The organism is Micrococcus sp. 63XJN7_8_ISO-PGPR-S23-253 (assembly GCF_056173425.1).
Genome location: NZ_CM149673.1, coordinates 1,803,364 through 1,860,257 on the forward strand (window position 1 = coordinate 1,803,364; position 56,894 = coordinate 1,860,257).

Here is a 56,894-nt window from a genome sequence, read left to right on the forward strand (position 1 = left end):
GTAGAGCCCCCAGGGCGCACCGTCGGGAGTGGTGCCCGGGTTGGAGGGCGCCGAAGTCACCTCAATGGAACGAGAGGTGCAATTGGTACCACGGCGCGTGACCTGCACCCAGCCGTTGATGCCGGGATCCTTGCGCAGCGAAGCGGCGAAGGACGGTGCCGCCGAGACCATGGCCACGGCGGGGACAGACCAGGCCAGACCGGTGGCGACGGCGCGTCGACTTGGGCCTGACGCGGTGGTGTGAGCAGAGCGAGCAGTCATGAGGGGCCTTTCGGGGGGAGATGTATGCCAGATGTATTTTCTCTGAGCAGACGCGATTTCTGCAAGAGTATCAGCGTGTACCACCCGCCGTTTCTGACAGGTACGTCCGCAGGCGTTCGCGCTGGTCCGGGGCGGTGTAGCCGACGGCGGCCAGGGGCCCGAGGTCGAGGGCGCTGTTGGTCGGCCGCGGTGCCACGCCCTCCTTGCCGGCCAGGTACGCCGCGGTGGTGGTGGCGGAGACGCGGGCGGCGTCGTGGCCGGTGTCCTCGAAGACCCACCGGGCGACGTCGTGCCAGGTGACCACGTCGCCGCTGTTGGTCATGTGGAACGTGCCCGTGGGCGCATCCGTGGTGACCAGGTGCAGCAGGGCGTCGGCGAGGTCGTCGGCGAAGGTGAGGCGGCCGTGCTGGTCGGCGACGACGGCCGGGTCGATCCCGCGCTTGGCGAGGGACGCCATCGTGGCCACGAAGTTCTTCCCCTCTCCGATCACCCAGGAGGTGCGGACGATCCAGTGCCGCGGCACGGTGCGCACCGCGGCCTCACCGGCGGCCTTCGACTGGCCGTAGACGCCCAGCGGCGCGAGCGGGTGGTCCACCGGGTGCTCCTGCCCCACGGGGAGGGTGCCGTCGAACACGTAGTCCGTGGAAACGTGCGCCAGGGGGACGCCGGCCTCGGCGCAGCGGCGGGCGAGCTCGGCGACGGCGGTCGCGTTGACGGCCCAGGCCTGGGCCCTCCCCTCGGGCGTCTCGGCGGCGTCCACCGCGGTCATGGCGGACGCGTTGACCACGGCGCGCAGGCCACGGAAGTGCTCCCGCGGCCACGAGGCCGGATCGGCCATGTCCCACGTGTCCCGGCTGTGGGCCTCCACCGGGATGCCCGCCGCCTCGGCCCGGGCCACGAGGGCGCGGCCGAGCTGCCCGCCGGCGCCGAGCACGAGGATCGGGGCGGGCGGCATGGGGGTGACGTCCGCGAGCATCGGGTGGGCGCGGTCCTTGTCCGAGAGCTCGGCGTTCTCGAGCGGGATGGGCCAGGCGATGGCCGCCGTCGGGTCCGCGAGGTTGAGGAACGTGTACCGGCCCTGCGCGTCGGCGGACCAGTGGTCGTTCACCAGGTACGTGTAGGCCGTGTCCGGCTCGAGCGTCTGGTAGGAGTTGCCCACCCCGCGCGGCACGAAGACGGCCTTCTCCGGGCCGAGCTCCACGGTGGCGACGGCGCCGAAGGACGGCCCCTCGCGCAGGTCCACCCAGGCGCCGAAGATCCGGCCGTGGGCGACGGCCACGTACTTGTCCCACGGTTCGGCGTGGATGCCGCGGGTGGTGCCGACGGCGTCGTTGAAGGAGATGTTGTTCTGCACCGGGGCGAGCGAGGCCAAGCGGGGGTGCTCGGCGGCGAGGGCGCGGATCTTCTCCCGCTGCCAGTTCTCCTTGAACCAGCCGCGGTTGTCCCCGTGGACGTCGAGGTCGAGGACGAGCAGGCCGGGGATGGCGGTCTCGGTGATGCGCATCAGCGGTTCTCCCTCACTGGCCCTGGGCGCGGTACGTGGCCTCGACGGCGTCCTTGGCCGGGCGCCACCAGGCCTCGTTCTCGCGGTACCAGCGGACGGTGTCCGCCAGGCCGGCCCGGATGTCCGTGAACTGCGGCTCCCAGCCGAGCTCGGTGCGCAGCGCGGTGTTGTCGATCGCGTAGCGCAGGTCGTGGCCGGGGCGGTCGGCGACGAGGTCGTAGTCGTCCGCGGGGCGGTCGAAGAGCTCGAGGAGGATCTCCACGATCTCCCTGTTGTTCCTCTCGCCGTCCGAGCCGATCAGGTACGTGCGGCCGATCTCGCCGCGTTCGAGGATGCGCAGCACGGCCGAGGAGTGGTCCTCCGTGTGGATCCAGTCGCGGACGTTGACGCCCTGACCGTAGAGGCGGGGCCGGACATCGTCGATCAGGTTGGTGATCTGGCGCGGGATGAACTTCTCGATGTGCTGGTACGGCCCGTAGTTGTTGGAGCAGTTGCTCAGCGTGGCCTGCACTCCGAAGGAGCGGACCCACGCGCGCACCAGGTGGTCCGAGCCGGCCTTCGAGGCCGAGTAGGGGCTGGAGGGGTTGTACGGGGTGGTCTCCGTGAACTTCGCCGGGTCGTCGAGCTCGAGGTCGCCGTAGACCTCGTCCGTGGAGACGTGGTGGAAGCGCTTGCCGTGCTTGCGGACCGCTTCCAGGAGGACAAAGGTTCCGACGATGTTCGTCTGGATGAACGGGGACGGATCGTTCAGCGAATTGTCATTGTGGGACTCCGCCGCGTAGTGCACGACGGCGTCCGACTCGGCGACCAGGCGGTCCACCAGGGCCGCGTCGCAGATGTCCCCGACCTCGAGAGTGACGCGGTCCGCCGGAAGGCCGGCGAGGTTCTCTTGGTTGCCGGCGTAGGTGAGCTTGTCCAGGACGACGACGTCGTGCCCGGTCTCGCGGACGACGTGGTGGACGAAGTTCGATCCGATGAACCCGGCGCCGCCGGTGACGAGGAGGTGCATGGGGCTCAGGCTACAGAGGTCGGGAGCAACGCGGGCCCGAGACGGCGTTCTTGCAGTCAAACGCCGCGCCTGTGGATACACCGCCTACTCTGCCCCGGGCGGTGGTGCCCCACGGGCAACGAAGCACCCGCGGTTCCATCACGAAACCGGACAAGGCATGCACGCGAGAGACCACACGGGCGCTTAGCGAATCACGGGCCGGGCAGGTGTCTCTCCGGGAGGCCAGCAAGGCGCTCCTCTGAGGTAGCCGGAGATCCGATTAGCGCCTAGGTAGAGTGTGACGCATGGAGTTAAAGCGCCTGGCCCGCCTCCTTCGGACTGCGATGGCTCGGCGGCGGCCGTTGCAGCGCCGCGTCGAGCGCTCCATCACTGTCCCTAAGTTGCCCCGTCGGAACGTCAAGCCGGGCAGCGTGTGGGCGGTGACGATGGTCCGCAATGAGGCAGACGTGGTCGGCCGCTCTATCCGCCACCTGCTCGGACAGGGCGTGGACGGGGTAATTGTGGTGGACAACCTCAGCGAGGACGCCACCCCGGACGTTCTGGCGGAGCTCGCCCGCGAAGATGGCCGGGTACATGTCGGGGTGAACGCGCTCGACGCGTTCTATCAGGGTCGGGCAATGTCCTACCTGACTTGGCTTGCCCACCGAGCGGGGGCGGACTGGATCATCCTGTTCGACGCCGACGAGTTCTGGTTCGGGCAGGAGGGGACCGTCGTTGACGCGCTCCGACAGGTTGGGCCAGACCGGGTCCAGGCGGCCGCCTCCTATGACCTGCTGCCCGGCACCCTCGAGGGGGTAAATTTCACCGATCCGAACGCCGTGGCCCGTATGAGGCAGGAGCCCAGTACAAAGAAGGTCGCCATCCGTCCGGACCGGTGGGTGTGGGTGGATGATGGCAACCACACATGCCTTGACCTCGCCCGCGACGTTCCCGGTCCCCTGCGCATCGCGCACGTTCCTCACCGCTCGCTGGAGCAGCGCATCCGCAAGGTTGTGCTGGGAGCCGCCGCCCTCGAAAAGGCCGACACCCTGCGCCCCGACATCGGCAACCATTGGCGCGCCGCAGCCGGCCTGAGCGAGGCTAACCTGGCGGCCGCGTGGTCCCAGGAGGTCGAGGCGGCTCGAGGTCTCCCCATGGTGCCTTTGCCCACCAAATGGGAGGGGTGGACTACCCCCTTCTGAGCCCGCTAGCTGGGATGTTCAGGGAGGTTGGTCAGTCTAGTCACCGGTAGCAGACCTCCGACCGCGGAGTGATCTCGATGATGATTGTTGAAGAGCAATCACCTCGGGAGCTGCCCATCACTCTCGGGCGTGGAAGCGTAGAACCTCGCATAGACCCACCCCTCGGCCAACGTGCGATGGAACCGCTTGATCTTCCGGTCGTCTGCGGTCGAGAGGGTCGAGTCCGCTTGCGCTTGATCCCCAGTTGCGTGCAAGCATCGCGCCAGGCACAGGCGAGGTAGGCAGAGCCGCTACCCGTCAGGACCCGCTCCACCCCCACACCCAGGCTGAAGCGCCCTGGACATCACAACTAGGCTGGCCTCATGACACCGACGCCGGACGCTCTCAGGAGATTCAAGCACCGGGCTTTCGTGGCTTCGAAGCACGCCCGATGGGCCGCGCGGGATGCTCGGATCGCCCTGGAGGATCGCCGGTGGGCCGCACTGGAGGAGAAGTTCCCCTACCGATACGACCCCTCATTCTTCGCGCATACCTTCCTGGCCCGCGAGGCACCTGCGACACCAACGCTCGGTGCTGCCCCCCACCGGCTCTGGACTATTTGGCTGGGCGGGGCACCCACCCCGGCACGCAAGGCCTCCCTCCAGGCACTGGAGGCGCAGCCGGGTGTGGAGGTGACGATCGTCCGAACACCTCGGTCCGTCATGCTCCCGGGGCACCCATTCCACCCTGCCTTCGAACACCTGACGTCGGTCCACAAGTCGGACTATCTGCGGGCCTACCTCATGCACCACTACGGCGGCGCCTACATCGACGTCAAACCGATGCCGCACCCGGTTCGCCCCCTCATCGACCAGCTCAACGGCTCAGAGGAGCATCTAGCCCTTGGCTATGCCGAGGTGACCTCGGAGTACGCGGGGCATCCCCACCACGGCCTAAGGGCCGTTCTGCGCCGTCACTACCGCGCCCTGATGGGTCCCTCCATGTTCATCTTCAAGCCCCACTCTCCGTTCACCGCCGAATGGATGCGAGAGCTGCACGCACGGATGGACTATCTGTCAGCCCCCCTGGCGGAAGCCGACGCGGCGGATGCGGACCCTTACGCCACGCCCGCGGTCTACCCCATCTGGTGGACCGAGATTCTGGGTGACATTCTCCATCCGCTGTCCTTGAAGTATCGCGACCGGGTCATCCTTACCGATTCCGCGCAACCCGTCCTCCAGAATTACAGGTGATCCCCTCGTGAATTTGACCGTTGTCATCCCCTGCTACAACGAAGATCCGGCGAATCTCCTCCAGGCGGTCGGTTCCATCCCCAAGGATTTAGATACCGAGGTGATCGTCGTAAATGATGGTTCGACGCGAGAGGAGACCCTGGCAGTCCTCGACTCCTTGGATGCCGTGGTCATCCACCAGCGCAACGCCGGCGTCGCAGCCGCGCGCAACGTGGGCATTGCAGCCGGGACCGGGCACTATATTCTTCCCCTCGACTCGGATGACTATCTTCTCCCAGGATTTATCGAGTGCCTGGTGCAGCACATGGACACCCACGACACGACGAGCGCTGCGACGGAGTGGCAAAGTTTCGGTCATACAACGGATCGGCATTTACCACCTGAGGTTGTCACCGCGCCAGAGATGGTGCGGAGCTGCCCCATCAACAACAGTTGCCTTTTCCGCCGTCACGACTGGGAGAAACTGGGAGGATATGACGAAACCTTGCGGATTGGATTCGAGGATTGGGAATGGTGGACTCGCCTCCTTCTCCAGACGGCGGGCGTGGCCAGGCGAGCCGAGAGGCCTGGATATATGTACCGGTTTCAAGGAGAGGGCGAAACCTCGACAATTACAATGGTATTGACGCCCTGACTGCCACACGATCAGCAATAGTGAAGAATAATCCCGGCTTGGAGAAGGAGATAATTCCAGGACTGCTCCAGGATCTAGATCTGTCATTCTTCTTGGGCCAAAATCAGTCTCCCCTCGCCGGTGAGGCAACCGGGCAGGCTCAGTACTGGGCCCGGCGCCACGGGAAGCTGGAAGGCCTCAGGACCCGCCTGGAACGCTCGCTAGGCCTCGGCCGATGACCTGACGACGCTCCCTGTTAGGGTTGCGGCATGCCGCTCTCGTCTGCCACTGATGTACGAGCCCACCCGCGACAGCGCAGGATCTCGTCCACCTGGCGCCACATCTCTGTGTAGGTGAAGCGCTCCCGAGCAAAGGACGCGGCACGGCTCCCCAATCCCTGACGCCTCTTAGTATCCGATGCCAGGTCTTCCAGGGTCTGACGCCAGCCCGCCAAATCACCCGGGCGCACGAAGGCCGCCGTCTCGTCGGTGAAGTACTCCCGCATGGCGGGGGTGTCCGTCAGGACCAAGCAGGCGCCGGTGCCAGCGGCTTCCAGGGCCACGGTCTGTCCACTGAAATAGGCCATCACGTGCGTCGGGATTGCCACGACGGATGCAGACGCGACGATGCGACGATATTCGGAGAACGGGACTCGTCCGTGAAAAACCACTTCCGGACCAGGCGTGACACCCCGCAGATGCCCCTCACCGGTGTAGAGGTGCAGCTCCAGCTCGGAGCCTCGCATGGCCTCCACGAGCGTGGCGAAGTCTCGGCCACGGTCCGCGCCGACGGACACGATCCCATCCCGCGATTCAAAGGGCGCGACCGGGAACTGCCCAGGGTCGTAACCGAAGCTGACAGCCTCCACCTTCTCGCGCCGGAAGCCCGCCTCGACGAGGAGCTCTATCTGGTTCCGGGAGAAGACGAGGATCAGATCTACGCCGTCGTACAGTGCCACTGTGGCCGCCCGCTCCGCCGCAGTCATCGACTGCAGCTCATCAGCCAGCCAGCAGGCGATCATAACGAGCGGCTTCCGCGCGTAAGGCGCCAGGCCTCGGCGCTTTGCCCAAGAGGCCGAGAGCGCCTCCTTCTCCAGGAAGGCGAGCACCAAATCCGCCTGCCAGGCCTTGCGGACAGACCGGATCGTTTTGTCCATCGGCCGGCCAGAGCGATGCTCAACGACGTCGCGGACCTTGCGGTGGACTCGATGCCTTGCCGGCTCGACGTCCGTGAGGTCGTACCCGAACTGGCGGAGCTTGTCGATCCCATACGGACCGTCCGCTGCGCGACCAGAGGTGAGGACCAGGCAACGGGTATTCACGGGCGCCTCCCGAATGGCATCGCGGATGGAGAACGATTCCTCGACGCTCCCCCTCGGGGGAGCATCCGCGAGGAACTGGCTTCAGCGTACCCGGCCCTATCCGACCTAGGATGGACCCGACGCCGACCACCTGACCGAGGAGTTGACTCACTCGTGGCCCTCCATGTCGGGCTCTACAGTCCCTGGAGTACCGACGACCCCCGGGCATGGTCCGGCGTCGTGGCACCCATGGCAGCCGCGCTCCGTGAGCGATTCGCCGTGACCGTGTTCCGTCCGGTCACTCAGCCGGATGCAACCGGCGAGCGGCTCCGCACCCGCCTCCGCGGCATGAGGGGACGGCGCAGTCTCCCCACGCACACCATGGCGACCGCTCGGCTTCGCAGCGCAGCTCTGGCGGATCAGATCCGCGCGCACACGGGAGAGCCCCTGGATGCCCTGGTGGCCATCGCCTCGTCCACCGATGTGCTCTCCCTCCCCCGCGATCTGCCCCTCGTCCAGGTCACGGATGCCACCTTCCCCGCCATCTGCGGGTTCTACCCGATCGCGACCGGCCTCGGCCGTCGCAACGAACGGGAGGGGCTGCGCGTCGAACAGGCCGGGGCCGCCGTGACGGATCACTTCCTGGTTGCCTCTGACTGGGCTGCCCGCAGTCTGATCGGGGACGCAGGCGTCTCACCCAGTCGGGTGACCGTCGCCCCCTTCGGCCCCGCGACCCCCACGTCGAATGCGCCCCGCCCACGGACGCCAGATTCCCCGTTGCGAGTCCTGGCTGTCATCGCCGATTGGGAGCGCAAGCGTGGAGACGACGTTGTCCTCGCCGTGGAGCAGGCTCGACAGAGCCGGGAGATCGGACTGACCATCGTCGGCCGTACCCCGGAAGGCCTCCCCCCGTGGGTGGTCACGCCAGGCGTGGTAGACCGGTCGGTCCTCGTCGAGCTTTACAGGGAGCACGATGTCCTCCTTGACCTCGCCCTGGCCAACGCGGCCGGCGTGGTCATGACCGACGCCCTGGTCGCGGGGCTGCCCGTCATCGCCACGCGCGTAGGGGGTGTGGAGACCATCGTCCAGGACGGATTCACCGGATGGCTCGTCGCCCCGGGCGAGGCCGTCGACCAGACCGCACGTCTACTCGGGGAGCTCTCGGAGGCAACCGTGGCGCGCGCCGCCGAGGCGGCAACCCGAGACGGCCAGGCGCGACTCAACTGGCAGGCATGGGCAAGCGCCGCGGAGCAGGCGGTCCATTCCGCCCTCGAAGCGCGCAGAAGTTCTGTCCCCTCCGCCTCGGCCAAGCGGAAAGCCGTCATGCTCACGCCCGTTCTCCCATCGTGGACCCGCCAGGAGTCAGCGGGCGAGCACCTGGTGCACTCCATTGCCGAGGTGTTAGGCGAGAGTGCCGAGCTGACGATGGTCACGACCGATGGCCCGGCCAACCGTCGCGCTCTCGCCCGCGGAGTCCCCTTCTCCCATCGGATCCTCTCCCCTGCGGCAGACCGCCGCGGCCGCCTAGAACGCCTGCTCGCAGTGTCCCCGTCGCTGAGCCGCGTCGCCCTCTCACGGGTTCGAGACCTGGTGGCAGAGGCCGATGTCATCGACGTGCAGTGGGAGGAGACCGCCATCCTGCTGGGAGCCATTCGCCGCATCAATCCCAACGCGCGCGTCGTCGTGACACTGCACGACGTCCTCTCCCAACGGTTCGGGCGGCAGCGAAAGCTCCAGACGAGCATCCCACGCCGAGCAGCCTGGGCGGTCCGGCGTGCCGCCGCCCTCCAACTCGAGGGTCGGATCGCTCGACACGCCGACGATGTCGTGGTCCTCAGCCAGAAGGACGCCGATCTGCTGCCCCGCCGAGGCACGCACGCACGGGTGCACGTGGTGCCCCCCGCGATCTCCGGCCGCGTGCGCACTGAAGCCCCCTCCTCAACGAACCCCCTGCTTCTCTTCGTGGGCTACATGGCCCGTTGGGAGAACGAGGACGCGATGCATTGGTTCGTCACCGAGATCCTCCCCGAAGTGCGCAAAGCGCACCCCAACGCGCGGGTCGCCGTCGCGGGCGGCGGGCTCCGCGATCACGTCGTGGCAGAACTCGAAGCCAACGCCGTCGAGGTTCTGGGCTTCGTGGACGACCTCGAACCTCTGTATGCAGAAGCCGCCGTGGTGGTGGTCCCCCTCCGCTACGGCGCTGGCGTGAAATTCAAGGTGGTGGAGGCACTCATCCGCGGAGTGCCCACGGTGACGACCACCGTGGGAAACGAGGGCATCCACCCCGCCGACGCCGCGTTCGTGGCCGATGACCCCCGGGCCTTCGCGGCATCCGTCAACCGGGTGCTCCGAGATCCTGACGCCGCCAATGGACATGCCCGCCGCACGGCACCTGCCGTGGCCGAGGAATACGGAGAACAGCGCTTCCACGCCCGCCTCCAGGAGGTCTACCTATGAAACCCACCGTCAGCGTCATCATCCCCTGCTACAACGCCGAGGCCTGGATCGGGAAACAGATCACCACCGTGCTCGCCCAGTTGGGCCCCGAGGACGAGCTGGTGCTCGTGGACAACCTCTCCACCGACACCACCCCCACTCTGCTCGCGGCGGCCGCCGCAGCCGATCCGCGAGTGCGCACGGTGCTTGCCGATCAGCGTCAGGGGGTGAACCACGCCCGGAACACGGGACTGGCCGCCGCGCGCGGAGACCTGCTCCTGATCTGCGACGCGGATGACACCCTTCACCCAGGCTGGGTCGACTCCTTCCGGCAGACTCTCACGGAAGGGGGGCTGGCGGGCGGGATAGCCACGCCGGTCGACGATGCAGGCAACCGCCTGGGCCCGGACATCGGCCTCGGAGAGATCTTCGGCGGCCCGCTGTATCCGCTCGGAGGGAACATGGGGATGTCCCGGGCGGTCTTTGAGACCGTGGGCGGCTTCGACGAGTCCTTCGTGGGCGGGCACGACGAGGCCGACTTCGCCTGGCGCGCCGCAGCAGCCGGCTGGCAGGCGCGGTTGGCCGAGGGAGCACGCATCGACTATCTTCAGCGGCCGACGGTCAAGGGGACCGTACGCCAGCGGCGGTCCTACGCTCGAACCTCGGTCCAGCTGTGGGCCCGCCATCCGGAGACCGCCGACCCGCACGGGGTGAGCGCCTCAGCAGCAGTCAAGGGTTTGACGCGCGCCTTTCCCCAGGGTCTGCGCGCGATGAGGGGGCGCGGGTCCCTGACCGACGCCGCTGCATGGGGATGGACCCTGGGCCTGCTGGAGGGCCATCTGCGGTATCGCCTTCTGGGGAAGCCGCCGCAGCCGCTCCTCCCGGCAAAGGAAGCGCGATCTGCCGGTCCCGAGGGCGGGCCGTCTTCCGCCTAGACTCGGGCTCATGAAGGGCATCATCCTTGCCGGCGGCACCGGCTCGCGTCTGCACCCGATCACCCACGGCATCTCGAAGCAGCTCGTGCCCGTGTACGACAAGCCGATGATCTACTACCCGCTCTCGACGCTCATCCTGGCGGGGATCCGGGACATCCTCGTGATCACCACGCCCCATGACGCGCAGCAGTTCCAGCGGCTCCTGGGCGACGGCTCCCAGTTCGGGATCTCGCTCAGCTATGTCCAGCAGCCCTCCCCCGACGGCCTGGCACAGGCGTTCATCCTCGGGGAGGACCACATCGGCGACGAGCATGTCGCGCTCGTCCTGGGGGACAACATCTTCTACGGCCCCGGCATGGGCCAGCAGCTGCGCCGTCACACCCAGGTCGACGGAGCCACCGTGTTCGGCTATTGGGTAGCGGACCCCAGCTCCTATGGCGTGGTGGAGTTCGACGACGCCGGCAAGGCCGTCTCACTGGAGGAGAAGCCCGAGGAGCCCAAGAGCAACTATGCGGTGCCCGGGCTGTACTTCTACGACAACGACGTCGTCGAGATCGCGAAGGGCCTCAAGCCGTCGGCGCGCGGCGAGCTGGAGATCACCGACGTGAACCGCACCTACCTGGAACGCTGCAGCCTCAACGTGGAGGTCCTTCCCCGGGGCACGGCATGGCTGGACACCGGCACGTTCCACGACCTGAACGACGCGTCCAACTTCATCCGCACCATCGAGTCCCGTCAGGGCCTCAAGGTCGGCTCGCCCGAGGAGGTCGCCTGGCGCCAGGGCCTGCTCACCGACGACGAACTGCGCGAGCGCGCCGAGCCCCTCGTGAAGTCGGGGTACGGGAAGTATTTGCTCGACCTCCTCGAGTCTGGCCGCTGATCAAGCTCGGGGGGCCGGGGGCTCGGTCGCCCCCGCGCCCCCGGCCTCCCTAGCGCCGCCCCCCTTCGGCGTGGCGCACCAAGTGCTCCACACGGCTCAGGTTCACGTTCTCCCACGTCTCCGCCCCCACAAGTTCCAGGCCAGCCCGTCGCATCTGCTGATACTGCCCGACGTCAGACGCGGCCGCCAGCACCGCCTCAGCCAGGCTCCGAGCATCGCGCCGCCGTGCAACGACGCCGACACCGTTGTCCCGCACCAGCGGCGAGAGGGTCGCCTGGGGGAATCCGATTACCGGAGCGCCGCTGCCCAAGCTCTCGTAGTACGTGCACGAGGGATCACCTTGGACATGAGGGAGGAGCATGAGGTCGACCGTCTCCCGCACCAACGGCTTCCATTCCGTCTCGAAGTCGCAGAATCCCGCGAAGCGAACGTCCAGGCCCGCGATACCCCGCAGATGGCCGTCCAACTCTCCCCCGCCGAACATGGTGAGGGTGACCCCGGGAAGGTGATCCCGTAGGACCTCCATCGCCCGCACCGCGTACTCCGGCCCCTTGATCGCGGTCCATCGTCCGGAGAACCCCAGCCTCAAGGGGCGGATGCCGTCCCACGGAGGGAGCGTGTCATTGGCGCGGACATCCGACTCGGTGATGCGATGGTCCATGAAGCCCAGCGGATCACATGTCAGCGGCCCGTAGGCCCGCATCGCGGCGGGGCCATTGCACTGGATGGACAGCGCGTCCCGGACCATGACGCGGTAGACACGCTCGCGACGGAGCAGCCCGGCCACAGCGCGCCCCTTGTCGATCGCTCGTCCAGACGCGAGGGCTTGGTCACGGCGGATGGCGAAAGTGAATTCAGCGGTCAACACCATGGGCAGCCGCTCAGGAAGATGGGCGGCCTGGGCGTGGAGAAGAGTCAGCACGACGTCGGGGGCGAGGCCCCGCAACGACGCTACCTGCTCCTCGCGCTGGGCGAACGGGGGCACGACGAGAATCTCCACCGGAGATGATCCGTCGATCCTCTGACGGAGATGTCCCGACGGGGTCGCCCCCGCGGCGGCAGGAAGGACCCCCGGGGTGGCGAAGACCACCTCTCCCGGCCAGAGGCGGGCGTACTCCAGCACTCCGGTCCAGCTCTTCCCCTCGAGGATCCATTCGCCCGTCGCCCTGTCCTGGGAGAGCGGGAACGGGCTGAGATACACAAGTTTCATGCCGACCGACTTCGCTTTCCCCCATGTGGCCCCATAAGCCGCAGATTCTGGTTCTGGTCCAGTCCTTCCATGTGCACTCTAACCGCGGAACCAAACGTGTCCTCCGAGAACCGCTCGGCATGCGCCTGCATCGCCGCCCGGTCCCAGTCATGAGCCAGCAGACGTTCCACCCCTCCGGCCACCGCATCCACCGTCGGCTCCTCCACGAACACCCCGTTGACGCCTTCCACGATGGTGTCCAGGTAACCGCCGGCCCGTAGCGCCACGGTGGGCACGCCCCACGCGCTCGCCTCGAGCGGGGTGATGCCGAAGTCCTCGTGGCTCGCTGCGATCAGTGCCGTCGCGTGCGCGTACGCCCAGCGCAGCTGCGCGTCGGTGAGGTCCTGGCCAAACACCACGTCCTCCCCCGCCATCGCGCGCAGCCGTGCCTCCTCCGGGCCCTTGCCGATCACCACGAGCGGCCGCCCCGCGCGGGCCGCAGCCTCGATGGCCACATCCACGTGCTTGTACGGCATGAGCCGCGCGACCGAGAGCAGGAAACCGTCCTCCGCCAGCCGCTCGGCGCCGGGGATCGGCGCCTGCGGGCCCTCCGTGCTCACGGAGTGCGGCGGGAACACGAGGTCCACGCCGTCGAGCCCGTAGACGTCTTCGATCCGCTCCTTCACCACCGTGGAGTTGGCCACATAGCGTGATCGACGCCGGACGGACGCGCGGTCCCACCTGCGCAGGCCCGGGCGCAGCACGCGGGCGACCCGGCCCTTGATGCTGTCCCGGCCGCCCTCGCCCAGGTAGTCGTCCAGCAGGTACACCCAGCGCGCCGGCGTGTGGCAGTAGACGAGCGTGGCGCCGTCGTAGCGGAATCCGTGCGCCCAGCCGGAGGTCGAGACGACGGCAACCGGCTCCTTCACGTGCATCAGCGAGGAGGCCAGGGGCAGCAGCGGCAGTGCTCTCCGCGGGTCCTTCCGCAGCAGCCCCACCCGGTTCAGGGGTGAGGTGATGATGTGCGCGTCCTTGAATTCGGGGAACGTGCCTTCGGCGTCGTAGAACGTCGTGTAGATGGGCGCGTCCGGCCACATCCGGTGCAGGGCGAGCACCACCCGCTCCGCCCCGCCCTTCTGGGTGAGGTAGTCGTGGGCGATGGCGATCGTTGCGGGGGTCTGTTCCGACATCGTGTCTCCTCAGATGGCCCGTTGCGCACGGTGGGGGTGGGCCCGTCCTGCCTCGGCCGCACCCTCCACCTGGAGGGCGATGAGTCGACGAGCGAGCCCCCGGGGCAGGTAGTCCGCGACGGCGTCGATCAGAGCACTGGAGCGCGTGAGAGTGGCTTCGGTGGTGCCCCACGCCACCAGGCGCACGGCAGCACCCCACACGCCCCGCGGAGCGCCGATGGTGCCGAGCGGTGCCGCCCCGTGCTTAGTCACGAACAAGTTCCGCGCGGCCGTGCCGTGCAAGGCCCGCACCGCCTTCGAGTGCGTCGTCACGGCGGCAGCGTGGTGCCGCGTCTCCAGCTCGGGGCGGATCACCACGGGATAGCCTGCCGCGTGCAGCCGGTAGCCGTAGTCGATGTCCTCCCACCCGTACTGTCGGTAGTCCGGGTCGTAGCCGCCGATCTGCTCGTGCAGGGCACGGGGGACGGACACGTTGCCCGCCCAGTGCCGCCACTGCCGATCCGCTGGCAGCGCATACGCGTGCTCGCGGTGCAAGACGTCCTGGGTGTCACCGTAGGCGCGCTGATACGGGGTGGGCTCCAGGACGTTCAGATAGAGTCCGATCGCTCCGCCGGGCTCCCCCGAGTGCGCGGCCACGTGGTCCCGGATGTAGTGGGGTCCGGGCTCCAGGTCGTCGTCGGCGCGGATGAGGATGCGGCCGGACGTCGCGTCGGCACCTGCGTTGAGCCCGGCGACCCGTCCGTGGTTCTCCCGGAAGACGGTCCAGCTCAGGTCCAGGCTCGGGTGGTCTGCGGCTGACTGCGCGAGCACCGCTTCCGACCCGTCCACATCCCCGTCCACGACCACGTGGACCTCGAACGGCGGGGCGTCCTCCTGTGTGGCGAGGGCGCCGATCAGGCGCGGCAGCCGCTGGGCTCCGCCCCGGCTGGGGACGATCACGCTGGCCTCGGGGGTCAGGGGCGTCTCGGTCATGAGTCCTCCGCGGGGATCATAGGGACAGGTCATTCAGGAGCTCGGCGACGGCGGCGCGGCCGGCCTCGGGTGAGAACAGCGACGCCCAGCGGCGCCGCTGGGAGTGGGCCACCGCCCCCAGATCGATCGCTCGTACCGCCCGCAAGCAATTCGCGAGTGCGGCGGCGTCGCGCTGCGGAAAAACGAAGGGGTGATCGCTGCCGACCACCTCGGGAACGGCCCCCGCATCGGAAGCCACCACCGGAACGCCCGCCGCCATCGCCTCGGCCGTCACCAGGCCGAAGACCTCGGCGCACTGCGACGGCACGGCCAGCACGTCCACGGTGGCCAGGAACTGGGCGGTGTCCTGCCAGCCGAGCACCTGGACGTCCTCACCGGCTGCCTTCAGGGCGGTGGCGAGCCGCTCGGCCTCGTCCTCCGCCACGAATCGACTCTCCCCCGCGACCCGGAACACGAAGGCGCGCGGGTCGGTCCTCCGCAGCAGCGCGGCGGCCTCCAGCAGGGTGAGGATGCCCTTGTCCTCGGACAGGCGGCCAAGGAAGCCTACGGTCACCGGCTCATCGGCACCGCGGGCCCGCCGTGTCTGTGGCGCCGTCGGGCCCGGAACCCAGTTGTGGAGTACGCGGGCCCCGCGGATGCGGTCCGCCGCGAACCGGGAGGGCACGAGGACCGCGAGCGCACCGGGACGCGCCAGGGCGGAGAACACGCGCAGAACCGGCTTCTCGGGCACCTGGTGCAGGTGAACGATCCGGCGCGGCCGACCGGCCAGCGCCGCGGCCGGCAGCAGCCCGTTGCACCACGCGATGTCGTCCCCGCCACGGCCACGGTCCCAGGCCCGGAGAGCGCGCATATACCCCAGTCGTCCGGGCCCACCCACGCGGACCACGTCGAAACCGTCCGCGGCCAGGCGATCGGCGGTCTCAGCCGGGTGCGCCGGAGCCACGACGCCCACGTCCCGCCCCAGCTCGCGCAACGCCGTGGCGAGGTGGTGCAGCATCACCTCGCCGCCACCCACTTCGCCCTGGTTCGCCAGGATCCAGATACGACCGGTCATCGGGCCGGCTCCAGGGATCGGGGATGTCCGGTGCGCGCGTCCACGACGGAGCGGACGCGGGTCAGCCCGCGCTTGGCCGCGCGGCCGAGGTGCTCCTCGCCGTACTTCTGCAGGGCCCAGGCGAGCACGGAGACCACGGCCAAGGCCACGAGCATGGCCATGTTCCGGCCTACGTATGGCCATAGAGCATGGATGACCAGATAACCGGGAATGACGTGGATGATGTACAGGGAGTAGCTGATGCGGCCGTAGAACTGGAAGGGCGGCGTTGTGAGGAGCCACGTCCTTCGTCGGAGAGCCACAGCAGTGAACAGGGTCGCTGCTGCCAGCACCCAGAGACCAAGGGTCATGTCGCGCAAGACGAAGGGGCTCACGACAGCCGATGCATAGGCTGCGGCCACCGCTCGTCGGTGGCGACCCGTCTCCCGTGCCAGGAACACCACCATGCCCAGGACGAACATGGGCGCATACTCGGCAACAGTGATGTTGTTGACGAGTTTGACCCACGTGGGGTCCCCCGCTGGGCGTGGCGCCGCGGCCTGTGAAGTCACAGCCACCACCGTCCAGGACAACACAGACCAACCCAGGCATGCCCACAGGACGAGACGGTCCGACAGGCGACACCGGCTGAGGATGAGGAGGGTCAAGACAAGTGCGTAGAACTGCATCTCGACCGCCAGGGTCCAGTAGACGTCGACCACATCATCGACCAGCAACCATCGTTGGACCATCGTGAGGTTGACGAGGATCTGCCCCGGACTCAGCGAGTACCCCGGCACCTGAACGAGGGCGAGGATCACCACGGCGAACGCAAGCGAGAGCCAGTACGGCGGGTACAGCCGCGCGGCTCGGGAGATGACGAAATCGCTGGGACGCGAGGCCCGGCGTGCGGTCATGAGGATCACGAAACCGCTAATCATGAAGAACAGCTGGACCCCCGTGCTACCCCAGACGAAGTCATGAAAAGCGGGGGGATCGTCGCGGTAGTGGAAATTGTGCGTACCGCCGAAGTGTGAGAACACCACGGCCAGCGCGGCGAGGCCGCGGAGCCCGTCCAGCTCTCGGAACCGGGGACCCGGCACTCGCTTCTCGACCGGGGCCACCGAGGCGGCCCCCGGCTCGTTCGGGCTCGCCGCGGTCATCGGGTACCCACCTTCCCCACCCGGCGCCCGAGCACCTCGAGGGTCGCCTCGGCGGTCGCCCGGGCCATGGCCTCCACGTCGCCCACGCGCGCCTCGCCCGGGCCCTCGACCGCGGCACGCACGACGGCGTCGGCGATGGCCGCCGGCGTGGTCTCGTGGACCAGCCGCTCGGCGGGCAGGATCTCTCCGTTGCCGCCCACGTCCGTGGCGACGGCGGGCAGGCCGGCGGCCGCGGCGTCGAGCAGGGTGTAGCTGAGGTTCTCCCACGAGGAGAGCTGCACCAGCACGTCGTGCTCGGCCATGGTGCCCCACGGCTCCACGAAGCCGGGCAGGTCGACCGCATCCGCGACACCGAGGTCCTCGGCCTGCGCACGCAGCGCCGCCGCGAGCGGCCCGGTGCCGGCCAACGTCAACCGCGTCCCGGGGTCGCGCTCCAGCAGGGCGGGCAGTGCGGCGATCAGCCGGTCGAGGTTCTTCTCGGGGGCCAGCCGGGACAGGGAAAGGATCCGCAGCCCCTCCCCCGGTGCGCGCCGCTGCCCCGCGGCCGCGGCGCGCACCGCGGGCACATCCACCCCGTTGCGCACCACGGTGATAGGCGCCCCCGCACCCCACTTACGCCGGAGCACGTCCGCGGTGGACTGCGCCACCGCGATCACGAGGTCCGTGCCGCGCAGCCGGGCGCGGTGCGCGGCGTTCTTCACCCGGGCCGCCGCGGCACGGTTGTACAGCCCGTCGTCCGGGGCGATCCCGTGCTCGGTGCTGAGCAGCGCCGGCGCACCGGCCCGCCGCAGGGCCCGCCCCGTGCCCAGCGCCGTGAAGGCCGCGAGGTCGGCGTAGGCCAGGTGCGTGTGGACCGCGGCCGGGCGCAGGGTGCGCACCGCCGTCCGGAGCGTCCGCACCGAGGCGGCCAGGCCGGCGTCGGGACCGACGTCCCCGGTGAACACCGCCGCGCCCTGCTCGCGCAGCCGCTCGGCGAGCGGACCCTCGGGGCAGAGCACCGCCAGACGCAGGCCGGGCAGGCCCACGCGCGCGACGTCGAGGACGTGCCGGGCCACGCCGCCGAGGTCGGCGACCGGCACCACCCAGAGCGTCAGCGGGGCCGGAGTGGTCGTCGCGGCCTCGGGGATCACAGCCACTGCTCCAGGCGGTCCAGGGCCGTCCAGAAGCCCTCGCCGTTGTTGATGTGGCCCTGCCAGATCTCCGGGATGAAGCTCACCCCGGGGGCCAGGCGGTCCAGCTGCTCGCACAGCACGGGCCAGTCCACGTCGCCCTCTCCGATCTGCGGTCCCTCCCCGTCCACACCGGTGGCGTCCACGAGGTGCAGGTGGATGGTGTGCGGGGCCAGCTTCTCCACCATCTCCGAGAAGGGGATCCCCAGGAACGTGGCCGAGAGCTTGGAGTGGGAGATGTCCAGGCACAGGGGCACCCCCGTGGCCTCCACGAACGCCACGGTGTCGTCCGGGTCCATGAAGAGGTTGTGGTACTGCTGACCGCCCATCAGCCACGGGAACGGCGGCAGCGTCTGCGCGGCGATCCGGATGCCGGAGGTGTCCAGACGCTGCACGGCCTCGGCGATGCGCTCGTACTTCGGCAGCCGCTCCTCCGGGCGGATGTGCCGGTCCAGGGTGAACCCGCCCATGGTGATGACCATGATGGGTTCCTCCTCGTTCGGGAACCAGCGCTTCAGGTCCCGGGTGATGTCGATCGTGCGCTGCACCTCGGCGATCGAGCGCTCCCACACGGCGTCGTCGTTGCTGGCCAGGTCCACGAGGAAGTCACCGGAGAAGATGTCCGGCAGGTGGGTGGTGAAGCCCATCGGCATGGGCTCGGTGAACACCGAGTCGATGTCGATCTCGAGGTCCTTGTAGGAGAAGTGGAACTCCAGGAAGTCCGGGGTGCAGTCCTTCGTCAGCGCCTCGACGTCGTGGTAGCGCACCGGCAGGCCCCAGGGGCGCCGGAACTGGAACTGGCGCCCGGTGGGCACCGTGTCCGTGAGGTCCCCGGCGAAGAAGAAGTCGCCCTCGGCCATCTCGCGGTGCAGCGTGCGCCCGACCAGGCGCGGCAGCTCGTTGGGCTGCAGGCCGCGGCCCGGGGACTTCACGGTCACGTCGTCGGCGGTGATCGTGGCGCCGGCCCGCAGCGGACGGGCCGCCACCAGGGACTTGGCCAGGTTGATGCGGTTCATCGCCTCGCCCGTGGAGACCACGCGCTCGGTCCCGACGCCGATCGACTCCTCGATGTCCCGGGTCTGCCGGACCAGCTGCGCGAACTCCTCCGGCAGGAGGGAGACCTTGTGGTCGTTGCCCTCGAGCCCGCGGTCCACGGTGAAGTGCTTCTCGATGATCGCGGCGCCCCGGGCCACCGCGGCCAGGGCCACGTGGAAGCCGCGCTCGTGGCCGGAGTAGCCCACCGGCGTCTGCGCGATCTCCGCGAGCCGGTCCAGGTAGGCCAGGTTCACGTCCTTGTAGGGGGCGGGGTAGGTGGACTGGGCGTGCAGCATCGCGAAGGGGACGCCGGAGGAGCGCACCAGGGCCGCCGCCTCGCGGATCTCCTCCTCCCGGGACATGCCGGTGGAGAGCACCATCGGCAGGCCGGAGGCGGCCGCGTCCCGCAGCAGACCGTGGTTCGTCAGATCCGCGGAGGCGATCTTCACGCCGTCCACCGGATACTCGCGCAGCACCCGCATGGACGGGGCGTCCCACGGGGTGCACATCAGGGCGACGCCGGCCTCCCGGACGTGGTCGAACACCCGCACCATGTCCTCGGCGGAGAGCGAGAACTTGGCCAGCTCGTCCAGGGTGCGCTGGGCCCCCAGGTCCTCGCCGGCGGTGGCCGCACCGGACTGCCGGTACAGGGCGTCCATGTCCCGCAGCTGGAACTTCACGGCGTCCGCGCCCGCCTCGACGGCCAGGTCCACGAGACGGCGGGCCAGGTCCACATCGCCCTGGTGGTTGTTGCCGATCTCCGCGATCAGGAACGCCGGGTGGCCCTCCCCGATCCGGTGCCCGCCGATCCGCAGCTCCGCCTCCCGGTTGATCGCCAGGGCCGTCAGGCGGCCGCGCTCGTCCAGCAGCGGCAGGTGCAGCGCCCCGGCGGGCAGGGCCTCGCGCATCTCGTCCGGGGAGGCGCCCAGGGACGCCGTCGCCGGGTTGCGATGGGCGACGTCGGCCGCGGCCACGTCCAGCGACGCCTCCGGATGCGCCACGAGCCAGCGGCGCACGTCCCCGTCCGTCAGCGAGCCGACGAGGAAGCCGTGGGAGTCCACCACGAACACGGTGCGCTCGCGGTTGTCGGTCATCTTCTGCAGGGCGGCCAGGAGCGAGTCCTCGGGGAAGACGAGGTAGGGGGTGAGCCTGCGTTCGATGATCACTGCGCGCCTCCGGGGGTGCGGTTCGGGCCGGTGGTGGGGGTCTCGTCGGTGCGCGGGGCACCGAGGTCGGGGCGGTGCCGGAGCACCTTCTGGACCGCCAGGTACTGGTCCATCTGCTGCTCAGCCAGGGCGAAGTCCAACTCGGTGTCGATGTCCACGCCCTCGAGGTCGTCGAGCTCCAGCATGCCGATCCGGCCGCCGAGCCGGTTGTGCAGCCGGTCATAGACCCAGGGGCGCGTCACATACAGCGAGCCGTTCTCGCGGAACCGCAGGTCGGCGCGCGACATGTCCTGCCGGCGCTTGCGCACCGTGACGTCGAAGTCCGGGATCGGCTCCCCGTCGGGATCCTCGGGATGGCGCCACAGGAACGGGGACACCGGGACGACGCCGACCAGCGAGTCCACCCCCGTCTGTCGGAACTGCCGCACGGCGCGGTCCAGGGTGCCGGGCAGGCGCAGCGGGCTGGTGGCCTGGAGCAGCATCACGCCCTCGGGTTCGACGCCGGCCGCGCGCTCGGCCGCGAGCACGTGCTCGATCACGGGCTCGGTGGGGGTCGAGTCCTGGGCCAGGTGGGCCGGACGCAGGCCCGGCACGTCCGCGCCGTAGCGGAGGGCGACCTCGGCGATCTCGGCCGAGTCCGTGGAGACCACCACGTGCAGGTCCTCCTCCGCCTCGAGGGCGGCCTGGATGGTCCAGGCGACGAGCGGGTGGCCGCCCAGGAGGCGGATGTTCTTGCCGGGCAGCCCCCGGGACCCGCCGCGCACGGGGATGACGCACAGGATGCTCACGCGGTCTCCTTCCAGACGTGTTCGGCGATCGCGGCCGCGGGGTCCGCGGTCGGCGAGGCCAGGGGCGGGGTGGGCTCCGGGGTGCGGCCGGGCCGCCACCGGGTCATGCCGTAGCGCTGCCAGAACCCCTCGAGCCAGGCGGGCGGGTCCGGGTGGACGGCCCACGCGGGTCTGCCGGCCTGCGCGGCCTCGAGGATCCCGGTGGAGAAGACGGCCGCCACGGGCCCGCGGGTGGCGATGAGGGGCGCGCCGGCATCGTCGATCCGCACGCCGGCCCTGCGCCAGGCCGCGTGCTGGCCGCGGGAGAGGCGGTCCCGCTCGGCCGGGTGGGGGCGGTAGGCGGCGCCGGTGGCTCGCACGTACTGTTCGGCGGCCGCGGCGAAGTCCCGGCGGGGCAGCTCGGCGCCGTGCAGCTGGCCGAGGAACACCCCGGGGCCGTCGTCCCCAGCGCCCGAGAGCGCGGGCGCGGTCCGGCGGGCCTGCTCCAGCAGCGCCGAGCCCACCGGGACGGCCTCCACATCGGCGCGGCCCTGGGTCCACCAGTCGGCGTCCGCGCTCGTGAAGGCGTACAGGGCGGCGTCCTGCGGGACGGGCGGCGTGGACACGGCCAGCAGCCCGTGCTGGACGACGCCGACCCGCGCCCCCCGCTGCCGGGCCCAGCGCACGGCGGCGCGGCCCGAGGGCAGGTACTCCCCCGCCACCAGGACGCGGCGGAGCCCGGACAGGCGATCCGTCACGACGTCGGCGGTGGCGGCGTGCTCCCGGTGGCCCGCGGCCCCGGGCAGGGCGGGTGCGTCACCGGCGGGCAGCACCCAGCCGACCCCGGCGGCGACCTCCGACCGCGCGGTGGCCAGGGCCGCCACGGGCGAGGCCAGCGCGGCCAGCTGCGTGGGGCCGAAGGACTCCAGGGCGACGAGCGTGTGCACGTCCCCCGCCGGCAGGAGCAGGCGCGGGACGTCGTCGCCGGTGGACCGGCGGCGCGTCAGGGCGCCGGCCACGCCGCGCACGGTCGAGCGCGCGGTGTCCGCGGCCCGCCGGGTCAGCGGCCACTGGGCGCGCTGCCACGCGTGCCAGCGCGGCAGGTCCTCGGAGCGCCAGAAGAGGGGCGCGTCGGTCATGCCCACCACCCCTGGGCCATGGCCGCCCGGTGCGCGAACGTGTGCTCCGCGTGCGACCGGCGGCGGCCGGCCTCCCGGATGCGCGCTCCCCAGGCGGGGTCCGCGACGATCCGGCGGCCCAGCTCGATGAGGTGGTCCGCGTCCTCGAAGACGAGCACCTCCTCGTCCGGGACGTAGAACTCGGCCACATCGGCGCGATCGACGAGCTGGAGACCGCCCATGCCGGGCACCTCGAAGGTCCGCATCGCGTGGCCGGCCTGCAGGCCGTGGATGTTGATGGCGCCCGCGGCGGCCGCCTGCACGGCGTACGCCTCCTCGAGGGGGATGTCCCGTTCGGCCGGCAGGTCCGGCCGGGTCAGCTCCCACGTGCGCAGGCGGTCCACCGGGTGGTGGCTCCACTGACGCCCGTAGGCGAGCACCGGCACCCCGGCCGCGGCCAGGCGGGTGAGCAGTTCCACGCGATTCGGGTAGCGCGAGCCCACGAAGACCAGTTCGTCGCGCCGCGGCACTTCCGGCAGCGCCATCGCCGGGTCGAAGCCGTTGGGCATGTAGTGGGCGTCCACGCCCTCGCCGGCCAGCAGCTCGGCCTCGGAGCGGGCGTAGCTGAGCACCGGCCCGACGGAGCGCAGGAACTCCATCGAGTAGTCGTGCCGCGCGAGGTCGTCGTACAGCCAGAGCATGCGGGGCAGGCCCGCTTCGAGGATCTCGGACCAGAAGTCCTCGCCCAGCGAGTCGCCCTTGATGACGAGCACACGGTCCGGCCGGGCCTCGCGCAGCGCGGCCACGGCCCGCCCCGTGTCCCAGGCGACCCGCGCGTCCGTGCGGTCCACGCCCGCCTTCTGCGGCAGCTCGAGCAGCCCCTTGTTCCGCAGCTTCATACCGAGCGTGGCGTAGGCGTCGTAGCAGTGCACCGTGACGTCGAAGCCCTGGGCCGCCCACGCCGCCGCGATGGAGCGGTGATAGCCGTGGAACGCCGGCGAGACGAGGAACAGCCGTTCCGGTGAGCGGCCGCCCCGCGCGTCGATCGGCGCCGGCACGGTGTAGCCGGTGGCGCTCATCGGCGCTGCCCCTTCCAGACCAGCGCGTGCTCGTCCCGGAGCACGGCGCGGGCGTCCACGTCCACACCCCGGGCCTGCCGGAGCGCGTTCACGGCGAAGTTCGCCCCGGTGGCCGCGGTGAGCGCGGCCTTGAGGACCCGGGGGTGACCGAACTTCCGGGCGTAGCGGTAGCGGGAGTCCACCAGCCAGCCGCGCCGGCGCAGCGGATCTGAGGAGCCGTGCAGCCCATGCGGCACACGGACGGCCGGCACCACGATCGACGGCACGCCGCGCTCGCGCAGGCGACGCTGCAGGTCGACCTCCTCGGAGTTCATGAAGTACTCCTCGTCGAACCCGCCGACGGCGCGGACCTGCGCCATCGGCAGGAGCAGCACGGCGCCCATCACCCAGTCGACCGCCACGGGCGAGGCGGACCGGGCCGCCGCGACGTCGTGCCCCACGGCCTCGTGGAGCACGTCCAGGTGACGGAAGCGGGCCAGCGGAGTCAGCCACTCGACGGTCTGGTGCAGGACCGTGGGGAAGTGCCGGCCGGACCACTGCGGCGTGCCGTCCTCGTTGACGACCTGCGGACTGACCACGGCCGGCTGGTACGGAGCGGCCGCCGCCACCAGCGCGTCGATCTGCGCCCCCGTGATCTCGGCGTCCGAGTTGAGGACCAGGGCCAGCTCGGTGGTGACCGCGGCCAGGCCGGTGTTCACGTTCGCCCCGAACCCGCCGTTGCGCTCGCGGCGCACCACGGTCAGACGCGGATCGTGGGCTTCGGGATACGGGGTGGGCGAGGCGTCGTCCGAGACCACGACGGCGGCCAGCGCGTCCCCGGGATCGGCCAGCAGGCGGTCGACGAGGGCGAGGGTGGGGGCCGGATCGCCGTAGTGCGGGATCACCACGGTCACGGCCGCCGTGGGCGACTGGGCTGCCATGCGGGTTCCTCCCTCGGCTCGGATGGAGGGCGCACCCAGCGCCCGATAAGCCTGTGACGAGTATAGGGAAGGACTGGCGGGGGCCCGTGCCGTCCGGTGGGGCGGCCTCGTGGCCGTCGACACGGTGCTCGGTACACTGACCGGACAGCCACGGGATGGAGAGGGTGAGCCATGCCCGGCACCCAGGGGGAGGACGAAGCCATGCGCGAGACGACCGCGTTGCGCATCGGCGCCGGACTCGATGCTGTGACGGTCAGCGGCCTCACGGGAGACGAGCGGGCGGAGGTCGTCGAGTCCTGGGCCCGATGCGGTGTGGAGGCCGTGGAGCCGCCGGCCCGCGCGGATGCGCACCGCGACGCCGACACCGCACGTCCGTGGCTCCAGTGGCACGAGGACCTGGTGTTCCTGGCGACCTCACGGGCGATCGAGTCCGCCCGCGGCACCCACCTGCTGTTCCATGCCGCGTGCCTCGCCGCACCGGACACCGGGGCGGCGATCGTCCTGGTGGCGGCGTCCGGGACGGGCAAGACGACGGCCACGCGCCGACTGGGGCCCCATTTCGCCTACCTCACCGACGAGACCGCGATCATCGCCCCCGACGGCCTGGCCGTCACCCCGTACCCCAAGCCGCTGTCCGTGCTGGGGTCGCGGGGAGTGCGGCCGAAGACCCAGCGAGGCCCGGACGACCTGGGTCTCGGTCCGACCCTCCCCGACGCCCGGCTGGCCCGGATCGCCGTGCTCGACCGCGTGCGGGATCCGGCAGGCCCGGTGACGCCGCGGGCGGAGGCCATGGAACTCGTGGCCGCGCTCGAGGCGCTCGTCCCCCAGACGTCCTCCCTCGCCCGGCTCCCCCGCGGTCTCGTGACGCTCTGCCGCGTCCTCGACGCGGTCGGCGGCGCCCAACGCCTGGTCTACGCCGAAGCGGAGGACCTGCGGGACGTCGTCGACGGCCTCCTGGCGACCCCGCCCACGCCCGTCACCCCCGCCTGGGAGGCGCTCACCGACGCGGAGCTGCGGGCCTCGGTCGGTGCGGCGGGCCCGGGCGCGGTGTCCCGCTGCGCCGTCGACGACGGCATCCTGACCGACCACGGCCGCCTGGTCCTGCTCGCCTCGGAGCGCCTGGTCGTGCTCGACGGTCTGGGCCCGGCCGTCTGGCTCCTGCTGGACGAGCCGCGGACCGCCGCCGACGTGGTGGCGCGTCTCCGCACCGAAGGGCCCGTGCCCGAGGACGCCGAGGCCCGGGTGCGGGAGGCGATGGACGCCCTGATCACCGCTCAGCTGGCCACGGCCGGCTGAGTCGGCACGAGCTGTCGTCCCTACGGTGTCTTCCGCAGACGCCAACGGAGATCGAACTTCGTCGACCGTGCCCTACGGAGCGCCCGGTGGCGCCACTCTTTCAGGAATTCGCCCACGCCGACGCGTGAGGCCTTGCCGCCATTCGTCGCGCGCCATCCCACGTGGTCGCCGTCCTGGATGGACGACTCCCCCTCCCAGTCGGCGAGGTTGGGGCGCACGGCGAGTACATCGATGCCCAGCTCGTCCCGATAGAACCCGTGGTAGTCGGCCGCCCACCAAGGCCGCCCACCGAACTCCTCATCAAGTGACCGCACGATGCCACGTGCGGCTGATCTAGGGCATGTCTGACAATCGTTTTGACCATGCGAGCACAGCATTCAGGACCAGAGCGGCCCTGTAGATGATCGCGTACTTGTCATACCGGGTCGCCAGACCCCGCCACTGCTTCAGGTGAGCGTACTGACGCTCGATGACATTGCGGCCCTTGTAGGCGTCCGCGTCGAGGCTGACGGGGCGCCCGCCGCGGGCACCGCGCCGTCTGCGGTGGCCCTGCTGGTCGGCCGGTTCGGGGATGACCGCTTTGATCCCACGGGCACGTAGGTGGGTGCGGATCGCCCGGGAGGAGTACGCCTTATCGCCCAGCACGGCCTCGGGGCGAGTCCGGGGCCGCCCTACTGGCCGGGTCACGCGCAGCTGCGCCAGAAGAGGAAGCAGCATCGGGGAGTCCCCTGCCTGGCCGGGGGTGATCAGGCTGACCAGCGGCAGCCCGGTCCCATCGACGAGCTGATGGATCTTCGTGCTCAGCCCGCCACGGGAGCGCCCGATGCCGTGATCGGCCGGCTCCTCACGCGGATTCTTGTAGTTCGACCCATCCCCCTGTGAGGCGGGTGATGTTCGTCGCGTGCTGATGCGCGCGGGCGATCGTGGAGTCCACCGAGACCGACCAATCGATCAGGCCTTCGGCGTCAGCGGCGGCGGTCAGCGTGGCCAGCACCGTGTCCCATGTGCCTTCTTCGGCCAAGCGCCGATGCCAGGTCCACACGGTCTGCCAGGGCCCGTAGACCTCGGGCAGATCCCTCCAAGCGATTCCGCACCTGTATCGGTAGATGATCGCCTCCACCATGGTGCGGGCGTCGGCGAACGGCCTGCCGGCGCGGCCGGTCCGGGTCGGGAGCATCGGGGCGATCAACTCCCATTGGGTGTCAGAGAGCATCTGGAACCGGGACATGTCCCCAGGGTCTCAGCTGACTCGTGCATCTATTCTCAGACACGCCCTAGTGACCAGATACAAGCCCATGCCGGTTAACCCGGCACTCCAGCGGCCCATGGTTACAACACCGCTGCGAGAAGGGTGCGGGAATCGGCGCGCAAAAAGTGACAATTGGACGAAATGCTCAGACTTGCTCCCTACGGATCGGTCGCGCCGTCCGGCGGGGCCGTAGGGATCAGCTAGGACGACGAGGGACGTCGTGGAAACATATGGTGCGATTCTTCGCACCACCGCTTCCGCATCCTCGGCAAACCGCGCGTCATCTTCCGCGACAAGCAGCAGATCACGGTCAGCTCCGGTCTCCTCGGCAAAACTTCGCATGACCCCCATGTGGCTCAGGGTGCAGCCGATCTCACCGGGACGGGGATCACGCTGGAAAAAGTCCCGGAACCGCTCCACATCGAAGCGCTCTGTCACCGAGCCCGAACGATTGTCGATGGCGTCGAACACCTCAAAGTCCTCACCCCCCGGCTGGGCTCGGAACCCGGACAGGCGCGTGCTGTCCGGCAAGGCGATGACGACACGACGGATGATGCGGGACCTCGGAGAGCGCGGCTTGACTGCCACTGATCGCTCACCTCTCTCCCTTCACCTGGCCGTTGCGTCTGCACCGGCCCGACGCCGCCACCACGACGTATCTCAGTGTCCGCCCCAGTGCGTGGGCGGCCAGACGGTCACGAAGACCTCGCCCACGATGTCCTCGCGGGTGACGAAGCGGGCGCAGCCCCCGGCCTGGTCGGCGGGGACGCCGCGGCACGCGATCACGGAGTCGGCCGAGTTCGAGCGGTGGTCGCCGAGCACGAGCATCGAGTCCTCCGGCACGGTGACCGGGCCGAAGCAGCGCGCGGACATCACCTCGGACTCGCAGTCCAGCTCGTCCCGGAGGAACGGCAGGTCGTTGTGGATGTACGGCTCGTCCAGGGGCTCCCCGTCCACGGTCACGGCGCCCTCGGCGGTGCAGCACTCCACGGTCTGCCCCGCGGTGCCGACCACGCGCTTGACCAGCGCCTGCTCGTGCGAGCGGCCGATGCCGGTGAGGTCGCCGAACGTGCGGACGGCGTTCTCCACGGCCCCCTCCGACGACGCGGGGGTCGCCCAGTCCTCGTTCGCCGTGAAGACCACCACGTCCTGGGAGTCGGCCATCCCGTCCGGATAGGCGGTGCGGTTGACCAGCATGCGGTCCCCCACCTCGAGGGTGTTCTCCATCGAGCCGGACGGCACCGAGTACACCTTCACCCACAGGGCCTGCACCACGGCGACGACCGCGATGGCCACCACCACGTTCACCAGCAGGGAGGCCCAGAACGGCAGGCGCGGACGGCGAGGCTGCGGCGCGGCGCCCGCCTCGCCGTCGTCCCCGTGGGCCGACTCGACGCGCTCGGCCATGGTCAGGCGACGCCGTCGAACAGGCTGGTGACCGAGCCGTCCTCGAAGACCTCGCGGATCGCGCGGGCGATCAGCGGGGCGATCGAGAGCACCGTGAGGGTCTCGAAGCGCTTCTCCTCCGGGATGGGCAGGGTGTTGGTCACCACGACCTCACGGGCGCCGCACTCGCCGAGACGCTGGGCGGCCGGGTCCGAGAACACCGCGTGCGTGGCGGCGATGATGACGTCCTTCGCGCCGGCGTCCTTGAGGATCTGCACGGCGCCGGCGATGGTGCCGCCGGTGTCGATCATGTCGTCGATCAGCACGCACACGCGGCCCTCGACGTCCCCGACCACGGTCTTGGACTCGGCCTTGTTCGGGACGGTGAGGTCCCGGCTCTTGTGCACGAAGCCCAGCGGCACGCCGCCCAGGCGGTCCGCCCACTGCTCCGCCACGCGCACGCGGCCGGTGTCTGGGGAGACGACCGTGACCTCCTCGCCCTCCACGCTGGAGCGGATGTGGTCCGCGAGCAGCGGGATGGCGAACAGGTGGTCCACCGGGCCGTCGAAGAAGCCCTGGATCTGGGCGGTGTGCAGGTCCACGCTCATCACACGGGAGGCGCCGGCGGTCTTGTACAGGTCCGCGACGAGACGGGCCGAGATCGGCTCGCGGCCGCGGCCCTTCTTGTCCTGGCGGGCGTACGGGTAGAACGGCGAGACCACCGTGATACGGCGGGCGGAGGCGCGCTTCATGGAGTCCACCATGATCAGCTGCTCCATGAGGTGGTTGTTCAGCGGCGCCGGGTGCGACTGGATGATGAACACGTCCTTGCCGCGCACCGACTCGCCCGAGCGCACGTAGATCTCGCCGTTGGCGAAGTCGTAGGCGCTCATGGGGAGCAGCTCGGTGCCCAGCTCCTCGGCGATCTCCTGCGCGAGCTCGGGGTGGGCGCGGCCCGTGGCCAGCACCAGTCGCTTGTCCTCGCTGCGGCTCAGCTCCGTCATGACGTCCTCAACATCCTTCGTGGTCTCGCGTTCCAGGACCGACAGCGGTGGGCGCCCGGCGTCGGCGTCGGCCGCCCGTAGCGGCCCGGTCCTCGCACCCATCCTAGGGCGCGAGGGATCAGCCCTCGGCGTCCGCGACCGTCGCCCCGGCCGCCTCAGCGGCCTGCGCGGACGTGCTACCGGGGCGCTTGGCGGGCACCCAGCCCTCGATGGTGCGCTGCGCCACGGCGTTCAGCGCCAGGGCGCCGGCCGGGACGTCGTCGCGGACCACCGCGCCGGCACCCGTGTAGGCGCCGTCGCCCACCGAGACCGGGGCCGTGAACACCGTGTTCGAGCCGGTGCGCACGTGCGCGCCGATCACGGTGCGGTGCTTGGCGACGCCGTCGTAGTTGGCGGTGATGTTGCCGCAGCCGATGTTGGTGTACTCGCCGATCTCGGCGTCCCCGGCGTAGCCCAGGTGGGAGAGCTTGGCGCCGCGGCCCACGGTCACGTTCTTGGTCTCGTAGAACGCGCCGATCTTGCCGTCCTCCCCCAGCACCGTGCCCGGGCGCAGGTAGGTGAACGGGCCGACGGTCGCGCCCGCGCCGATCACGGCCTCCGTCGCGTCGGTGCGCTTCACCACGGCGCCCTCCCCCACCTGCGTGTCCGTGAGGGTGGAGTCCGGGCCGACGACGGCGCCCGTGGCCACCGACGTCGTGCCGTGCAGCTGGGTGCCGGGCTTGAGCGTGACGTCCGAGGCGAGGGAGACGGTGACGTCCACCCACGTGGAGGACGGGTCGACGACCGTGACGCCCTTCTTCATCCAGCCGCGCAGCACGCGGTCGTTGAGCTGGCGGCCCAGGTCGGAGAGCTGCCGGCGGTCGTTGGCGCCCTCGACCTCCCACACGTCGTCCGTGCCCACGGAGGCGACGCGGCCGCCCTCGGCGCGGGCCATGCCGAGCACGTCCGTGAGGTACTTCTCACCCTGCACGTTGTCCGTGGAGATCTCCGGCAGGGTGCGGCGCAGCAGGGCGGCGTCGAAGGCGTAGATGCCGGAGTTGACCTCGCGGATCGCCACGAAGGAGTCGTCCCCCGTGGACTCGGCGTGGGCGAGGGCGTCCTTGTGCTCCATGATCCGCTCCACTAGGCCCTCGGCGTCGCGGACGATGCGGCCGTAGCCCGTGGCGTCCTCGAGGGTGGCGGTGAGGACGGTGACGGCGTTGCCGTCCGCCTCGTGGTCCGCGACGAGGCGGGCGAGCGTCTCCGGGGTCAGCAGCGGGACGTCGCCGTAGGTCACCACGACGGTGCCCTCGAGGTCCGCGGGCAGGGCGGCCAGGCCCAGCTCGACGGCGCGGCCGGTGCCCGGCACGTCGTCCTGGTCGGCGATCGCCAGCGCGTCGATGCCCAGCTGGGCCGCCACCGTCTCGATGTGCTCGGCCACGCGGGCCCGCTCGTGCCGGACCACGGCCACGAGGTGCTCCGGCGCGAGCGACCAGGCCGCCGCGAGCGCGTGGCCCACGAGGGAGCGCCCCCCGATCGCATGCATGATCTTCGGCGTCGTCGACTTCATGCGGGTGCCCTGACCCGCGGCCAGGACGATCACGGCGGAGGGACGGGGGGACGGCTGGGACATGAGGGCTCCTGCACCGGTGGAGGTCAGAGGACGGGTGTTCCGCCCCTAGGATTCGAACCTAGACTGCACGGCTCCAAAGGCCGGCGTGCTGCCATTACACCAGGGCGGAGCGCCGGACCCCAGGGGGCGGCGACGACGGCCCATTCTTCCACACAGGTCGCGCGGATCCGGGGTCAATAGGCGCCGTCGGCGGCGATCACGGCCTTGACGGTCCGGCCCAGGATCACGAGGTCGCCCAGGATGGACCAGTTCTCCACGTAGTAGAGGTCCAGGCGGACCGCCTCCTCCCACGGGAGGTCGGAGCGGCCGGAGACCTGCCAGAGGCCCGTGATGCCGGGCTGCACCAGGAAGCGGCGGTGCACGTACTGCTCGTAGGCCTCGACCTCGTGCGGCAGGTGGGGCCGCGGGCCCACGAGGGACATGTCCCCCCGCAGCACGTTCACGAGCTGGGGCAGCTCGTCGATGCTGGTGCGGCGGATGAGCCTGCCGACCCGGGTGATGCGCGGGTCGTCCTTCATCTTGAACAGCACGTCCGCATCCCCGCCGTCCGAGACGAGCCGCTGCCGGATCTCCTCGGCGTCCACCACCATGGAACGGAACTTGAGCATGGTGAACGGCCTGCCGCCGAGACCGATCCGCTCCTGCCGGAACAGCACCGGCCCGCCGTCCGTGGCCTTGACCGCGATCGCGACGGCGATCAACAGCGGCGAGATGGCGATCAGGCCCAGACCCGACGCGACGACGTCGAACGCCCGCTTGGCGAACGCCTTGCCCTCGGAGAGGCGCGGAGTGGAGAGGTGGATGAGCGGCAGACCCGCGAGGGGCTGCGTGTGGAGGCGGGGTCCGGCGACGTCCACGAGCGCGGGCGCCATGATCAGGGAGACGCCGCGCTCCTGCAGCTCCCAGCCCAGTCGGCGGACGTCCCCGGGGACGAACGAATGGCCCGAGGTGATCACCACGGCTTCGACGTCGCGCACCTCCACGAGGGCGACCACGTCCTCCACGGTGTCCAGGTCCGTGGAGACCGGTATCGGGAGGTAGTCCGCCTGCCGGGCCTTGTATCCGGGGAGAGCCGCCGCCACGGGGGCGTAGCCGGCGCCGGCCTCGGAGTCGAGGGCCTGGAAGATGTGCCGGACCGCCTTCGGGCCGCCGACGAGCAGGAGCCGCCGCCGGAACCTGCCGCGGTGTCGCTGCCGGGCCACCCACCCGCGCACGAGGAACCGGCCCAGCAGGAGCAGGAGCACGCCCAGCGGCAGCGCCAGGCCCACGTAGCCGCGCGCCACTTCGAGACCTGCCGCATAGGCGAGGATCGCGACGGTGCCGAAGAGATAGAGGGTGCCCTGCAGGACCCGCTTGTACTCCTCGCTGCCCACCCCCAGGATCCGGATGTCCCGCGAGCCCTGGATGGTCAGCGCGAGCACCCAGGCCGCGCTCAGCGCGAGGCTGATGACGCTGTAGTCGATGATTTCGGTGCCGGGGAGGGTGGTGCGCCGCGATCCGCCGAAGCGGAGCTGGGCCGACACGAAGGTGGCGAGCAGGACCGCGACCACGTCCACGATGAGGACGAGCAGCGGAAGGCCCCGCTCCCAGGGCCGACCCAGGACACGACCGCGGGCCGTCGAGCCCATGCGGTGCGTGGTCGACTCATCACCGGGACTCGCGATCACGCTCTGCTCCTCCGTCCTGACGTGGGGGATGGTTCACGTCGTGGGGGTCGAGCACATTGCTGTGCCCCGGCCCCCGATTATAGGTCGGAAATTGTGAATGGCTGTGCCGTCCGCCGCACCCTCCTGTGAGCGCCCGCCGGTCAGTCCCCTTCGGCGAGTTCAGCGGCCTGCAGCCACTCCTCCTCCAGGACGTCCAGCTGCGCGTCGAGGTCCTTCAGGTCGGCGGAGGCCGCGGTGAGGGCGTCGAAGTCCTGCGCCTGCCCCAGCTCGGCCATCCGCGCCTCGAGGCCGGACCTGCGGTCCCGTAGCCGGGTCATCTGCTTCTCGAGCCGGGCCATCTCCTTGCGGGCCAGCCGACGCTCCGCCTCGGTGGGTCCGGTGTCCTCCTCCGGCCCGCCCATGCCCGCGCACGTCCCGACGACGTCGTTGCGGCCTCGGGCCGCGCCGGTTCCCCGGGCCGGGCCGCCGGCGTCGTCCATCGCGGCGCGCAGCTCGAGGTACTGGTCCACCCCGCCCGGCAGGCCGCGGACCTTGCCGTCCCCGAGCAGGGCGACCTGGTGGTCGGTGATGCGCTCGAGCAGGTAACGGTCATGGGAGACCACCACCAGGGTCCCCGGCCACCCGTCCAGCACATCCTCGACGGCGGCCAGGGTGTCCGTGTCCAGGTCGTTGGTCGGCTCGTCGAGCATGAGGACGTTGGGCTCGCCCACGAGCAGGCGCAGCAGCTGCAGGCGCCGGCGCTCGCCGCCCGAGAGCTCGGAGACCTGAGTCCACTGCCGGGAGGTGCCGAAGCCGAGCATCTCGAGCAGCTGGCCGGAGGACATCTCGCGGTCCCCGACCTGGAAGGACAAGCCCTCGCGGGCCATGACTTCGGCGACGCGCAGGTGGGCGACGTCGTCGAGTTCCTTCACGTCCTGGGTGAGGGTGGCCGAGACCACCGTCTTGCCGCGCTTCACCCGCCCCGAGTCCGGGGCGATGCGCCCGTCGAGCAGGCGCAGCAGGGTCGACTTGCCCGCACCGTTGACGCCGACCACGCCGAGCCGCTCGCCGGGCGCCAGGCGCAGGGTGACGTCGTCGAGGATCGGCTTCTCCCCCAGCGTCAGGCTCACGTGCTCGAGGTCGAGGACGTCCTTGCCCAGCCGGGCCGTGGCCATCTTCGCCAGGGACACCGAGTCGCGCGGGGCGGGGACGTCCTCGATGATGGCGTTGGCCGCCTCGATGCGGAACTTCGGCTTCGACGTGCGTGCCGGGGCGCCACGGCGCAGCCAGGCGAGCTCCTTCTTCACGAGCTGCTGACGCTTCTGCTCCGTCACCGCCGCCTGCCGGGAGCGCTCCGCGCGCGCGAGCACCCACGCCGCGTAGCCGCCGTCGAACGGGTCCACCGTGGCGTCGTGCACCTCCCACGTGCGCGTGCAGACCTCGTCGAGGAACCACCGGTCGTGGGTGACCACCACGAGGCCGCCGTCGGTGGGGCGCCAGCGCTGCTTCAGGTGGCGGGCGAGCCACGCGACGCCCTCGACGTCCAGGTGGTTGGTGGGCTCGTCGAGGAAGAGGACGTCGTCGTCCCCGGCGAGCAGACGGGCCAGGGCCACGCGACGGCGCTGGCCGCCGGAGAGGCCCCGCACGGACTGCTCCAAGTCGAAGCCGTCGAGGAGTCCGCCCAGGACGTCCCGGACCTTGGGGTCCGAGGCCCACACGTGGTCGTCCACGTCCCCGACCACGACCTGACGCACGGTGTGCTCCGGGTCGAGCCGGTCCTGCTGGTCCAGCACGCCCACGCGGACGCCGCCGCGGCGGGTGACGCGGCCCGTGTCGGGTTCCTGGAGGCCGGCGAGGATGCGCATGAGCGTGGACTTGCCGTCGCCGTTGCGGCCCACGAGTCCGATCCGGTCCCCCTCATCCACGCCGAGGGAGAGGCCCTCGAGGACGGTGCGGGTGCCGAAGGCGATGCCGATGTTCTCGGCGCCGAGCAGGTGGGCCATGGAGGAGGTGGTCCTTTCCGGACGGAGGAGGGGTGGTCGGGTGCGGCGGGGGTGCCCGCCGGGTGTCACAGCACGTGGGCGCCGGGCACGGGGCCGTGGACGGGGAGGGCGCGCACGCCCGTGCGTTCCTCGATGGCCGAGGCCAGCCGCAGCGCGGAGGCCTCGTCCTGCGCCACGAAGAGCAGGGTGGGGCCGGAGCCGGAGACCATGCCGCGCAGCGCGCCTTCGTCCATACCGAGGTCGAGGACGTCCGAGAGCTCGGGGAACAGGACGACGGCCGGGGTCTGCAGGTCGTTGTCCATGGCGGTGGCGAGTTCGAGCGGATCGGCCGCGGTGAGGGCCCGCAGGACGGCCTCGTTCACCTCCGGACGCGTCGGCCCGTCGGACAGGTGGCCCTCCCGGCGCAGCTCGTCCAGGGTCTGGAACACCACGGGGGTGGACAGCCCGGCGTCCGCCGGGACGAGGACGAGATGCACCGGGGTGCGGGCCGCGACGGGGGTCAGCTCCGCCCCGGTCCCGAGCCCGACGGCGGCGCCGCCCAGCACGCTGAAGGGCACGTCCGCACCCAGCGGGGCGGCCAGCTCGGCGAGCTCGGCGCGGGTGTGCCCGGTCTCCCACAGGGCGCTGCACGCGAGCAGCGCGGCGGCCGCGTCGGCGGAGCCGCCGCCCATGCCGCCCGCGACCGGGACCTGCTTGGCGACCTCGAGGTGGACGCCGTGGGTGTCAGGATCGAGCCCGAGGGTGCGCCGCAGGTGCGCGGCGGCGCGGTGCGCGAGGTTGCGCTCGTCCCAGGGCACGTCCTCGGTGTCCACCAGACTGATGTGGCGGCCCGACGGGCCGACGGTGATCCTCCCGTCCGTGCGCGCGATCGCCGTGACGGTCTCCCGCAGGCTGACGGCCAGGTACACGGTGGCCACGGGGTGGTAGCCGTCCGCGCCGGGGGGTCCCACCCGCAGGGACAGGTTCACCTTGCCGGGGGCGCTGACCGTGACGTGCCGGGCCGTGGGGTCGAGGCCGAGGTCCTCCGTCGTCATGCGCTCACCTCCTCCGCCGCACGCCGCGGGCCGTGCTCGGCGATCCTCGCGAAGGCCGCGATGTCCAGGGCCTCGCCGCGGGCGCGCGGGTCCACGCCGGCGGCCACCAGGGCGTCCTCCGCCGCCTGCGGCGACCCCGCCCAGGAGGCGAGCGCGGCGCGCAGGGTCTTGCGGCGCTGGGCGAAGGCGGCGTCCACCACGGCGAAGACCTCCCGGCGGGACGCGCCGCCCGCCGGCGGCTCGCGCCGGGTGAAGGCGACCAGCCCGGAATGGATGCGCGGAGCCGGCCAGAACACCTGGGTGCCGATGGTGCCCGCCTTGCGCACGTCTGCGTACCACGCCGCCTTGGCGGACGGCACGCCGTAGACCTTGGAGCCGGGCCCGGCCGCGAGACGGTCCGCGACCTCCTCCTGCACCATGACCAGGCCGTGCCGCAGCCCCGGCAGGACCGCGAGCGCGTGCAGCAGCACGGGCACGGCCACGTTGTAGGGCAGGTTCGCCACGAGCGCGGTGGGGCCGCCGGCCGCGGCAGCGGGCCGGACCTCGGCCAGTGCCTGCTCGCTCAGCGTCATGGCGTCCGCGTGCAGCACCGCGAGGGCGTCCTCGGCCCCGGGGCGGAACTCGGCGGCGGTGCGCGGCAGGCGGGCGGCGGTGACCGGGTCGATCTCGACGGCGGTGACGGCGGCGGCCGCGTCCAGCAGGCCGAGGGTGAGCGAGCCCAGCCCGGGGCCGATCTCGAGCACGTGCTCGTCCGCGGTCACGTCCGCGGCCTGCACGATGCGCCGGATCGTGTTCGGGTCGATCACGAAGTTCTGGCCCCACTGCTTGGTGGGACGCAGGTCCAGCTCGGCGGCGATGCGCCGCACGTCCGCGGCGCTCAGCAGCGGGGCGGGGGCGGGGTGCGGGGAGGGCTGGACCATGCCCGCGAGTCTATCGGGGCGCCGGACAGGGTAACCGGGGCGCAGCGGCGCGGGCTCCGCTCAGGTGGAGAGGTCACCGAGCCGGACGAGCTCGCGGAACTCGGGGCTCGTCTCCTGCAGCCCGGCGAACGTGCCCTGGCCGAGGATCCGCCCCTGGTCCATCAGCACGATCTGATCGCAGCGCTTGACCGTGGAGAGACGGTGGGCGACCACGATGACCGTGATCCGTCCGCGCAGCGACTCGATCACCTCGGTGACCCGGCGTTCCGTGAGGTTGTCGAGGGCCGACGTCGCCTCGTCGAGCACGAGGAGGCGGGGTCGCCGGAAGAGCGCGCGCGCGATGCCCAGGCGCTGGCGCTGGCCGCCGGAGACGCCGACGGCCCCTTCGCCGATCACGGTGTCCAGGCCGTCGGGGAGCTCGTCCAGCCACTGCCCCAGCTGGGCTTCGCGCAGCACGCGCTCCACCTCGGCCCGGTCCGCCGTCTGGGCGGCCTCGACGTCGAGGAGCACGTTGTGCAGCACCGTCCCGTTGACCACGGTGACGGACTGCGGGACGAACGCCACGTTGTCCCACCAGCCGCGCGGGTTGGCCTCGAGCTCCACCCCGTCCACGTAGACCCCGCCGCGCTGCGCGTGGTGGAAGCCGATGACCAGGTCCACCAGGGTGGTCTTGCCGGCACCGCTGCCGCCCACGAAGGCGTACGAGGAGCCGAAGGGGATGCGCAGGTCGATGTCCCGCAGGACCGGCTCGGCCTTGCCGGGGTAGGTGAAGGACGCGTCCCGCACCTCGATGGACTCCTCGAACGTGACGCGCTCGTAGGGCCGGTCCGCCGCGTGCAGGACCGGCTGCGCGGCGGCGAGCTCCGCCGTCGTGCGCTCGAAGGCCGGCCAGGAGGTGCGGATCTCGTTGGTGGTGGCCATGAGCGCGGCCATGGACGGCAGCACACGGAAGCCGGCCATCGCGAGCAGGGCGAGCGAGCCGAACGCCTCCCCGCCACGACCCTGGATGAAGGCCACGGCCACGAGCGCCGCGATGGCGGCCACGAAGGCGACCTCGAGCACGTAGCGCGGCATCATCGTGAGGATCATCTTGAGCCGCGTGGCTTCCGCGCTCTCCGCGCGGGCGGCCCGGTACTCCTCCATGAAGGCCGAGTCGTTGCCGCGGATCTTCACGTCCTTGTAGTTCTCCAGGCCCTGCAGCGCCGCGGTGTTGGCCCGCTCCCCCGAGGTCACCAGGGTCCAGCCCAGACGCGAGGCCGGGCGGCGGATCACCGTCTTGATCACCCAGGCGACGGCGAGGAAGTACAGGGCCATCCCGAGCCCCGTCAGCGGCATGGAGACGCCCACCACGACCGCCACCGCGACGAGCGTCACGGCCTCCGTGAGGAACGTGACGGACGCGTTCACCACGCCCGTGTACGCCATGCTGGAGGTGCCGGTCACGTTGTTGACCAGGGTGCCGACCGTGCGCGTCAGGTGCAGGCCGTAGTCGGCCCGCAGGTAGTAGCGCAGCAGCGTGGCGGACGTGCGGATGAGGTTCTGGTTGGTGAACCCCATGGTCCACCAGCGGAACGCGAGCACCAGGATCGCCTTGAGCAGGAAGGCCAGCACGATCACGACGGCGAAGGCCACCGTCTGCTCCGGCACCGTCACGGCCCCGAACCGGGCCAGCAGCCCTTCGAGCACCGGGGAACCCAGCTCACCCGAGGTCAGCAGGCTGACCAGCGGGAGGATCGAGGCGAGCGCCACCATCTCGAGGCCGGCCACGAGGACGGACCCGAGGACCACGAACACGAGGCGGATCCGCATGGGGCGGTCCACCAGGTACTGCGTTCCCTCGGGCAGCCGGGCTTTGAGGAGTCGGGTCAGCACGTCGCCCATCCTAGGGGCCGGGCCTGGATCGGCTCAGAACGCCCCGTACACCCGGGCGGTGTTCTCGCTCACCGCGCGAGCGAGGGCCGCCACGTCGTCTCCGCGCGTCTCCGCCATGCCCCGCAGGGTCACCGGGACCAGGTACGGCGCGTTGGGGCGGCCCCGATGCGGATGCGGCGTGAGGAAGGGCGCGTCCGTCTCCACGAGCAGCAGCTCGGCCGGGGCGATCCGCAACGCCTCGCGCAGCTCGTCGTTGGCCTTGAAGGTGACGGGGCCGGCGAAGGACATGTGCCAGCCGTGCTCGGCGCACGTGCGGGCCAGATCGGGGCCGCCGGAGAAGCAGTGGAACACCACGTGCGGGGGCAGCCCGCCGTCGGCCGCCTCCTCGAGCAGGATCCGGACGACGTCGTCGTGCGCGTCCCGGTCGTGGATCTGCAGGGCCGTGCCGAGTTCGCGGGCGAGTCGGATGTGCCGGCGGAAGGACTCCTGCTGCGCCGCGTGGCCGGCCTCGTCCTGCGTCCGGAAGTAGTCGAGGCCCGTCTCGCCGACGGCGCGCACGCGGGGGTGGCGGGCGAGCTCCGCGATCTGCGCGAACGCCTCCTCGAACTCGCCGCGCTCGGCCAGGCGGGCCGCGTCGTTGGGGTGCAGCGCCACGGCGCCGAGCAGGCGGGGCTCGGCCTCGATCGCCGCGATCGTGAACCGGGCCGAGGCGACGTCGCAGCCCACCTGGACCGCGCCGACCACGCCCACGGCCTCCGCCGCGTCCATCGCCTGGTGGACGTCCACGCGGACCAGGCCGTCGCGGAAGTCGAGGTGCGTGTGGTTGTCCACGACGGGCACCGGCAGCGGCTCGGGTGCGGGCGGGTACTCGAGACGACGCTTGCGGCCCGACTTCTCCTCGCGGGCGTCCCGGCGCGGGCCGCCGTCATCGTCCGGCTGCTGGGCGGGGGCGCGGTAGGCGAGGGGGGTCTCGGATGCGTGGGCCATGCACCCCACTCTAGGGAGCCGAACCCGGGCCCCCGACACGCCTCGGGGGCGGTGGCGGGCGGCATCCGAGAGGAACACCGCCCGACACCGCCCCCGGAGGGAACGGCTCGACGCGAGGGTCAGGCCTTCGCGGCCGCCCACGGGTCGGCGATGCCGATGTACTGCACCGAGGTGTACTCCTCGATGCCCTCGGCGCCGCCCTCGCGGCCCAGGCCCGACTGCTTCACGCCGCCGAACGGCGCGGCCGGGTTGGAGATGACGCCCACGTTGTAGCCCATGAGGCCGAACTCGATGCTCTCGGCCACGCGGTACATCCGGGCCTGATCCTGCGTGAACACGTAGGAGGCGAGGCCGTACTCGGTGTCGTTGGCCATCTCGATGGCCTCCTCCTCGGAGGAGAAGGTCACGATCGGGGCCACCGGGCCGAAGATCTCCTGCTGGAGGATCGGGCTGCCCTTCTCCACCTTGATCGCGGTCGGCGCGTAGAAGTAGCCGTCGCCCTCGATCTTGTGGCCACCGGTGAGCACCTCACCGCCGGCCGCCACGGCGTCCTGGACGAGCTGGTCGATGTCGTCGCGCGCGCCCTCGTCCACGATCGGGCCGAGGGTGGACTCCGGGTCGGTGCCGCGCAGGGGCTTGAGCGCCTCGAGCTTGGCCACGAACTTCTGCGTGAACTCCTCGGCCACGTCCTCGTGCACGAGGAAGCGGTTGGCGGCGGTGCAGGCCTCGCCCATGTTGCGCATCTTCGCGGCGAAGGCGCCCTCGACGGCGGCGTCCAGGTCCGCGTCCTCGAAGACGATGAGTGGGGCGTTGCCGCCGAGCTCCATGGAGGTGCGCAGCACGTTGTCCGCCGCGTCCTTCATGAGGCGCACACCGACCGGCGTGGAACCGGTGAAGGACACCTTGCGCAGCCGCCGGTCCTGCAGGATCGGGCTGGAGATCGACGAGGCGGAGGAGCCCGCGACGACGTTGAGCACGCCCTTGGGCAGGCCGGCCTCCTGCATCACCTGCGCGAACAGCTGGGTGGTCAGCGGGGTCAGCTTGGCGGCCTTGAGGACCATGGTGCAGCCGGCGGCGACGGCGGGGCCCACCTTGCGGGTGGCCATGGCCAGCGGGAAGTTCCACGGGGTGATCAGCAGGCACGGGCCCACCGGGCGATGGTGCACCTGCATGCGCAGGGTGCCCTCGGGCACGGTCAGGGTGCGGCCGTAGTGGCGTCCGGCCTCCTCGGAGAACCAGCGCAGGAAGCCGTTGCCGTACGTGACCTCGCCGCGGGCCTCGGCGAGCGGCTTGCCCATCTCGAGGGTCATCAACAGCGCGAAGTCCTCGGCGCGCTCGTTGATCAGGTCGTAGGCGCGGCGCAGGATGTCGGCGCGCTCCTTGGCGGGGGTGCGGGCCCAGTCGGCCTGCGCGGCGCAGGCGGCGTCGAAGGCGGCCATGGCGTCGTCGGAGTTCGCATCCTGCAGGCTCGCGATGACCTTGCCGGTGGCCGGGTCCTTCACGTCGAAGGTCTTGCCGGAGGAGGCATCGCGCCACTCGCCGTCGATCAGCAGGCCGGTGGGGACGGACTCCAGCAGCGCGTTCTCGCGCTCAGCGGTCACGGTCATGATGCACCTCTTTCGGGGTCGGTGGTCGGAGGCGGCACGCCCCGCGTCCCTCAGGGGAACGGGTGGACGGCCGCGGGTATTCCGACGCCGTCCGGCGGCGGTCGGCAGCGGCTCCACGGCTGATCCTAGCCAGGCCCCGGGGCCGTGCCTCCGCGCGTGAGCATCTGTGTAGCCGGGGACGTGTCAGCCCCGGGCCGCGAGCACCGCCTGGTAGAGCTCCCGGCTCCGCATCCCGTGGGCTCCGGCCACCGCGGCCACGGCCTCCTTGAGCCGGGTGCCGGACTCCACGAGCACCGCCACCTCGGCGACGGCGTCCGCCTCGGACGCCTCGCCCTCGGCGCCGGGGGCGGCCGGCCCGATCACCAGCACGATCTCCCCGCGGATTCCCTCCCCCGCGTGCCGCTCCGCAGCCCAGGCATGCACTTCGGCCGCCGTGCCGCGCACCACCTCCTCGTGCAGCTTGGTGAGCTCGCGGGCCACGCACACCGGCCGCTCCGGTCCGAGGACCTCCACGACGACGGCCAGCGCGTCCGCCAGACGCTGCGGCGACTCGAAGGCGACCACGGTGCGCGCCTCGGTCAGCAGGGAGGTGAGCCATCGCCGTCGTTCCCCGTCCTTGCGGGGGACGAAGCCGTCGAAGGCGAACCGGTCCGTCGGCAGGCCGGAGAGGGCGAGCGCGGTGGTCACGGCGGAGGGGCCGGGCGCGCAGGTCACGGGCAGCCCTGCGGACACCGCGGCCGCCACGAGCCGGTACCCCGGGTCCGAGACCGTGGGCATGCCCGCGTCCGAGACCACCGCCACCGTGGCACCGCCCCGCACCTGGTCCAGCAGCCCCTGGGTGGAGGCCGCCTCGTTGTGCTCGTGATGGGCCACCACCCTGCCCGTCGGGGTGACGCCCAGTCCGGCGCACAGGCGCCGCGCGGTCCTGGTGTCCTCGGCGGCGATCACGTCCGCCTCCGCCAGCAGCTCACGCAGGCGCGCGGACGCGTCCCCGAGGTTGCCGATGGGGGTGGCGGCCAGGACGATGCGACCGGACGGGGACGGCAGATCAGTCGGTCTCGGGGTCATATGTCAAGATCGTAGAGGCACCGCCCCGAGCCCGCCCGGGCCCACGCCTCTCCGGAAGGTCAGGACCATGCCCGTCGAGCCCCGCATCTGCATCACGTCCGGTGGCGACGAGATTCGTCTGCGCTCCTACGTCAACCACGCGATCTACGCTCGAGAGCACGGGCTGGACTACCGGCTTGAGACGGGCATCGACCCGCATATCGTCACCAAGTTCGACTACAAGGTCGCCATCCTCCGCCGGCTGCTCCCCCGTTATGACTGGCTCGTGTGGATGGACGACGATGCCTTCTTCACCGACTTCGAGGCGGACACCCTCCGACGCCTGATCTCCGAGGCCGAACGTGACGACATCAGCCTGGTCATCGCCGAAGGGCCCACAGAGCCGAACGGGTTCTGGTCACGCATCAACACCGGGGTCATGCTGCTCCGGAACGACGAGACGGCGCGCGCGATCGTGGAGTCCACCTCGACAGCGGACCTGGCCACGGTCCGGGCCTGGTGGGACGACGATCGCGACGGTCTCTTCACCCACGGCGACCAGGATCAGATGTGGTGGGCCATCCAGACGGGCGGGCATGCCGAGCGCGTCCGGATCGTCGGCCACCGAGAGCTGAACTCGCGCGGGCACTACTACGAGGACTCCCTGACGGACGCGTTCGTCATGCACTTCACGGGTCATCCGGACAAGGAACTCGGCATCGCCCGCTTCGCCGACCGCTTCGACATCGGACAGGAGATCGTCCCTGAGCCGCTCCTGGACAAGTATCACGTCAGAGTGCGCAGCCCCCTGAGGGGCGCCCGCCGTGCCTGGCGGGAACGCTCGGTGGACACGCTGGCAGCGGTCAAGTTCCGGCTCCGCCCCCACAAGGACCGGATCCGGCGCGTCGCAGGGTTCCTCCCGCCCGCCGTGCGCCGCCGGTGGCCGCTCGGCCACGTCTGAGAGCAGACCGCACGTCGAGGGGGCCACCTCCACCCCGCCCCCTAGCATGGAGCCCGTGCCCGCCACCGCCCTCGCCCCCCGCCCCGCCGCCGTCGCGGTCGACGACGGCCCCTTCGGCGTCGCCGCCCTGCGCGCCCGCCTCGGGGTGAGTGCGGCACCCCTGACGCGGTGGCACTGGATCCTGCCGCTGCTGGTCACGGTGATCGCCGGCGTTATGCGGTTCACGAACCTGGCCCACCCGGACCAGCTGATCTTCGACGAGACTTACTACCCCAAGGACGCCTACTCCCTCCTGGAGTCCGGCTACGAGCGGCGGTGGGACGAGGACGTCAACGACGCGTTCGCGCGCGGGGAGGCGGAGCCGCTCGAGGGGGCCGCCTACGTGGTGCACCCGCCGCTGGGCAAGTGGCTGATCGGCCTGGGCATGCTCGCGTTCGGCCCGGACAACGGGGTGGGCTGGCGGTTCAGCGCCGCGGTGGCCGGCACGCTCTCCGTCCTGCTGGTCGCCCTCGCCACGCAGCACCTGCTGCGCTCGGTGTCCCTGGGCGCGGTCGCCGGTCTGCTGCTGGCCGTGGAGGGCCACCACCTGGTGATGTCCCGCATCGGGCTGCTGGACATCTTCCTCTCGTTCTTCGTGCTCGCAGCCTTCGCCGCGCTCCTGGCGGACCGCGTCCACGGGCGGCGGCTGCTCGCGGAGCGGCTCGCCCACGACGTCGCCCGGCGGGGACGCGACGCCCTGGCCAGCGGGCCGTGGCTCGGCTGGCGCCCGTGGCGACTGCTCGCGGGCGTGCTGCTGGGCGCCGGCTGCGCCGTGAAGCTCTCCGGGCTGGCGTTCATGGCGGCCTTCGGCCTGCTCACGGTCCTGTGGGACATGTCCGCGCGCCGGACCGCCGGAGTGCGGCGCTGGGCGTGGGCCGGCATCGAGAAGGACGGCCTGTACGCGTTCGTGGCCGTGGTGGGCGGCGGCCTGGTCGCCTACCTGGCCTCGTGGACCGGCTGGTTCGTCACGGAGGGCGGCTACTACCGGGACTGGCACCGGGACAACCCGCCGGAGGGCCTGCTCGCCGGGCTGGTCCCCGGCCCGCTGCGCTCCCTGTGGCACTACCACGTGGAGTCCACGACCTTCCACCAGGGCCTCACCAGCCCCCACGACTACGCCGCCAACCCGTGGACCTGGCCGTTCATGGGCCGGCCCGTGAGCTACTACTACGAGGGCGCAGAGCCCGGCGAGGGGATCTGCCCGCCGGACGCCGCGGGCGCGTGCTCGGCGGCCATCACGGACATCGCCAACCCGTTCGTGTGGTGGACGGGCCTGGCCGCCGTCCTCGTGTGCGTGTGGCTGCTGGTGCGCCACCGGGACTGGCGGGCCGGCGCCCTGCTCGGCGCCTACGCGGCCGGGCAGCTGGTGTGGTTCCTGTGGCCCGAGCGGACCATGTTCTTCTTCTACACGATCGCCTACGAGCCCTTCCTCGTGATGATGATCGCCCTGGCGCTCTCGCTGCTGCTGCGGCCGGGCCGCCGGCCCGGGCCCCGCTGGGGCTCGGCTCTGGTGCTGGCGTACGTGACGATCGCCGTCGCCGTGTCCCTGTTCTTCCTGCCCGTGTGGATCGGCGACGTCATCCCGTACGACCAGTGGCGCTGGCGGATGTGGTTCAGCAGCTGGATCTGACGGCCGCGTCGCGGGCGCGGGCGTGCCCGACCGCGCGCCGCACGCCCGGAAGTGGATACGCTCGGACCGTGCAGAACCAGAGCCCCGTCCATGAGTCCGCCACCGAGCTCGTCGGCATGCCGCCGGCGGACTCCACCATCACGGACCTGATCGTCGCCTCCTGTGCCGACCGGCCGGACGCCCCCGTGTACGCCGTGCGCAACGGCGCGGGCGGCTGGGTGGACGTCCACTTCACCGCGTTCCTCACCCAGGTGCGCGCCGTGGCAGCCGGCCTGATCGCCCGCGGCGTCCAGCCCGGGGACCGGGTGGGCCTGTTCTCCCCCACCTCCTACGCGTGGGCCGTCCTCGACCAGGCCGTGTGGTTCGCCGGCGCCGTGTCCGTGCCGATCTACGAGACCTCCTCCGCCCACCAGGTGGAGCACATCGTCACGGACTCGGGGCTGCGGGTGATCGCCGTCGGCAGCGAGGAGCTCGGCGAGCGTGTTGCCGAGGCCGCCGGGCACGCGGGCGTGGACGTGGCGACGTTCCCGCTGACGGACGCCGGACTGGCGGAGCTGGCCGAGGCCGGCGCGTTCGTGTCGGACGACGCCGTCGAGCACGCCCGCTCCCTGGCGACCCTCGCCAGCCCCGCCTCGATCGTCTACACCTCCGGCACCACCGGCCGCCCGAAGGGCGCCGTGATCACGCACGGCAACTTCGTGGGCGCGGCCATCAACGTGCTGCACTTCGCGCGCGAGGTGGTCCAGTGGTCCCCGGAAACGACGACGTCGCGCACCCTGCTCTTCCTCCCGCTGGCCCACGTGCTCGCCCACGCCGTCCAGGTCATCTGCCTGTACGCCCGCATCCAGGTGGCCCACTCCGGTTCCCCGGCCACGCTGCTCGGCGACCTCGCCTCCTTCCACCCCACGTGGCTGCTGGCCGTGCCGCGTGTGTTCGAGAAGGTCGAGGCCAGCATCGAGGCCAAGGCCCAGAAGGGCGGCACCGGGCCGATCTACGCGGCCGCCAAGCGCACCGCCATCGAATGGTCCACGGCCGTGGACGAGGCCGAGTTCGAGGACGGCCCCGGCCCCTCGGTCCTGCTGCGCGCCCGGCGTGCGCTGTTCGACCGGCTGGTCTACCGCAAGATCCGAGAGGCCCTCGGCGGCGAGGTGATCTCGTGCGTGTCCGGCGCGTCCGCCCTCTCCCCGGAGCTGGTGCACTTCTTCCGCGGCGCCGGCATCCCGATCGTGGAGGGCTACGGCCTCACGGAGACCACCGCGCCGGCCACCGTGAACATCCCCGGCGCGCACCGCGTGGGCACCGTGGGCCTGCCCGTGGCCGGGGTGACGGTGAAGATCGCCGAGGACGGCGAGATCCTCATCCGCGGCCCCGTGGTGTTCGACGGCTACCACGGCATGCCGAAGGCGTCGGCGGAGGCGATGGAGGACGACTTCTTCCGCACCGGGGACATCGGCGCGCTGGACGAGCACGGCTTCCTGCGGATCACCGGCCGCAAGAAGGACGTGATCATCACCGCCGGCGGCAAGAACGTCTACCCCACGCCCATGGAGGAGGCGCTGCGCCAGCACCGGCTCATCGAGCACGTGGTGGTGGTCGGGGAGAACCGCCCGTTCGTGGGCGCCCTCATCACCCTGGACTCCGAGGCCTTCACCCAGTGGGCCCTGGACCGCGAGCTCAGCCTCACTCCGGCCGAGGCCACGACGGACCCCACCGTGCTGGCCTCGATCCAGGAGGCGGTGGACCAGGTCAACGCGGGCGTCTCCCGCGCCGAGTCCATCCGCCGCTTCCGCATCCTGGACCACCCGTTCACCGAGGACTCCGGGCACGTCACCCAGTCCCAGAAGCTCAAGCGGGCCCAGGTGATCGAGGACCACGCCGAGGACGTCGAGGCCCTCTACCGCCGCTGAGGGAGGGCGCCGCACCCCCGCCGCCGGAATGCCCTGCCTCCGGAATAACCTCCGGCGGCGGCCGGTTGGCGCGGAGGACCATCTCCCCGAGCGATCGGAACCACCGTGCCCTCCCTGTTCGACCCCCTGGACGTCGGCGCCCTGCGCCTGGACAACCGCATCGTCATGGCCCCCCTGACCCGCCAGAGGGCGGGCGAGGACGGCGTCCCCACCGAGCTGCACGCCGAGCACTACGCCCAGCGCGCCACTGCCGGACTGCTCGTCACCGAGGGCGCCTTCCCCTCCTTCCGCAGCCGGGCGTTCCCCGGCCAGACCGGCCTCGCCGACGACGCCCAGACCGACGGGTGGCGTGCCGTGGCGCAGGCCGTCCACGAGGCCGGCGGACACGTGTTCGTCCAGGTCATGCACGGCGGGCGCATGTGCCATCCGGACCTGCTGCGCGGCGCGGAGCCGGAGGCCCCCAGCGCCATCGCCCCCGGGGTGCCGGTGCGCGGGTTCAGCGGCAAGATGGAGGGGCCGGTGCCCAGCGCCCTGGACACGGAGGAGCTGCCCCGCGTGGTGGCCGAATTCGCCGACGCCGCCCGCCGGGCCGTCGAGGCCGGGCTCGACGGCGTGGAGGTCCACGGCGCCAACGGGTACCTGCTCCAGGAGTTCCTGGCGCCCTCCAGCAACACCCGCGAGGACGCCTACGGCGGCTCCCCCGAGAACCGGGCGCGCCTCACCGTGGAGGTGGTGCGCGCCGTCGCCCAGGCCATCGGCGCCGAGCGCACCGCCCTGCGCATCTCCCCCGAGCACAACGTGCAGGGCACCATCGAGGAGGACCGCGCGGACGTCCTGGCCACCTACGACGCTCTCCTGGCCGGCCTCGCCGACCTGGACCTGGCCTACCTGTCCGTCATCCACCAGGACGTGGCCGGTGACCTCGCGGCGCACCTGCGCGAGTCCTTCTCCGGGCCCCTGGTGCTCAACAGCGGCTTCGGCGCGGTCACGGGCCTGGAGGAGGCCCGCCGGATCGTGGAGGACGGCCTGGCCGACGCGGTGGCCGTGGGCCGCGAGCTGATCGCCAACCCGGACCTGGCGCGCCGCTGGCGCGAGGGGCTGCCCCTCAACGAGCCGGACCCGACGACGTTCTACACGGGCGGGGCGCACGGCTACACGGACTACCCGTTCGTGGACGGGTCCCCGTCCTCCTGAGACCCGCACACCCGCCGGACGCACCGCGCCCCGCCTCCCATCACTGGGGGGCGGGGCGCGTTCGTGCGGGGGCCTCAGCGGCCCGTCACCGCAGCTGCGCGTCCTCCTCGCGGGCCCAGCGCAGGCGCGTGGACTCGAAGGCACTGCGCTGGTCCGCGGTGCGCTCGCGACGGCGGCGCGTTGGCCAGGTGAAGACGAGCGTGAGCAGGGCGGTCAGCAGGCTGATGAGGCCCACCGCGGCGGCGGCGTCGATCCAGAACTGGCTCGGGTACAGGCGGATCAGCGCGTCCTGCACGGAGAACGTCCACGTGCCGTCCGCGAAGAACAGCGAGTGGAACCCGGCGAAGAACGTCTCCCAGCCCAGCACCGCCAGGACCGCGAGCGCGATCACCGCGAGCGGCAGCCACACGGCGCCGGCGAACAGGGCGCGGCGCACCCCGCCGGGGCTGGTGCGCAGCAGGGACGCGATGAGCAGGGCGCACACCACCACGAGCACCACGAGCGCCGCGGTGGCGATCCACAGCACGGTCTTCACGTCCGTCATGTGGTCGACCTCGACCTCGGTGAACAGGGGCGCGCCCTGGTGCGTGAGGCTGCTGAGGTACCGCGGCCCGGCCAGGTTGGTCACGTAGTCCAGCCCGGCGGAGCCGTAGTGCATGCGGTCGGCGAGGGTGAAGCCGAACCGGTCCGCGGGGAACCCGGGCCGGTGGTACTCCAGCCACAGGAACACCGGGCTCGCCACGAGGCGGACGGCGGCCAGCAGCAGGGCGAGCGGGGCGAGGATCGCCAGCAGCACCTGCGCCAGGCGCGGGCCCGCCTTGGGCAGGCGCGCGCGCTCCTCCGGCGTGGGGCCCTGCAGGGCCGCCGCCTGCGCCACGGGGGCGGCGGTGCCGTCCTCGGGGTAGCGGTCGACCGGGGCGGCTGCGCTCGACCCCGCCGCGCGGGCCCCGACGGCGGCGCTCAGCGGGCCGAGCTCGTCGGCGCCGGGCAGCGGCCGCCGGTCGCTCTCGGGCACGGCCCGGGAGGCGACGATGTCGCGGTCGGCGTCCGGGGCCGGGCGGTCGGCGTCGCGTCGGTCCGCGGCCGCCGCGTCCCCGCCGCGCAGCGCGGCGAGGTCCTCCGGGCTGAGCGCCGAGGTGTGCTGGGCGCCGCCGTCGTCGTCCCGGTCCATGGCGGGCAGCGCCTGGGTGCGGTTCGGGTCGTCCGCGGCGTCGTCCTGGACGAACGCGCCGTAGTCCAGCCCGGATTCGAAGTCCTCCGCCCCGGCGCGCTCGTCGCGCCCGCGGCCGGCCTGATGGGAAGCCATGCTCGTGCCTCTCTCGAGTGGGTCCGTCCGCCCGCGGGCGCCGGGGATCAGTAGCGGTAGTGGTCGGCCTTGTAGGGGCCGGCCACGTCCACGCCGAGGTACTCGGCCTGGGCCTTGGTCAGCTCGGTCAGCCCGACGCCGAGGGCGTCCAGGTGCAGGCGGGCGACCTTCTCGTCCAGCACCTTGGGCAGCGTGTAGACGCGCTTCTCGTAGTGCTCGCCGGTCAGGGCGCCGGTGCCCGTGGAGCCGCCGAAGAGCTCGATCTGCGCCATCACCTGGTTGGTGAAGGACGCGCTCATCACGAACGAGGGGTGGCCGGTGGCGTTGCCGAGGTTCAGCAGGCGACCCTCGGAGAGCACGATGATGCTGCGCTCGGCCTCCGTGCCGCCGTCCAGGGTCCACTCGTGGACCTGCGGCTTGATCTCGGTCTTCACGACGCCGGGGATGCGGGCCAGGCCGGCCATGTCGATCTCGTTGTCGAAGTGGCCGACGTTGCCCACGATGGCCTTGTCCTTCATGGCGGCCATGTGCTCGGCCATGATGATGTCCTTGCCGCCGGTGGTGGTGACGAAGATGTCGCCCTCGCCCACCACGTCCTCGAGGCGGGCCACCTGGTAGCCGTCCATCGCGGCCTGCAGCGCGCAGATCGGGTCGATCTCCGTGACGATCACGCGGGCGCCCTGGCCGCGCAGGGCCTCGGCGGCGCCCTTGCCGACGTCGCCGTAGCCGCAGACCACGGCCACCTTGCCGCCGATCAGCACGTCCGTGGCGCGCATGATGCCGTCCGGCAGGGAGTGGCGGATGCCGTACTTGTTGTCGAACTTGGACTTCGTCACGGCGTCGTTCACGTTGATCGCCGGGAAGAGCAGGCGGCCCTCCTGCGCCAGCTGGTAGAGGCGCAGCACGCCCGTGGTGGTCTCCTCGGAGACGCCGCGCAGGGTGCCGGCGGTCCGGGTCCAGTGCTGCGGGTCGCGGGCCAGCGAGCGACGCAGCGTCTCGAGGATGATCCGGTACTCCTCGGGATCGTCCTCGGTGGCGCTGGGCACGGCGCCCGCGGCCTCGAACTCGACGCCCTTGTGCACCAGCAGGGTGGCGTCGCCGCCGTCGTCCAGGATCATGTTGGGGCCGAGCTCCGGATCCTCGTCCGCGCCCGGCCAGGTGAGGATCTGCGAGGCGGTCCACCAGTAGTCCTCGAGGGACTCGTTCTTCCAGGCGAACACCGGCACGCCCTGCGGGTCCTCGGGGGTGCCCGAGCCCACGACGACGGCGGCCGCGGCCTCGTCCTGCGTGGAGAAGATGTTGCAGGAGGCCCACCGGACCTCGGCGCCGAGGGCGGTGAGGGTCTCGATGAGCACGGCGGTCTGCACGGTCATGTGCAGGGAGCCGGCGATGCGGGCGCCCTTCAGCGGCTGGGCCTCCCCGTACTCCTCGCGCAGGGACATCAGCCCCGGCATCTCGTGCTCGGCCAGGCGGATCTGGTGGCGGCCCGCCTCGGCCAGGGACAGGTCCCGGACCGTGAAGTCGAACGAGGCACCGGGCACGGTGGTGCGGTTGGCGAAGGCCGGGTCGACGTCGGGGGTGCGGAACTCTGCGGAGGTCTCAGTCATGCCCTCCAGCCTAGCGATGCCCCGGACGGCACGACACGCGCCGCGTCAGTCCCCGTCACGCACCACGCGCAGCCCGGGGCGGGACGGCGGGACGGCCACGGGCCGGGTGGGGACCGTGCGCACGCCGCCGTCCGCGTCGACGGCCTCGTAGTGCTCGGGCAGCTCCAGCCGCAGCACCTCCCAGCCGCGCGGGGCCGTGGTGCGCCGCGCGTGCTCGCCGCAGAGGTCGTACATGTGCGGCTCCGCCCGGCGCGACAGGGGCCCGATGACCACCTGCGAGTCCGCGTAGTTGTACGTCAGCGTGGCCAGGGCAGGGCTCTGGCATCCGGTCTTGCTGCAGCGTCGCATGGGTCCCACGCCCGTCACCCTACTCGGCGGACGGCCCGGGGCGGTGGCCTACCATGGCGCGCATGACCGCGCCCGCCTCCTCCGATCCCCTCGACCCCCTGCCGTTCCGGGCGGGCGACGCCGCGGGGGCCGAGCCGGGCGTCGAGGGCGGCCCGGCCGAGCCGGGCGTCGAGGGCGGCCCGGCCGAGGCCGGCGTCTCCTCCCCCGCGGGGCGCGGCGTCCGGGACCGCCGTGGCCGAGGACTGCGGCATCCGCGCCCGTTCGGTGCACGCTCGGAACGGGGCCGGGGCGAGGCGCTGCTGACCGCCGTCGAGAAGGCGGTGGACCGGCTGGGCTCCCTGGACGCGCCCGGGCTGCGGCACGTGACCGCGCGGGTGGAGCGCATCCCGGACCGGCTCGACGAGCGACTGCGCGAGCTCCATGCCGGCCGGGAACGGGATGAGGAGGCGCTGTTCGCGCGGGCCGAGCGGCAGGGCCGGGACGGGGTGCTGATCACCCTGTTCGAGCGGCCGCTGCGGGACGCGGCCGACCCGGCCGACCTCGAGGGGGCCGTCTACGGGGTCGCGCTGAGCCGCTGCGCCGAGGCGCTGGGCGTGGACCCGCAGGTGCTCGACCCCAGCTGGGGTCGCGGCTGAGCCCGGACCGGGCGGTCCGCGCCGGGCACCGCGCCCGGTGGACGGGCGCCGCGCGTCAGGCGCGGGCGCGGCGCAGGCGCCGACGCTCGCGCTCGGAGAGCCCGCCCCAGATGCCGAAGCGCTCGTCGTTCGCCATGGCGTACTCCAGGCACGCGTCCTTGACGGTGCAGGCCTCGCACACGCGCTTGGCGTCCCGCGTGGAGCCGCCCTTCTCCGGGAAGAACGCCTCGGGGTCCGTCTGCGCGCACAGGGCGTCCGCCTGCCAGGCCAGCTCGCCCTCGATGGGCTCGGTGGTCACGCCCGGGATCGCGGCCCAGTCCTGGGAGAAGGGCACGGCCTCGACCGGACGCGCGTCACCGGGGAAGAGGGCGGTGACGGTGGCGGCCGGGGTGCCGGTCTCGTCGTCGAGGTCGTGGGCGGTGAGGAAGGCGGTCGCCTGGTCCTCGAGGCTCGCGCCCGGGACGCCGGCCTGCGGGTCGGCGGGGTCGAGGAACCAGTCGCTGGGGACGCTCCGCGGACGAGGCGCCGGCGCCTGCGCGGGATCGGCGCGGTGCGCGTCCTCGACTCGCTGGGTCTGCTCCATGTGTGACGCCTCTTCCCGGGATCGACGTGGCGGTGTGGGCCGGGTGATCGTGCGGTCCGCGCGGGTGCCGGGCAAGCCGGCGGGCCCCTCCTGCCGGGACCGTTGGCCCGGGTTCATTACATCGGTGTGATTCATGCCGAGTCAAACCGAGCGGGTGCCACACTGGGCCCATGGTCTCCCTCTCCGCACCCCGGTCCACCGGCCCCCTCGTGCTCCGCCTCGCCTCCTCCCCGCGGCCCGCGCTCGTCCAGGAGCCGGGAGCCCCGGACGAACCCGGCGCGGTGGACCAGCGCATCGAGCTCTCGGGCCGCGTGACCGTGAACTGGGCCGCCAAGTTCGCGGGCCTGCTCGGCGCCGAGGGCATCGGCGCGGGCGACGCCGTCGCCCTGGACCTGCCCGTCCACTGGCTCTCCCACGCCCTCGCCCTCGGCGTGCTCTGCGCCGAGGCCGAGCCCGCCCTCGAGGGTGACTCCCCCGCCGCCGTCCTCACGGACCGGCCCGAGGCGTGGCCGGACCCGTCCGCGGCCGTGTTCGCCGTGGCCCTGCCGCGCGGCCTCGAGCCCGAGTTCGACGGCCCGGCCGCCGACCCGGCCGTCGTGGACGTGGCCGCCGAGATCCGCGCCCAGCCGGATGCCCTGCCCGGCCCCGTGGACCACGTGCGGCCCGCGTCGATCCCGGCCGGGGTCGACGTCGCGCCGGACGACGACGGCCCGCGCCCCCGCCTGACGTGGGCGGGAGTGCGGGCCGCGCTGGAGGCGTGGGACGCGGGTCGGGCGGTGACCGTGCACCCCTGACGGGGCGGCGGGGTCAGGCCGGGGCGCTCAGACCCCGGCGTCGGGGGCGCGGTGCCGGGCCGGGCCGTCGGGCCGAGGCCCCCGCTCGGCGGGCCGGCCCCGGGCCTCGTGCCGGCCGTGCGCAGGCAGCTGGTCCTCGCGCAGCACGGGCATCTGGCCGGTGATGATCGCGAGGTCGTTGGCGAAGCCGGGCTCCACGTCCAGCTCCTCCTTGAACACCCAGAACCGGTAGGCGAAGTAGCGGAACACGGTGCCGAAGAACAGGCCGATCACGTTGCCGGCGATGAACAGGCCGGTCGGGTCGGTCACGCCCATCAGGTACTGCGCGATCGCCACGCAGCCGGCCTGGATGCCCAGCCCGATCGCGTTCATGATCAGGAACATCACGAGCTCGCGCGTCTTGTTCGAGGAGCGCTTCTCCCGGAACGTCCAGTAGCGGTTGGCGACCCAGCTGAACAGGGTGGCGACGACGCCGCCCACGATCTTCGCCTTGACGTTGGACCCCTCGAGCGGGCCGGTCATCATCCACCAGAAGACGAGCGAGTCCACCACGAACGCGGCCGCACCGACCGTGCCGAACTTGGCCACCTCCCGCCACAGCAGGGAGACCATCCCGGTCAGGCGGCCCCAGAGATCGGACAGCATGGGCGTGGACTCCTCGGTTCGGGACGGGGGTGTGCACGCGGGGCGGACCCGCGCAGGGCTGGGGAACACTGTAGCCGCGCCCCCGGGGCGCGACCTCCCCGGATCCGGCATCGGCCGCCCCTCCGTGACGGAGTTCTCAGCCGGTCCGACTACCCTGTGCGGGTGACTTCCCCTCGACTCGGTGTGATCGGTGGCGGGCAGCTGGCCCGCATGATGGCGGGCGCCGCCGCGGAGCTCGGCGTGCCCTTCCGCGTGCTCGCGGAGGCCCCGGACGCGTCAGCGGCCCAGGTCGCCCCCCACGTGGTCGGCGACCACGCGGACCTGGCGGACCTGAGGGCGTTCGCGGCCACGGTGGACGTGGTCACCTTCGACCACGAGCACGTGCCCACCGAGCACCTGCGGGCCCTGCAGGAGGCCGGCGTCGCCGTGCGCCCCGGCCCCGAGGCGCTGCAGCACGCGCAGGACAAGCTGGTCATGCGCGCCGCCGTCGAGCGACTGGGCCTGCCGAACCCGGCGTGGGCACCGGTCGACGACCTCGAGGCCGTCCTCGCCTTCGGCGACGAGCACGGCTGGCCGATGATCCTCAAGACCCCCCGCGGCGGCTACGACGGCAAGGGTGTGCTCAAGCTCGACGACGCCGACGACGCCCGCGCCTCCGCCGCGGACGGCACCCTGGCCGCGTGGCTCGGCGCCGGCATCACTCCGCTGCTGGCCGAGGCCCTCGTCCCCTTCTCCCGTGAGCTCTCCGCGCAGGTGGCGCGCACCCCCTCCGGCGAGATGGCCGTCTACCCCGTGGTCGACTCGGTCCAGGTGGCCGGCGTGTGCGACCTCGTGGTCGCCCCGGCCCAGGACCTCGACCCGGCCGTCGCCGCGGCCGCGACCGCCGCGGCCGTCCGCCTCGCCGAGGAGCTGGACGTCACCGGCATGCTCGCGGTCGAGCTGTTCGAGACGCCGGGGGTCGGCCCGGGCTTCCAGGTGAACGAGCTGGCCATGCGCCCCCACAACTCCGGCCACTGGTCCATGGACGGCGCCGTCACCGGCCAGTTCGAGCAGCACGTCCGCGCCGTGCTCGACCTGCCGCTGGGCGAGACGGCCCCCCGCGGGGCCGGCGTCGTGATGAAGAACGTCCTCGGCGGCGCCCGCGAGGACCTGCACGCCGGCAGCGTCGCAGCCCTCGCCGCCCACCCGCAGGCCAAGGTCCACCTCTACGGCAAGGACGTGCGCCCCGGCCGCAAGGTCGGGCACGTCAACGTCGTCGCGGACCATGGCCTCAGCCTCGAGGAGGCCGTGCGGATCGCCGAATCCGCCGCCGCGCTCCTGCGCGAGGACGCCCCCACCACCGGCACCGAGACGGAGGCCCGCCCATGACCGCCACGCCCCAGACCCCCGCCCAGCCCCTGCAGGACGACGCCCCGGTCGTCTCCGTCGTGATGGGCTCCGACTCCGACTGGCCCGTGATGAGCGCGGCCGCCGAGGCCCTGCGCGAGCTCGACGTGCCCGTCGAGGTCGGCGTGGTCTCCGCGCACCGCATGCCCCACGAGATGGTGGAGTTCGGCGCCCGCGCGCACCAGCGCGGGATCCGCGTGATCGTGGCCGGTGCGGGCGGCGCGGCCCACCTGCCCGGCATGCTCGCCGCCGTCACCCCCCTGCCCGTGATCGGCGTGCCCGTGAAGCTCAAGAGCCTGGACGGGATGGACTCCCTGCTCTCGATCGTCCAGATGCCCGCCGGTGTGCCGGTGGCCACCGTCTCCATCGACGGCGCCCGCAACGCCGGCCTGCTGGCCGCCCGCATCCTCGCCTCGGCCGACACCGCGGAGGGCGACCGCCTGCGCGCCGCCCTCGCCGAGCACGCCGACGAGCTCAACGCCCAGGCCCGGGCCAAGGGGGCCCGCCTGCGCGAGCGGATGGCCGCCGACCGCTGATGTCGCCCGCCACCGGATCCGTGCCCGCCGGTCCCGCGCATCCCGACCCGCTTCGGGACCCGCGCGTCGCCTCCCCCACCGAGCGCACCCGCCGGGCGCTGATCCTCACCGCCCTGACCCTGCTGGTCCCCGGCGGCGCCCAGATCATCGCCGGCAGCCGCCGGCTCGGCCGCGTGGCGCTGGGGGTCACCGTCACCGTGTGGGCCGTGCTGATCCTGGGGCTGCTGTGGTGGCTGGTCTCCCGTGCGAGCCTGATCTCGCTCATGGCCCGGGACGGCGTGCTGCTCGGGCTGGCGGTGGTCCTGGCGGCGTTGGCGGTGGGCTGGGCGGTGCTGTGGGTGGACACGTTCCGGCTGATCCGGCTGCACCTGCTCGCCCCCGGCGCGCGGAAGATCACGGCGGCGGTCACCGCGCTCGCGCTCGTGCTCACCAGCGGCGCCCTGCTCTACGGCGGCTGGGCCGCGAACACGAGCCGCGGCGCGCTCGGCGAGGTCTTCCAGGAGGGGCCGGCCGTCCCGGAGGCCGAGGGCCGCTACAACATCCTGGTCCTGGGCGCGGACGCCGGCGAGGGCCGGCAGGGGCTGCGCCCGGACTCCATGCACGTGGTCTCCGTGGACGCTCGCACCGGCGCCATCGTGATGTTCTCCCTGCCCCGCAACCTCCAGGACGCGCCGTTCGTCGAGGGCTCCCCGCTGTGGGACGTGTACCCGAACGGCTTCGACTGCGGCGACGAGTGCATCCTCAACGCCCTCTACACGGACGTGGAGGAGCATCATGCAGACCTCTACCCGGACGCCGAACACCCCGGCGCCGAGGCCATGAAGGACGCCGCCGGCGGCATCCTCGGCCTGGACGTCTCCGGTTACGCCCTCATGGACATGGGCGGCTTCGCCCAGCTGATCGACGCCATGGGCGGGGTGGACGTCGTCAGCGGCGGCTACGTGGTGCACCGCGGCGTCCGGCCCGACGGCGCCTGGGGCAACATCTGGTGGGAGCCGGGCACCCACCACTTCAACGGCGACGACGCGCTCGCCTTCGCCCGCTCCCGGCACTGGTCCACCGACTACGCCCGCATCCGCCGGCAGCAGTGCATGCAGGCGGCGATGCTGGAGCAGTTCAGCCCCGCCACCGTGCTCACCCGCTTCGAGGGGATCCTCGCGGCGGGCCAGCAGATCGTGACCACCGACCTGCCGCAGTCCCAGCTCGGCACGTTCGTGGACCTCGCCGAGCGCTCACGCGGCCAGAAGATGCGGCGGCTGACCATCGGCCCGCCCGACTTCGGCGACACGGGCACCCACTTCACCACCTACCCCGACTACGACCTCGTCCACCGCCGCGTGGACGAGATGCTGGCCGACGCGTCCGTGACCGCCGGGTCGGACCCGACCGGCGTCTCGGCGACCCCGCTGCTCACCGTGCTGGCCGTCGTCGCGCAGGAGACGCAGGCCCCCGACGTCGATGAGGACGACCCGGCCACGTGGCCGGCCCCGCCGACCCGCTCCGACGGC

General features: G+C 71.7%; 49 protein-coding genes, 1 tRNA gene and 1 pseudogene (2 of these 51 only partly in view). 16 read left to right on the top strand and 35 right to left on the bottom strand.

Annotation, left to right across the window (positions count from 1 at the left end; translation table 11 throughout):
* The 3 genes from AC0VX4_RS08330 to rfbB all read right to left on the bottom strand — a co-directional run.
* Positions 1–177 carry the beginning of a hypothetical protein gene (locus tag AC0VX4_RS08330; protein ID WP_475464224.1) on the bottom strand. The gene continues 495 nt to the left of window position 1, outside the view, so 177 of the gene's 672 nt are visible here — the first part of the coding sequence; it begins with the start codon at positions 175–177; its stop codon lies beyond the left edge, outside the window.
* Between the two features lie 154 nt (positions 178–331).
* Entirely contained in the window at positions 332–1,765 is a 1,434-nt protein-coding gene (locus AC0VX4_RS08335; protein WP_475464225.1) for a sugar nucleotide-binding protein, read from the bottom strand.
* 13 nt (positions 1,766–1,778) lie between these two features.
* A complete protein-coding gene (gene rfbB / locus AC0VX4_RS08340) occupies positions 1,779–2,774 on the bottom strand; it encodes a dTDP-glucose 4,6-dehydratase (protein ID WP_475464226.1) in 996 nt (331 codons plus the stop codon).
* Positions 2,775–3,058: 284 nt separating this feature from the next.
* On the opposite strand from rfbB, the gene AC0VX4_RS08345 reads away from it, so the two are divergent.
* Entirely contained in the window at positions 3,059–3,955 is an 897-nt protein-coding gene (locus AC0VX4_RS08345) for a glycosyltransferase family 2 protein (RefSeq protein ID WP_475464227.1), read from the top strand.
* Between the two features lie 5 nt (positions 3,956–3,960).
* Here AC0VX4_RS08345 and AC0VX4_RS08350 read toward each other — a convergent pair.
* A pseudogene (locus AC0VX4_RS08350) lies at positions 3,961–4,277 on the bottom strand (integrase core domain-containing protein); the annotation flags it as partial.
* 40 nt (positions 4,278–4,317) lie between these two features.
* On the opposite strand from AC0VX4_RS08350, the gene AC0VX4_RS08355 reads away from it, so the two are divergent.
* Both AC0VX4_RS08355 and AC0VX4_RS08360 read left to right on the top strand, forming a co-directional pair.
* Positions 4,318–5,187: a glycosyltransferase family 32 protein gene (locus tag AC0VX4_RS08355; protein WP_336574925.1), complete on the top strand. Its 870-nt coding sequence runs from the start codon at positions 4,318–4,320 to the stop codon at positions 5,185–5,187.
* Between the two features lie 13 nt (positions 5,188–5,200).
* Positions 5,201–5,821: a glycosyltransferase family 2 protein gene (locus AC0VX4_RS08360; protein ID WP_475464228.1), complete on the top strand. Its 621-nt coding sequence runs from the start codon at positions 5,201–5,203 to the stop codon at positions 5,819–5,821.
* Positions 5,822–6,056: 235 nt separating this feature from the next.
* Here the strand turns inward: AC0VX4_RS08360 and AC0VX4_RS08365 are convergent, their stop codons facing one another.
* Positions 6,057–7,121, bottom strand: a complete 1,065-nt coding sequence (locus AC0VX4_RS08365) for a glycosyltransferase family 4 protein (protein ID WP_475464229.1) — start codon at positions 7,119–7,121, stop codon at positions 6,057–6,059.
* Between the two features lie 438 nt (positions 7,122–7,559).
* Here AC0VX4_RS08365 and AC0VX4_RS08370 point away from each other — a divergent pair, with 438 nt between their 5' ends.
* From AC0VX4_RS08370 to rfbA, 3 genes are read left to right on the top strand one after another with little or no spacing between them, the layout of a single operon-like run.
* Entirely contained in the window at positions 7,560–9,557 is a 1,998-nt protein-coding gene (locus AC0VX4_RS08370) for a glycosyltransferase (RefSeq protein WP_475464230.1), read from the top strand.
* The gene (locus AC0VX4_RS08375; protein WP_475464231.1) at positions 9,554–10,471 is read left to right on the top strand and encodes a glycosyltransferase family 2 protein; all 918 of its coding nucleotides are present in this window, start codon (positions 9,554–9,556) and stop codon (positions 10,469–10,471) included. Before AC0VX4_RS08370 ends, AC0VX4_RS08375 begins: the two co-directional genes overlap by 4 nt.
* A gap of 10 nt (positions 10,472–10,481) precedes the next feature.
* Entirely contained in the window at positions 10,482–11,351 is an 870-nt protein-coding gene (gene rfbA / locus AC0VX4_RS08380) for a glucose-1-phosphate thymidylyltransferase RfbA (protein WP_475464232.1), read from the top strand.
* Positions 11,352–11,400: 49 nt separating this feature from the next.
* Here rfbA and AC0VX4_RS08385 read toward each other — a convergent pair whose 3' ends face one another.
* The 11 genes from AC0VX4_RS08385 to AC0VX4_RS08435 form a co-directional block, all read right to left on the bottom strand.
* Positions 11,401–12,351, bottom strand: a complete 951-nt coding sequence (locus tag AC0VX4_RS08385) for a glycosyltransferase (RefSeq protein WP_475464233.1) — start codon at positions 12,349–12,351, stop codon at positions 11,401–11,403.
* Positions 12,352–12,557: 206 nt separating this feature from the next.
* Entirely contained in the window at positions 12,558–13,730 is a 1,173-nt protein-coding gene (locus AC0VX4_RS08390) for a glycosyltransferase (protein WP_475464234.1), read from the bottom strand.
* A 9-nt stretch (positions 13,731–13,739) separates the two neighbouring features.
* A complete protein-coding gene (locus AC0VX4_RS08395) occupies positions 13,740–14,702 on the bottom strand; it encodes a glycosyltransferase family 2 protein (protein ID WP_475464235.1) in 963 nt (320 codons plus the stop codon).
* A gap of 16 nt (positions 14,703–14,718) precedes the next feature.
* A complete protein-coding gene (locus tag AC0VX4_RS08400) occupies positions 14,719–15,756 on the bottom strand; it encodes a glycosyltransferase family 4 protein (RefSeq protein WP_475464236.1) in 1,038 nt (345 codons plus the stop codon).
* Positions 15,753–16,898 (bottom strand): acyltransferase family protein, encoded by a 1,146-nt coding sequence (locus AC0VX4_RS08405; protein ID WP_475464237.1) that lies wholly within the window; start codon positions 16,896–16,898, stop codon positions 15,753–15,755. Before AC0VX4_RS08405 ends, AC0VX4_RS08400 begins: the two co-directional genes overlap by 4 nt.
* Positions 16,895–18,034 (bottom strand): glycosyltransferase, encoded by a 1,140-nt coding sequence (locus AC0VX4_RS08410; protein WP_475464238.1) that lies wholly within the window; start codon positions 18,032–18,034, stop codon positions 16,895–16,897. The genes AC0VX4_RS08405 and AC0VX4_RS08410 overlap by 4 nt, the downstream gene beginning before the upstream one ends.
* On the bottom strand, positions 18,025–20,268 hold the full coding sequence (locus AC0VX4_RS08415) for an N-acetylneuraminate synthase family protein (protein ID WP_475464239.1): 2,244 nt from the start codon (positions 20,266–20,268) through the stop codon (positions 18,025–18,027). The genes AC0VX4_RS08410 and AC0VX4_RS08415 overlap by 10 nt, the downstream gene beginning before the upstream one ends.
* A complete protein-coding gene (locus tag AC0VX4_RS08420; RefSeq protein WP_475464240.1) occupies positions 20,265–21,056 on the bottom strand; it encodes an acylneuraminate cytidylyltransferase family protein in 792 nt (263 codons plus the stop codon). The genes AC0VX4_RS08415 and AC0VX4_RS08420 overlap by 4 nt, the downstream gene beginning before the upstream one ends.
* Positions 21,053–22,174, bottom strand: a complete 1,122-nt coding sequence (locus AC0VX4_RS08425; RefSeq protein ID WP_475464241.1) for an RNA-binding protein — start codon at positions 22,172–22,174, stop codon at positions 21,053–21,055. Before AC0VX4_RS08425 ends, AC0VX4_RS08420 begins: the two co-directional genes overlap by 4 nt.
* Positions 22,171–23,232 carry a CgeB family protein gene (locus AC0VX4_RS08430; protein ID WP_475464242.1) on the bottom strand — a complete coding sequence of 354 codons (1,062 nt, stop codon included), beginning with the start codon at positions 23,230–23,232 and terminating at the stop codon, positions 22,171–22,173. The genes AC0VX4_RS08425 and AC0VX4_RS08430 overlap by 4 nt, the downstream gene beginning before the upstream one ends.
* Positions 23,229–24,152: a glycosyltransferase family 2 protein gene (locus AC0VX4_RS08435; RefSeq protein WP_462623866.1), complete on the bottom strand. Its 924-nt coding sequence runs from the start codon at positions 24,150–24,152 to the stop codon at positions 23,229–23,231. The genes AC0VX4_RS08430 and AC0VX4_RS08435 overlap by 4 nt, the downstream gene beginning before the upstream one ends.
* A gap of 171 nt (positions 24,153–24,323) precedes the next feature.
* Here AC0VX4_RS08435 and AC0VX4_RS08440 point away from each other — a divergent pair, with 171 nt between their 5' ends.
* The gene (locus AC0VX4_RS08440) at positions 24,324–25,448 is read left to right on the top strand and encodes a PqqD family protein (protein ID WP_475464243.1); all 1,125 of its coding nucleotides are present in this window, start codon (positions 24,324–24,326) and stop codon (positions 25,446–25,448) included.
* Between the two features lie 333 nt (positions 25,449–25,781).
* On the opposite strand, the gene AC0VX4_RS08445 is transcribed toward AC0VX4_RS08440, so the two are convergent.
* From AC0VX4_RS08445 to rsmI, 14 genes are all read right to left on the bottom strand, one after another.
* Positions 25,782–26,676, bottom strand: a protein-coding gene (locus AC0VX4_RS08445) for an IS5 family transposase (RefSeq protein WP_098471311.1) whose coding sequence is annotated in 2 segments (ribosomal slippage) — positions 25,782–26,318 and positions 26,320–26,676 — 894 coding nt in all. Because the reading frame shifts where the segments join, the coding sequence is not laid out codon by codon here.
* A 12-nt stretch (positions 26,677–26,688) separates the two neighbouring features.
* Positions 26,689–27,285 (bottom strand): glycosyltransferase family 25 protein, encoded by a 597-nt coding sequence (locus AC0VX4_RS08450; protein ID WP_144824657.1) that lies wholly within the window; start codon positions 27,283–27,285, stop codon positions 26,689–26,691.
* Positions 27,286–27,357: 72 nt separating this feature from the next.
* Entirely contained in the window at positions 27,358–28,104 is a 747-nt protein-coding gene (gene lepB, locus AC0VX4_RS08455; RefSeq protein ID WP_419404042.1) for a signal peptidase I, read from the bottom strand.
* Between the two features lie 2 nt (positions 28,105–28,106).
* Complete coding sequence (locus tag AC0VX4_RS08460; protein WP_020627447.1) at positions 28,107–29,087, bottom strand: ribose-phosphate diphosphokinase; 981 nt, start codon at positions 29,085–29,087, stop codon at positions 28,107–28,109.
* A 118-nt stretch (positions 29,088–29,205) separates the two neighbouring features.
* Positions 29,206–30,699, bottom strand: coding sequence for a bifunctional UDP-N-acetylglucosamine diphosphorylase/glucosamine-1-phosphate N-acetyltransferase GlmU (gene glmU, locus AC0VX4_RS08465; protein WP_475464244.1), 1,494 nt, complete (start codon positions 30,697–30,699; stop codon positions 29,206–29,208).
* A gap of 37 nt (positions 30,700–30,736) precedes the next feature.
* Positions 30,737–30,808 (bottom strand) — tRNA-Gln (locus tag AC0VX4_RS08470).
* 64 nt (positions 30,809–30,872) lie between these two features.
* Positions 30,873–32,366, bottom strand: coding sequence for a sugar transferase (locus tag AC0VX4_RS08475; RefSeq protein ID WP_036384942.1), 1,494 nt, complete (start codon positions 32,364–32,366; stop codon positions 30,873–30,875).
* Between the two features lie 140 nt (positions 32,367–32,506).
* The gene (locus AC0VX4_RS08480) at positions 32,507–34,348 is read right to left on the bottom strand and encodes an ABC-F family ATP-binding cassette domain-containing protein (protein ID WP_475464245.1); all 1,842 of its coding nucleotides are present in this window, start codon (positions 34,346–34,348) and stop codon (positions 32,507–32,509) included.
* A 65-nt stretch (positions 34,349–34,413) separates the two neighbouring features.
* Positions 34,414–35,382 (bottom strand): 4-(cytidine 5'-diphospho)-2-C-methyl-D-erythritol kinase, encoded by a 969-nt coding sequence (locus AC0VX4_RS08485; RefSeq protein ID WP_065573322.1) that lies wholly within the window; start codon positions 35,380–35,382, stop codon positions 34,414–34,416.
* A complete protein-coding gene (gene rsmA / locus AC0VX4_RS08490) occupies positions 35,379–36,302 on the bottom strand; it encodes a 16S rRNA (adenine(1518)-N(6)/adenine(1519)-N(6))-dimethyltransferase RsmA (RefSeq protein ID WP_144826170.1) in 924 nt (307 codons plus the stop codon). Before rsmA ends, AC0VX4_RS08485 begins: the two co-directional genes overlap by 4 nt.
* A gap of 60 nt (positions 36,303–36,362) precedes the next feature.
* The gene (locus AC0VX4_RS08495) at positions 36,363–38,174 is read right to left on the bottom strand and encodes an ABC transporter ATP-binding protein (RefSeq protein WP_475464246.1); all 1,812 of its coding nucleotides are present in this window, start codon (positions 38,172–38,174) and stop codon (positions 36,363–36,365) included.
* Positions 38,175–38,207: 33 nt separating this feature from the next.
* Positions 38,208–39,161: a TatD family hydrolase gene (locus AC0VX4_RS08500; protein ID WP_206480379.1), complete on the bottom strand. Its 954-nt coding sequence runs from the start codon at positions 39,159–39,161 to the stop codon at positions 38,208–38,210.
* A gap of 119 nt (positions 39,162–39,280) precedes the next feature.
* Complete coding sequence (locus tag AC0VX4_RS08505) at positions 39,281–40,768, bottom strand: NAD-dependent succinate-semialdehyde dehydrogenase (protein ID WP_475464247.1); 1,488 nt, start codon at positions 40,766–40,768, stop codon at positions 39,281–39,283.
* Between the two features lie 183 nt (positions 40,769–40,951).
* A complete protein-coding gene (rsmI, locus tag AC0VX4_RS08510; RefSeq protein ID WP_255167954.1) occupies positions 40,952–41,836 on the bottom strand; it encodes a 16S rRNA (cytidine(1402)-2'-O)-methyltransferase in 885 nt (294 codons plus the stop codon).
* Between the two features lie 67 nt (positions 41,837–41,903).
* Between rsmI and AC0VX4_RS08515 the strand changes: the two genes are divergently transcribed.
* The 4 genes from AC0VX4_RS08515 (at position 41,904) to AC0VX4_RS08530 (ending at position 47,546) form a co-directional block, all read left to right on the top strand.
* Positions 41,904–42,776 carry a hypothetical protein gene (locus AC0VX4_RS08515; protein WP_475464248.1) on the top strand — a complete coding sequence of 291 codons (873 nt, stop codon included), beginning with the start codon at positions 41,904–41,906 and terminating at the stop codon, positions 42,774–42,776.
* A 55-nt stretch (positions 42,777–42,831) separates the two neighbouring features.
* Positions 42,832–44,445, top strand: coding sequence for a dolichyl-phosphate-mannose--protein mannosyltransferase (locus tag AC0VX4_RS08520; RefSeq protein WP_475464249.1), 1,614 nt, complete (start codon positions 42,832–42,834; stop codon positions 44,443–44,445).
* A gap of 68 nt (positions 44,446–44,513) precedes the next feature.
* Positions 44,514–46,352, top strand: coding sequence for an AMP-dependent synthetase/ligase (locus AC0VX4_RS08525; protein ID WP_475464250.1), 1,839 nt, complete (start codon positions 44,514–44,516; stop codon positions 46,350–46,352).
* Positions 46,353–46,457: 105 nt separating this feature from the next.
* A complete protein-coding gene (locus AC0VX4_RS08530) occupies positions 46,458–47,546 on the top strand; it encodes an alkene reductase (protein ID WP_475464251.1) in 1,089 nt (362 codons plus the stop codon).
* 85 nt (positions 47,547–47,631) lie between these two features.
* Here the strand turns inward: AC0VX4_RS08530 and AC0VX4_RS08535 are convergent, their stop codons facing one another.
* From AC0VX4_RS08535 to AC0VX4_RS08545, 3 genes are read right to left on the bottom strand one after another with little or no spacing between them, the layout of a single operon-like run.
* Positions 47,632–48,852, bottom strand: a complete 1,221-nt coding sequence (locus AC0VX4_RS08535) for a DUF1461 domain-containing protein (RefSeq protein ID WP_363738989.1) — start codon at positions 48,850–48,852, stop codon at positions 47,632–47,634.
* 47 nt (positions 48,853–48,899) lie between these two features.
* Positions 48,900–50,459 (bottom strand): adenosylhomocysteinase, encoded by a 1,560-nt coding sequence (ahcY, locus tag AC0VX4_RS08540; RefSeq protein WP_475464252.1) that lies wholly within the window; start codon positions 50,457–50,459, stop codon positions 48,900–48,902.
* A 45-nt stretch (positions 50,460–50,504) separates the two neighbouring features.
* Positions 50,505–50,807, bottom strand: a complete 303-nt coding sequence (locus AC0VX4_RS08545; protein WP_049158467.1) for a DUF3499 family protein — start codon at positions 50,805–50,807, stop codon at positions 50,505–50,507.
* A gap of 62 nt (positions 50,808–50,869) precedes the next feature.
* On the opposite strand from AC0VX4_RS08545, the gene AC0VX4_RS08550 reads away from it, so the two are divergent.
* Positions 50,870–51,442, top strand: coding sequence for a hypothetical protein (locus AC0VX4_RS08550; RefSeq protein WP_475464253.1), 573 nt, complete (start codon positions 50,870–50,872; stop codon positions 51,440–51,442).
* A gap of 55 nt (positions 51,443–51,497) precedes the next feature.
* Here the strand turns inward: AC0VX4_RS08550 and AC0VX4_RS08555 are convergent, their stop codons facing one another.
* Positions 51,498–52,025 carry a WhiB family transcriptional regulator gene (locus tag AC0VX4_RS08555; protein ID WP_065573334.1) on the bottom strand — a complete coding sequence of 176 codons (528 nt, stop codon included), beginning with the start codon at positions 52,023–52,025 and terminating at the stop codon, positions 51,498–51,500.
* A gap of 170 nt (positions 52,026–52,195) precedes the next feature.
* Here AC0VX4_RS08555 and AC0VX4_RS08560 point away from each other — a divergent pair, with 170 nt between their 5' ends.
* The gene (locus AC0VX4_RS08560; protein WP_136940669.1) at positions 52,196–52,819 is read left to right on the top strand and encodes a hypothetical protein; all 624 of its coding nucleotides are present in this window, start codon (positions 52,196–52,198) and stop codon (positions 52,817–52,819) included.
* A 27-nt stretch (positions 52,820–52,846) separates the two neighbouring features.
* Here AC0VX4_RS08560 and AC0VX4_RS08565 read toward each other — a convergent pair whose 3' ends face one another.
* On the bottom strand, positions 52,847–53,464 hold the full coding sequence (locus AC0VX4_RS08565) for a GtrA family protein (protein WP_311795630.1): 618 nt from the start codon (positions 53,462–53,464) through the stop codon (positions 52,847–52,849).
* A 162-nt stretch (positions 53,465–53,626) separates the two neighbouring features.
* Here AC0VX4_RS08565 and AC0VX4_RS08570 point away from each other — a divergent pair, with 162 nt between their 5' ends.
* The 3 genes in view from AC0VX4_RS08570 to AC0VX4_RS08580 are tightly spaced (at most 20 nt apart) and all read left to right on the top strand, a layout consistent with a single transcriptional unit that may run on beyond the window.
* Positions 53,627–54,832: a 5-(carboxyamino)imidazole ribonucleotide synthase gene (locus AC0VX4_RS08570; protein WP_098471272.1), complete on the top strand. Its 1,206-nt coding sequence runs from the start codon at positions 53,627–53,629 to the stop codon at positions 54,830–54,832.
* Positions 54,829–55,386 (top strand): 5-(carboxyamino)imidazole ribonucleotide mutase, encoded by a 558-nt coding sequence (gene purE / locus AC0VX4_RS08575; RefSeq protein ID WP_010079307.1) that lies wholly within the window; start codon positions 54,829–54,831, stop codon positions 55,384–55,386. Before AC0VX4_RS08570 ends, purE begins: the two co-directional genes overlap by 4 nt.
* Before the next feature lie 20 nt (positions 55,387–55,406).
* Positions 55,407–56,894: the 5' portion of an LCP family protein gene (locus AC0VX4_RS08580; protein WP_240755396.1), read on the top strand. The gene runs 105 nt beyond the window's last position; only the first 1,488 of its 1,593 coding nucleotides appear in the window; the start codon lies at positions 55,407–55,409; the stop codon falls past the right edge of the window.

What these genes read in the sequence shown, in the direction of transcription:
- AC0VX4_RS08555 (WP_065573334.1), bottom strand. Translation starts at nt 52,025, where the DNA reads ATGGAGCAGACCCAGCGAGTCGAGGACGCGCACCGCGCCGATCCCGCG.
- AC0VX4_RS08435 (WP_462623866.1), bottom strand. Translation starts at nt 24,152, where the DNA reads ATGGCAGCCCAGTCGCCCACGGCGGCCGTGACCGTGGTGATCCCGCAC.
- AC0VX4_RS08345 (WP_475464227.1), top strand. Translation starts at nt 3,059, where the DNA reads ATGGAGTTAAAGCGCCTGGCCCGCCTCCTTCGGACTGCGATGGCTCGG.
- AC0VX4_RS08480 (WP_475464245.1), bottom strand. Translation starts at nt 34,348, where the DNA reads ATGGCCCACCTGCTCGGCGCCGAGAACATCGGCATCGCCTTCGGCACC.
- AC0VX4_RS08430 (WP_475464242.1), bottom strand. Translation starts at nt 23,232, where the DNA reads ATGAGCGCCACCGGCTACACCGTGCCGGCGCCGATCGACGCGCGGGGC.
- AC0VX4_RS08440 (WP_475464243.1), top strand. Translation starts at nt 24,324, where the DNA reads ATGCCCGGCACCCAGGGGGAGGACGAAGCCATGCGCGAGACGACCGCG.
- AC0VX4_RS08400 (WP_475464236.1), bottom strand. Translation starts at nt 15,756, where the DNA reads ATGACCGGTCGTATCTGGATCCTGGCGAACCAGGGCGAAGTGGGTGGC.
- ahcY (WP_475464252.1), bottom strand. Translation starts at nt 50,459, where the DNA reads ATGACTGAGACCTCCGCAGAGTTCCGCACCCCCGACGTCGACCCGGCC.
- AC0VX4_RS08515 (WP_475464248.1), top strand. Translation starts at nt 41,904, where the DNA reads ATGCCCGTCGAGCCCCGCATCTGCATCACGTCCGGTGGCGACGAGATT.
- rsmI (WP_255167954.1), bottom strand. Translation starts at nt 41,836, where the DNA reads ATGACCCCGAGACCGACTGATCTGCCGTCCCCGTCCGGTCGCATCGTC.
- AC0VX4_RS08390 (WP_475464234.1), bottom strand. Translation starts at nt 13,730, where the DNA reads ATGTCGGAACAGACCCCCGCAACGATCGCCATCGCCCACGACTACCTC.
- AC0VX4_RS08375 (WP_475464231.1), top strand. Translation starts at nt 9,554, where the DNA reads ATGAAACCCACCGTCAGCGTCATCATCCCCTGCTACAACGCCGAGGCC.
- glmU (WP_475464244.1), bottom strand. Translation starts at nt 30,699, where the DNA reads ATGTCCCAGCCGTCCCCCCGTCCCTCCGCCGTGATCGTCCTGGCCGCG.
- AC0VX4_RS08395 (WP_475464235.1), bottom strand. Translation starts at nt 14,702, where the DNA reads ATGACCGAGACGCCCCTGACCCCCGAGGCCAGCGTGATCGTCCCCAGC.
- rfbB (WP_475464226.1), bottom strand. Translation starts at nt 2,774, where the DNA reads ATGCACCTCCTCGTCACCGGCGGCGCCGGGTTCATCGGATCGAACTTC.
- AC0VX4_RS08535 (WP_363738989.1), bottom strand. Translation starts at nt 48,852, where the DNA reads ATGGCTTCCCATCAGGCCGGCCGCGGGCGCGACGAGCGCGCCGGGGCG.
- AC0VX4_RS08485 (WP_065573322.1), bottom strand. Translation starts at nt 35,382, where the DNA reads ATGACGACGGAGGACCTCGGCCTCGACCCCACGGCCCGGCACGTCACG.
- AC0VX4_RS08405 (WP_475464237.1), bottom strand. Translation starts at nt 16,898, where the DNA reads ATGACCGCGGCGAGCCCGAACGAGCCGGGGGCCGCCTCGGTGGCCCCG.
- AC0VX4_RS08560 (WP_136940669.1), top strand. Translation starts at nt 52,196, where the DNA reads ATGGTCTCCCTCTCCGCACCCCGGTCCACCGGCCCCCTCGTGCTCCGC.
- AC0VX4_RS08565 (WP_311795630.1), bottom strand. Translation starts at nt 53,464, where the DNA reads ATGCTGTCCGATCTCTGGGGCCGCCTGACCGGGATGGTCTCCCTGCTG.
- AC0VX4_RS08545 (WP_049158467.1), bottom strand. Translation starts at nt 50,807, where the DNA reads ATGCGACGCTGCAGCAAGACCGGATGCCAGAGCCCTGCCCTGGCCACG.
- AC0VX4_RS08355 (WP_336574925.1), top strand. Translation starts at nt 4,318, where the DNA reads ATGACACCGACGCCGGACGCTCTCAGGAGATTCAAGCACCGGGCTTTC.
- AC0VX4_RS08425 (WP_475464241.1), bottom strand. Translation starts at nt 22,174, where the DNA reads ATGACCGACGCGCCCCTCTTCTGGCGCTCCGAGGACCTGCCGCGCTGG.
- rfbA (WP_475464232.1), top strand. Translation starts at nt 10,482, where the DNA reads ATGAAGGGCATCATCCTTGCCGGCGGCACCGGCTCGCGTCTGCACCCG.
- AC0VX4_RS08460 (WP_020627447.1), bottom strand. Translation starts at nt 29,087, where the DNA reads ATGACGGAGCTGAGCCGCAGCGAGGACAAGCGACTGGTGCTGGCCACG.
- rsmA (WP_144826170.1), bottom strand. Translation starts at nt 36,302, where the DNA reads ATGGTCCAGCCCTCCCCGCACCCCGCCCCCGCCCCGCTGCTGAGCGCC.
- purE (WP_010079307.1), top strand. Translation starts at nt 54,829, where the DNA reads ATGACCGCCACGCCCCAGACCCCCGCCCAGCCCCTGCAGGACGACGCC.
- AC0VX4_RS08500 (WP_206480379.1), bottom strand. Translation starts at nt 39,161, where the DNA reads ATGGCCCACGCATCCGAGACCCCCCTCGCCTACCGCGCCCCCGCCCAG.
- lepB (WP_419404042.1), bottom strand. Translation starts at nt 28,104, where the DNA reads ATGGCCGAGCGCGTCGAGTCGGCCCACGGGGACGACGGCGAGGCGGGC.
- AC0VX4_RS08550 (WP_475464253.1), top strand. Translation starts at nt 50,870, where the DNA reads ATGACCGCGCCCGCCTCCTCCGATCCCCTCGACCCCCTGCCGTTCCGG.
- AC0VX4_RS08505 (WP_475464247.1), bottom strand. Translation starts at nt 40,768, where the DNA reads ATGACCGTGACCGCTGAGCGCGAGAACGCGCTGCTGGAGTCCGTCCCC.
- AC0VX4_RS08335 (WP_475464225.1), bottom strand. Translation starts at nt 1,765, where the DNA reads ATGCGCATCACCGAGACCGCCATCCCCGGCCTGCTCGTCCTCGACCTC.